General features: G+C 57.7%; 45 protein-coding genes. 39 read left to right on the top strand and 6 right to left on the bottom strand.

All coding sequences use genetic code 11. From position 1 onward, the window contains the following. From HX801_RS28425 to HX801_RS28510, 18 genes are all read left to right on the top strand, one after another. On the top strand, nt 1–1,280 hold a 1,280-nt coding region (locus HX801_RS28425; protein WP_177023167.1), incomplete at its 5' end, for a DUF4055 domain-containing protein. Continuing rightward, nucleotides 1,255–2,340, top strand: coding sequence for a minor capsid protein (locus HX801_RS28430; RefSeq protein WP_177023168.1), 1,086 nt, complete (start codon nt 1,255–1,257; stop codon nt 2,338–2,340). The genes HX801_RS28425 and HX801_RS28430, both read left to right, overlap by 26 nt. Before the next feature lie 82 nt (nt 2,341–2,422). After that, the gene (locus tag HX801_RS28435) at nt 2,423–3,151 is read left to right on the top strand and encodes a hypothetical protein (RefSeq protein ID WP_073842713.1); all 729 of its coding nucleotides are present in this window, start codon (nt 2,423–2,425) and stop codon (nt 3,149–3,151) included. Between the two features lie 12 nt (nt 3,152–3,163). Next, nucleotides 3,164–4,126 carry a major capsid protein gene (locus HX801_RS28440; protein ID WP_177023169.1) on the top strand — a complete coding sequence of 321 codons (963 nt, stop codon included), beginning with the start codon at nt 3,164–3,166 and terminating at the stop codon, nt 4,124–4,126. A 46-nt stretch (nt 4,127–4,172) separates the two neighbouring features. Further along, nucleotides 4,173–4,763, top strand: a complete 591-nt coding sequence (locus HX801_RS28445; RefSeq protein ID WP_177023170.1) for a hypothetical protein — start codon at nt 4,173–4,175, stop codon at nt 4,761–4,763. Between the two features lie 59 nt (nt 4,764–4,822). Then, nucleotides 4,823–5,326: a DnaT-like ssDNA-binding protein gene (locus tag HX801_RS28450; RefSeq protein ID WP_177023171.1), complete on the top strand. Its 504-nt coding sequence runs from the start codon at nt 4,823–4,825 to the stop codon at nt 5,324–5,326. A gap of 38 nt (nt 5,327–5,364) precedes the next feature. Further along, a complete protein-coding gene (locus HX801_RS28455; protein ID WP_177023172.1) occupies nt 5,365–5,556 on the top strand; it encodes a hypothetical protein in 192 nt (63 codons plus the stop codon). Nucleotides 5,557–5,601: 45 nt separating this feature from the next. Further along, nucleotides 5,602–5,970, top strand: coding sequence for a hypothetical protein (locus HX801_RS28460; RefSeq protein WP_177023173.1), 369 nt, complete (start codon nt 5,602–5,604; stop codon nt 5,968–5,970). Further along, nucleotides 5,967–6,563, top strand: coding sequence for a hypothetical protein (locus HX801_RS28465; protein ID WP_177023174.1), 597 nt, complete (start codon nt 5,967–5,969; stop codon nt 6,561–6,563). The genes HX801_RS28460 and HX801_RS28465 overlap by 4 nt, the downstream gene beginning before the upstream one ends. Continuing rightward, on the top strand, nt 6,560–6,976 hold the full coding sequence (locus HX801_RS28470) for a phage tail terminator-like protein (protein WP_177023175.1): 417 nt from the start codon (nt 6,560–6,562) through the stop codon (nt 6,974–6,976). Before HX801_RS28465 ends, HX801_RS28470 begins: the two co-directional genes overlap by 4 nt. Before the next feature lie 72 nt (nt 6,977–7,048). Beyond that, nucleotides 7,049–7,705: a phage tail protein gene (locus HX801_RS28475; RefSeq protein WP_010211415.1), complete on the top strand. Its 657-nt coding sequence runs from the start codon at nt 7,049–7,051 to the stop codon at nt 7,703–7,705. Nucleotides 7,706–7,708: 3 nt separating this feature from the next. Continuing rightward, a complete protein-coding gene (locus tag HX801_RS28480; protein ID WP_058419808.1) occupies nt 7,709–8,089 on the top strand; it encodes a phage tail assembly chaperone in 381 nt (126 codons plus the stop codon). Between the two features lie 47 nt (nt 8,090–8,136). Next, a complete protein-coding gene (locus HX801_RS28485) occupies nt 8,137–8,409 on the top strand; it encodes a DUF1799 domain-containing protein (RefSeq protein WP_177023176.1) in 273 nt (90 codons plus the stop codon). 27 nt (nt 8,410–8,436) lie between these two features. Continuing rightward, nucleotides 8,437–11,448, top strand: a complete 3,012-nt coding sequence (locus HX801_RS28490; protein WP_177023177.1) for a phage tail tape measure protein — start codon at nt 8,437–8,439, stop codon at nt 11,446–11,448. Nucleotides 11,449–11,451: 3 nt separating this feature from the next. Continuing rightward, nucleotides 11,452–11,790 carry a phage tail protein gene (locus HX801_RS28495; RefSeq protein WP_177023178.1) on the top strand — a complete coding sequence of 113 codons (339 nt, stop codon included), beginning with the start codon at nt 11,452–11,454 and terminating at the stop codon, nt 11,788–11,790. Between the two features lie 11 nt (nt 11,791–11,801). Next, complete coding sequence (locus HX801_RS28500; RefSeq protein ID WP_177023179.1) at nt 11,802–12,554, top strand: phage minor tail protein L; 753 nt, start codon at nt 11,802–11,804, stop codon at nt 12,552–12,554. A gap of 2 nt (nt 12,555–12,556) precedes the next feature. Further along, entirely contained in the window at nt 12,557–13,321 is a 765-nt protein-coding gene (locus HX801_RS28505) for a C40 family peptidase (protein ID WP_177023180.1), read from the top strand. A gap of 25 nt (nt 13,322–13,346) precedes the next feature. Then, on the top strand, nt 13,347–13,562 hold the full coding sequence (locus tag HX801_RS28510) for a hypothetical protein (protein WP_177023181.1): 216 nt from the start codon (nt 13,347–13,349) through the stop codon (nt 13,560–13,562). Here HX801_RS28510 and HX801_RS28515 read toward each other — a convergent pair. After that, nucleotides 13,530–13,787: a hypothetical protein gene (locus HX801_RS28515; RefSeq protein ID WP_177023182.1), complete on the bottom strand. Its 258-nt coding sequence runs from the start codon at nt 13,785–13,787 to the stop codon at nt 13,530–13,532. The two genes, HX801_RS28510 and HX801_RS28515, sit on opposite strands and share 33 nt — an antisense overlap. Nucleotides 13,788–13,868: 81 nt before the next feature. Continuing rightward, a complete protein-coding gene (locus HX801_RS28520; RefSeq protein WP_177023183.1) occupies nt 13,869–14,129 on the bottom strand; it encodes a protein L in 261 nt (86 codons plus the stop codon). A gap of 210 nt (nt 14,130–14,339) precedes the next feature. Between HX801_RS28520 and HX801_RS28525 the strand changes: the two genes are divergently transcribed. The 11 genes from HX801_RS28525 to HX801_RS28575 all read left to right on the top strand — a co-directional run bounded on the left by HX801_RS28525 (nt 14,340) and on the right by HX801_RS28575 (nt 26,859). Further along, nucleotides 14,340–15,230, top strand: a complete 891-nt coding sequence (locus HX801_RS28525) for a hypothetical protein (protein WP_177023184.1) — start codon at nt 14,340–14,342, stop codon at nt 15,228–15,230. A 410-nt stretch (nt 15,231–15,640) separates the two neighbouring features. Beyond that, complete coding sequence (locus HX801_RS28530; protein ID WP_177023185.1) at nt 15,641–16,993, top strand: hypothetical protein; 1,353 nt, start codon at nt 15,641–15,643, stop codon at nt 16,991–16,993. A gap of 193 nt (nt 16,994–17,186) precedes the next feature. Beyond that, nucleotides 17,187–17,531 carry a hypothetical protein gene (locus HX801_RS28535; RefSeq protein WP_177023186.1) on the top strand — a complete coding sequence of 115 codons (345 nt, stop codon included), beginning with the start codon at nt 17,187–17,189 and terminating at the stop codon, nt 17,529–17,531. A 55-nt stretch (nt 17,532–17,586) separates the two neighbouring features. Further along, nucleotides 17,587–18,168, top strand: a complete 582-nt coding sequence (locus HX801_RS28540) for a tail assembly protein (RefSeq protein WP_177023187.1) — start codon at nt 17,587–17,589, stop codon at nt 18,166–18,168. A 59-nt stretch (nt 18,169–18,227) separates the two neighbouring features. Beyond that, entirely contained in the window at nt 18,228–22,187 is a 3,960-nt protein-coding gene (locus HX801_RS28545; protein WP_177023188.1) for a phage tail protein, read from the top strand. Nucleotides 22,188–22,524: 337 nt separating this feature from the next. Next, complete coding sequence (locus tag HX801_RS28550; protein WP_177023189.1) at nt 22,525–23,205, top strand: hypothetical protein; 681 nt, start codon at nt 22,525–22,527, stop codon at nt 23,203–23,205. Between the two features lie 188 nt (nt 23,206–23,393). Then, entirely contained in the window at nt 23,394–24,020 is a 627-nt protein-coding gene (locus HX801_RS32345) for a hypothetical protein (protein ID WP_371316598.1), read from the top strand. Then, nucleotides 24,020–24,574 (top strand): tail fiber assembly protein, encoded by a 555-nt coding sequence (locus tag HX801_RS28560; RefSeq protein WP_177023190.1) that lies wholly within the window; start codon nt 24,020–24,022, stop codon nt 24,572–24,574. Before HX801_RS32345 ends, HX801_RS28560 begins: the two co-directional genes overlap by 1 nt. Before the next feature lie 57 nt (nt 24,575–24,631). Further along, nucleotides 24,632–25,165, top strand: a complete 534-nt coding sequence (locus HX801_RS28565) for a glycoside hydrolase family 19 protein (protein ID WP_177023191.1) — start codon at nt 24,632–24,634, stop codon at nt 25,163–25,165. After that, nucleotides 25,162–25,677, top strand: coding sequence for a lysis system i-spanin subunit Rz (locus HX801_RS28570; RefSeq protein WP_177023192.1), 516 nt, complete (start codon nt 25,162–25,164; stop codon nt 25,675–25,677). The genes HX801_RS28565 and HX801_RS28570 overlap by 4 nt, the downstream gene beginning before the upstream one ends. Before the next feature lie 12 nt (nt 25,678–25,689). Further along, nucleotides 25,690–26,859, top strand: a complete 1,170-nt coding sequence (locus HX801_RS28575) for a hypothetical protein (protein ID WP_177023193.1) — start codon at nt 25,690–25,692, stop codon at nt 26,857–26,859. Between the two features lie 14 nt (nt 26,860–26,873). Here HX801_RS28575 and HX801_RS28580 read toward each other — a convergent pair whose 3' ends face one another. The 3 genes from HX801_RS28580 to HX801_RS28590 all read right to left on the bottom strand — a co-directional run bounded on the left by HX801_RS28580 (nt 26,874) and on the right by HX801_RS28590 (nt 28,230). Next, a complete protein-coding gene (locus HX801_RS28580) occupies nt 26,874–27,560 on the bottom strand; it encodes an SOS response-associated peptidase (RefSeq protein WP_177023194.1) in 687 nt (228 codons plus the stop codon). Between the two features lie 28 nt (nt 27,561–27,588). After that, the gene (locus HX801_RS28585; RefSeq protein ID WP_177023195.1) at nt 27,589–27,927 is read right to left on the bottom strand and encodes a hypothetical protein; all 339 of its coding nucleotides are present in this window, start codon (nt 27,925–27,927) and stop codon (nt 27,589–27,591) included. A gap of 93 nt (nt 27,928–28,020) precedes the next feature. After that, nucleotides 28,021–28,230 (bottom strand): hypothetical protein, encoded by a 210-nt coding sequence (locus HX801_RS28590; RefSeq protein WP_177023196.1) that lies wholly within the window; start codon nt 28,228–28,230, stop codon nt 28,021–28,023. A 984-nt stretch (nt 28,231–29,214) separates the two neighbouring features. On the opposite strand from HX801_RS28590, the gene HX801_RS28595 reads away from it, so the two are divergent. From HX801_RS28595 to HX801_RS28605, 3 genes are all read left to right on the top strand, one after another. Next, nucleotides 29,215–35,844, top strand: coding sequence for a DUF3320 domain-containing protein (locus HX801_RS28595; RefSeq protein ID WP_177023197.1), 6,630 nt, complete (start codon nt 29,215–29,217; stop codon nt 35,842–35,844). Between the two features lie 303 nt (nt 35,845–36,147). Continuing rightward, on the top strand, nt 36,148–37,041 hold the full coding sequence (locus tag HX801_RS28600; RefSeq protein ID WP_256344009.1) for a hypothetical protein: 894 nt from the start codon (nt 36,148–36,150) through the stop codon (nt 37,039–37,041). 31 nt (nt 37,042–37,072) lie between these two features. Further along, nucleotides 37,073–37,693, top strand: a complete 621-nt coding sequence (locus HX801_RS28605; RefSeq protein ID WP_102605109.1) for a hypothetical protein — start codon at nt 37,073–37,075, stop codon at nt 37,691–37,693. A 53-nt stretch (nt 37,694–37,746) separates the two neighbouring features. Here HX801_RS28605 and HX801_RS28610 read toward each other — a convergent pair whose 3' ends face one another. Continuing rightward, the gene (locus HX801_RS28610; protein WP_003219930.1) at nt 37,747–39,897 is read right to left on the bottom strand and encodes a TonB-dependent receptor; all 2,151 of its coding nucleotides are present in this window, start codon (nt 39,895–39,897) and stop codon (nt 37,747–37,749) included. Nucleotides 39,898–40,330: 433 nt separating this feature from the next. Between HX801_RS28610 and HX801_RS28615 the strand changes: the two genes are divergently transcribed. From HX801_RS28615 to HX801_RS28645, 7 genes are read left to right on the top strand one after another with little or no spacing between them, the layout of a single operon-like run. Then, on the top strand, nt 40,331–42,034 hold the full coding sequence (locus tag HX801_RS28615; RefSeq protein WP_177023198.1) for an ABC transporter substrate-binding protein: 1,704 nt from the start codon (nt 40,331–40,333) through the stop codon (nt 42,032–42,034). Continuing rightward, entirely contained in the window at nt 42,031–42,963 is a 933-nt protein-coding gene (locus HX801_RS28620) for an ABC transporter permease (RefSeq protein WP_177023199.1), read from the top strand. The genes HX801_RS28615 and HX801_RS28620 overlap by 4 nt, the downstream gene beginning before the upstream one ends. A gap of 23 nt (nt 42,964–42,986) precedes the next feature. Continuing rightward, nucleotides 42,987–44,240, top strand: a complete 1,254-nt coding sequence (locus HX801_RS28625) for an acyl-CoA dehydrogenase family protein (RefSeq protein ID WP_003219924.1) — start codon at nt 42,987–42,989, stop codon at nt 44,238–44,240. 32 nt (nt 44,241–44,272) lie between these two features. Next, nucleotides 44,273–45,325 (top strand): NADP(H)-dependent aldo-keto reductase, encoded by a 1,053-nt coding sequence (locus tag HX801_RS28630; RefSeq protein WP_177023200.1) that lies wholly within the window; start codon nt 44,273–44,275, stop codon nt 45,323–45,325. 15 nt (nt 45,326–45,340) lie between these two features. Beyond that, complete coding sequence (locus HX801_RS28635) at nt 45,341–46,204, top strand: ABC transporter permease (RefSeq protein WP_003219920.1); 864 nt, start codon at nt 45,341–45,343, stop codon at nt 46,202–46,204. Next, nucleotides 46,201–47,859 carry an ABC transporter ATP-binding protein gene (locus HX801_RS28640; protein WP_177023201.1) on the top strand — a complete coding sequence of 553 codons (1,659 nt, stop codon included), beginning with the start codon at nt 46,201–46,203 and terminating at the stop codon, nt 47,857–47,859. The genes HX801_RS28635 and HX801_RS28640 overlap by 4 nt, the downstream gene beginning before the upstream one ends. Nucleotides 47,860–47,896: 37 nt before the next feature. After that, a complete protein-coding gene (locus HX801_RS28645) occupies nt 47,897–49,297 on the top strand; it encodes an LLM class flavin-dependent oxidoreductase (RefSeq protein ID WP_087694260.1) in 1,401 nt (466 codons plus the stop codon). Nucleotides 49,298–49,447 lie beyond the last annotated feature (150 nt).

Genomic DNA, 49,447 nt, shown 5'->3' on the forward strand with positions numbered 1-49,447 from the left:
AGAACGAAGACCGAAACCGGGCTTACCGTGAGCGCGCGGTGTTCAAGAACGCCACCGGGCACACCCGTAATGGGCTGCTGGGCCTGGCCTTTCATAAAGACCCGACGCTGACTGTCCCGAAGAAGCTGGAATACCTTCAAGACAACGCCAACGGCTCCGGGGTGAGCATTTACCAGCACTCACAGGGCACGCTTGAAAAGGTGCTTGAAGCTGGTCGCCACGGTCTGTACGTCGACTATCACCAAGACGACGGCATTGGCGGGCACTCGGTGATCCTTTCCTACTGCGCCGAGGACATCATCAACTGGCGTACCGGTATGGTGAACGGCCATAGCGTTTTGACGCTGGTAGTGCTGCGCGAGTCTCCGGAAATTCCTGATGGCTTCGGCTACAAGACGGCTGAGCAGTACCGGGAACTGGCGCTTGAGGATGACGGGTTCGTTTGTCGTGTTTGGCGCCGGTCCGGTCCGAAAGGTGGCGGGCCGCTGGCGGTCATCGAAGAGTTCAGGCCGGAAGGCGTAACCGGTCGCCTCAAGGAGATTCCGTTCACCTTCGTCGGGGCGCAGAACAACGACCCAAGCATCGACGAGTCACCGCTGTACGACATTGCGATGATCAACCTAGGCCATTACCGGAACAGCGCAGATTACGAAGACAGTGTCTTCTGGTGCGGCCAGGCTCAACCGTGGATCAGTGGTTTGGATGAGCAGTGGGTGAAGCTACTCGAGGCGAAGGGTGTTTATGTCGGTTCGCGCGCGCCGATGCTCCTCCCAGCGGGCGGCGCCTTCGGTTACGCGCAGCCGGCACCGAACACGCTGGTCAAGGAGGCCATGGCCGATAAGAACCAGATGATGATCGAACTGGGCGCGCGGATGGTGGTGGCGTCTCTGTCGTCCAAAACGGCGACCGAGGCCCGTGGTGACCAATCGGCGTCCACATCAGTGCTGGCCGGCTGCGTTGCAAACGTCAGCGAGGCCTACACCCGGGCGATCATGTGGTGCTGCGCCTACATGGGCATTGCTGACAAGAAGGTCGCCTACCAGGTGAATCAGGAGTTCGTCGAACTCACGGCTGATCCGCAGATGATCACGGCATTGGTTGGCTTGTGGCAGCAAGGCGGTTTCGCTAAGGCAGACCTTCGGGCCTACCTGCGCAAGCTGGGCCTGATTGCGCCAGAGCGTACAGACCTGCAGATCGACGGTGAACTGGAAGAGCAGAGCGACGGCCTGGGCCTGGATGACGAGGACAAACCAAATGGCGGTAAATCCGGCAGTACTTGATGCCACGATCCGGCACGCGGTCTTTCTCGAAAAGCTCAAGGCGGGAGAGGTGGGCAAGTTTGCACCCTTCCTCAAGGAGATTGACCGATCTATACGGGATCGACTGACCCAGTCGGACCTGACCGAGTACAACGTCAAGCGCCTGGAGGCGCTGCTGAAGGAGGTGGACAGCCTGTTGCTGGGCATCTTCGACCGCTACAGCGCGCAACTGAACCTCGACCTGGTGGACATCGCCAACTACGAGGCCGAATTTGAGGCGACCAGCCTTGCCAGGTCGGCGCCGGTTGGCGTGTCGCTCGATGTGGTAGCACCAACGGCTGCTGCGATCCGTTCGGCAGTGCTGACGAATCCGCTCAGTGTGCGCGGTACCGGCGGCGGCAAGTTGCTGAAGGCCTTTATCAAGGGTTGGACCAGTGCAGAGCGTGAACGCGTTACCGGCACTATCCGGCAGGGTTTCTTCGAAGGGCAGACGAACTTCCAGATCATTCGCAACATTCGCGGCACCAAGGCGGCAGGGTACAAAGACGGCATCCTGGCCACTACCAACCGCAATGCCAGCACGGTCGTGCACACCGCAATTCAGCATGTGTCGTCCCAGGCGCGCATGGAGGTCGCCAAGGCCAACACGGACATCGTGCAAGAGATCCAGATGGTGGCCACGCTGGATAGCAAGACCAGCCAGCAATGCCGATCGATGGACAAACGCAAGTTTCCGGTGGATTCCGGCCCAAGGCCGCCTTTCCACCCTAACTGCCGCACCACCTTCATTCTGTTGACCAAGCTCAGCGCGATGTTCGCCAAGGGCGCAACGCGTGCCTCGGTGGGTGCAGATGGGGGACAGCAGGTAAGTGCTGATCTCGATTACTACCACTGGCTTCAGCAGCAGCCGGCATCGTTCCAGGACGTCGCCATCGGGCCCGTCCGCGGGAAGCTGTTCAGGGAGGGCGGGCTGACCGTCGAGCGCTTCGCCGAACTGCAGCTTGATCGCAACTTCGCACCGCTCACTTTGGCGCAGATGAAAGGATTAGAGCCGCTGGCATTTGAGCGGGCAGGGATTTAACCGAACACATTCAACTAGCCGCCTACGGGCGGTTTTTTATTGCCTGCAAAGCGGGCGAAACATACCCAAGGGGTGCATCAACGTGGCAGAAGAAAACGAAATCGACCTGGAAAACCCGGCAATCAAGGCCGCTATCGCGACTGCCGTTGAAGCATCCGTTTCCGGTTTGAAAACCAAGAACTCGGAACTGCTGGGCAAGCTGAAGGAAACCTCCGGCAAGCTGACCCAGTTTGAAACACAGTTTGAAGGCATCGACATCGACGCAGTCAAAGGCCTGCTCAGCCGCGCAGGGCAGGATGAAGAAACCAAGCTGCTGACCGAGGGCAAGGTGGACGAGGTGTTCAATAAGCGCACCGAGCGCCTGCGTGGCGAGCACGACAAGCAACTGAAGACGCTCGCCGGTCGCGCTGAAAAGGCTGAAGCCTTCGCCGCGAAGTTCCAGGGCAAAGTCCTGGGCGACTCGGTACGCGGTGCAGCACTGAAAGCCGGTGCATTGCCGGAAGCAACCGACGACATCATCTTGCGCGCCAAAGGCGTGTTCTCACTGAACGAAGAGGGCGAAGCGGTCGCTGTTGACGAGAATGGCCAGACCATCCTCGGCAAAGACGGCAAGACCCCTCTGACTCCGCTCGAATGGGCCGAGTCTCTGCGCGAAAGCGCACCTCACCTGTGGCCAAGGGCTTCAGGGACACATGCCCCGGGCGGGGGCGGCGGCCAGGCTGCATCGAAGCGCTCCGAAATGACCTCCGAGCAAAAGCGCGATTTTCAGCGCAAGCACGGCCAAACCGCATATCTCGCATTGCCCAAATAAGGGGAAAGACCCATGGCTACAACTGTCAACAGCGACCTGATCATCTACAACGATGAGGCGCAAACTGCTTACCTGGAGCGCATCCAGGATAACCTGGACGTGTTCAATGCCTCGTCCAACGGCGCGATCGTCCTCGACAACGAACTGATCCAAGGCGACTTCCGCAAGCGTGCTTTCTACAAGCTCGGCGGCGGTCTGGAACACCGCGATGTCAACTCCGACGGCAAGGTCACCGCCAAGAAAATCGGCGCTGGTGAAGCTGTAGGCGTCAAGGCTCCGTGGAAATACGGCCCGTACCAGACCACCGAAGAGGCGTTCAAGCGTCGCGGTCGTGCCGTAGATGAGTTTTCCCAGATCATCGGCGCCGACGTAGCTGACGCTACCATCGAAGGCTTCATCGAGTACGCCACCGGCGCACTCAAGGCTGCCATCGGTTCGAACGCCGCAATGGTGGTGTCTGCCAACATCGAAACCGACGGCAAGAAGACCCTGACCCGTGGCATGCGCAAATTCGGCGACAAGTTTGGCCGTATTGCGCTGTGGGTTATGCACTCGTCTGCCTATTTCGACATCGTTGATGAAGCGATCGCGAACAAGGTCTACGAAGAAGCGGGCGTCGTGATCTACGGCGGCCTGCCTGGCACCCTGGGCAAGCCGGTGCTGGTGACCGACAAGGCGCCAGTGGATGCGATCTTCGGCCTGCTGCCGAATGCCGTGGTGATCACCGAGTCCCAGGCCCCGGGTTTCCGTTCTTACGACGTGAACGACGAGGAAAACCTGGCCATCGGTTACCGCGCCGAGGGCACCGTCAACATCGACGTGCTGGGTTACAGCTGGAAGGAAACCACGGGCGGTACCAACCCGACTCTGGCCGCCGTCGGCTCTGCTGCGAACTGGGTCAAACACTCGGACAGCAACAAGGTCACCGCTGGCGTAATGATCAACCTCACCACCACGCCACCAGCCGGCGGCTGATTACCACCCCAGAAAGCGGTCAGTGATGGCCGCTACGGAGATTCCGATGGAACTCGTTTATACAAACCAGCTTGACGGCTTTGAGCCTGGCAAGCGTTACCGCGTCCCGGGCCTGTTCCGCAGTATTGAGCGCGATGCAACGGCAGTTACCGTGGTGGGTGACTATCCCGAAATCGTCACGGCATACGAAGATGCTGGCGTCGATGTTGAGGTGGTAGCGTCGCCAGAGCCTGTTTTTGTCGGCACGCAGGTGGGCGCCTCTGGTGAACTGTCTCAGCTGCTTGCAACTCTGCAAGCCGAGAGTGGCGCAATGGTTCTGCTGATCGATGGCCTGGAGGCTGGCGAAATCCAACGCCCAGAGTCAGGTGAACTGGCGTTGCGCTTGTTTGAAGTGCTGGGCACCATCCATGCATCGGTTGGAGAGCTGACCACTGAGCGTGACGGCCTGGCCTTGACTGTCGATGCGCTGCGCGCCGAGGTTGAAGCGCTGAAGAAGTCTGCACTCACGCCGCCGGCTGATGAGGCCGGTGAAATCGCGGCGCTGAAAGCAAAGCTCGACGAAGCCAAGATTCAGTATCGGGCCAACGCCTCCAAAGAATCCCTGGAAAAGCTCGTCGCTGAGTTGCCCAAGGAGTAATACTGCTGGCTGTCGGTCACCCGGCGGCCAATTTTCAAACCATTCCAGCGAGTTGACGCATGACACTCATCATCGAGGACGGCACCGGCAAGCCTGACGCCGAAAGCTACGCGAGCGCCGCGGACCTGGCCATGTATGCCGTGAAATTCGGCACGGTCATTCCTGTAGGTGTTCCGGAGCAGGAAGCGCTGCTGCGCCGGGCCGCCTTGGCAATGGATGGCATGACCTGGAAGGGGCGCAAGACGAACAGCGAGCAGGCTCTGTCCTGGCCGCGCCGGGAAGTCCTGCTGGATCACGAGATCAAGCCGAACAACTACCTGCCGGCGCGGATCCAGTACGGCCAGATGGCCCTGGCCGCCGAGATTCATCAGGACGACATCGATCCGGTGGAGAAGCGCAAAGGTGCAGTGCTGCTGGATCGTGTCGAGGGTGCGGTAACGCGGCAGTATGCGGCGATCCCGAACACCAGCGGCCGACTGTTGCCGGCTGCGCCGGACCGACCCAGCGCAACGCAATTTGCTGATTACCTACAGAAGCGCGGGTTGTTTGCTGTAAGAGCCTGATGGTAGCGTTGTGCCTCTGTATGCAGAGGCGTAATAAAATGACGAAATTGGAAGCTTGGACTCGATTTGCTGAAAGTGCATTGATCGGAGTCATAACCGCCAAAGGAAACTCAATTCCACATGACAACCCAACAAAAACAGCGGCGAGTTACGCGGATAGCATGTTGAAAGAGTGGGAGAAAAAAAAGAAACAACTCGAAGATGAGCGACTCGCCGCTTACAGCGAATAATTTTAGCCCAGCCATCGCGCTGGGCTTTTCACATCTGGAGTCACCATGGTCTTCTATGACGAAATGGCCGTGATGGCTCTGGAGATGATCACAGAGTTCGGCCAGCCCGTGACCATCAGCAAAACGGAGCCGGGCGAGTACGACCCGGAGACGGGCGGCGAAGCGCCAGGCGCAACTGTCGAGCAAACTGCCCAAGGCATCCTGCTCGACTTCACCGGCCAAGAATTCCAGAACAACAGTCTCATCCGGCAGGGCGACAAGAAGTTGAAGATCGCCGCGCAGGGTTTAGCTTGGTCGCCCGGTCTGCTGGACAAGGTTGTCGCCCAGGGCCGCACCTGGGCAATCGTCCCGCCGATGAAAGAGGTAAACCCCGCCGGCACGCCGATTCTGTATGAGTTGCAGGTGCGGTCATGAGTCGGGCAGGCGCCGGCCAATCCGGCAGCTTCGCCCTGAGTCTGGCTGAGTTCGCAGCTCAAACCAGCGAAGCCATCGACGCCAGTGTGCGCGAGATCATCATCGAGGTCGGCAGCAGCCTGATACGCATGTCTCCCGTGGGTAACCCGGAGATCTGGGCGCAGAACGCAGTTGCCACCCAGTACAACAAGGCCGTCGACGATCACAACAGCGCGCTGCGTAGTGACCCGGCCAACCTCACGAAGGGCGGCAGGCTCAAGAAGGGCCGCAAGCTCAACGACGGCATGGACATTAAGGCGCCTGAAGGCTACGTCGGCGGCCGGTTCCGTGCGAACTGGCACATATCACTCGGCGTGGTCGAGAGCGTCACGTTCGACGAGGTCGACCCGAGCGGCACCGAGACAGTGGCTGCCCTGGCCGCCGCGATGAGCGATTTCACCGCCGGCCAGATGGCCTACATCATCAACAATTTGCCCTATGCCATCCCGCTGGAGTTCGGCCATTCCACCCAGGCTCCCGGCGGCATGGTCCGGGTAACCGTGGCTCGCTTTCAGCAGATCGTGCTGGAGGCCATCAGGAACAACCAGGTATGAGTCACGCAATCATCGCTTCGATCTACGAGGCCAAGCTCATCGCTTGGAGCGCTGCCAGGTCGGAGAAGCTGAAGATCGTCTTCGAGAACACGGCCTACACGCCGGCGGCGGGCGAGACCTACCTACGAGCGTTCACTATCCCGGGCGACACCGCGAGCAACACGCTCGGCGGTGATCACCGGCTGTTCACCGGGGTCTTCCAGGTGAGCATCATCGCGCCGGCGGGCACGGGTAAGACCAAGACGAACCCTGTAGCAGCTGAGCTGACCGATCTGTTTCCGCTATATGCCAGGGACACGAAGGGCTCCGTCACCTTGGTGACGATGTCGCCGGTCGACCAGGGCCCCGGCATCACCGGTGATTCCACGTACACCGTCACGGTCTCGTTCTTGTACCGAGCCGACACGAACTGATCCCGCCCACTGGGCAAACCCACGAACTCGCCATTGAGCGGGTTTTTTCATATCTGCAAAGAGGAAATACCCATGGGCTACAAAATTCCGGACGGCGGCACCTTCCAGCACGGTGCCACCTATGGCCCGGACATCCCGTTTTCGGCACTGAGCAACGCGGCTGAGGCCGTGGCCACTGTGACTGGCGGCACACTGTCGGCTGGCGACATCGTGATCGTCACATCCGGCTGGACTCGCCTGGGCAATCGGGTTGTGCGTGTGAAAGCCGCCACTGCCACCGCCATCACCCTCGAAGGCATCGATACCACCGACGTGCAGGTCTACCCGGCCGGCTCCGGCATCGGCTCGCTGAAGAAGGTGCTGACCTGGGTACAGATTCCGCAAATCACTGACGTGGCTTTCGCCGGTGGCACCCAGAACTATCTGGACGTGGTGTTCCTGGAAGACAAACAGGGCCGCCAGATGCCAACCGACAAAGCGGCGGCCAGCTTGGCGCTGACCATTGCAGATGACCCGGGCCAGGCGTTCAACGCCATCCTGCGTGCAGCGGATGCCAGCCAGACCATTCAGGCTGCGCGCCTGAACCTGCCGGGCAACGACACGCTGTTCTACGGCGCCTTCACCTCCTTCTCCAACCAGCCGACTGTGTCCCGCAGCAACTTGCTGACCCGCACCGTCAACCTGGCGCTGCAGGGCGAACCGACCCGTTACCTGACAGCGGTGGCGTAACCCATGGCAAAGATCAGAATCGCCCAAAACCCGACGTTCAAGGCCTTCGTGTCGATCCCTATCGTTGGGGGTGAGCCCGAGAAAATCGAGTTCACCTTTAAGTATCGGGATCGCCCGGGGCTTGCCGCGCTGTTTGATGAGTGGAACCTGAAGCGCGATGAAGCTCGGACCTCCCTGGGTGAAAGCCCAACGCTTTCCGAAATCGTTGCCGCTGACACTGAGCAGCAGTCGCAGCAGATCAAGGACTTGGTGGTCGGCTGGGGCTTCGATGACAAGTTCGACGACAAGAGCATTCGAGCGCTGGTGACGTCCTGCCAGGGCGCCGCTGAGGCGGTCGTGAATGCCTACCAGAGCGCCTTCAATCAGGCCCGCTTGGGAAACTGACGGACGCTGCCCGCGCACTCTACGCGCCGGCGGCACCGGCTGAACTGATGGGCCTGTTCGGGCTTTCCCCGGCCGACCTCGAAGAGGTAACCGAGGTATGGCCCTGCAACTGGCCGGCGTTCTACCTTTTCAACAGGATGTCGACTCAGTGGCGGGCCGGCGCCGGCGGCGCGATCGGTCTCGACTACACCTGTCTCCTCGACGTGGCCGGGTTCCTCGGCATCAAGAAAAAGAAACTCGCTGAAATCTTCCCTGACCTTCAGGTGCTGGAAGGCGAAGCCCTGCGCGTCATGGCGGAGGAAAGGGAAAACAGCCCGTAACCACGGGCACTTATTCAAGGTGAGTCGATGAACATTGCAGAACTCGGCGTCAAGATCGACTCGGCCGATGCGATCCAGGCCAAAACGAGCCTGGATGAGATGGCGAAGGCTGGCGGCCGGGCCGAGCAATCCGCCGTCAGCCTGATGAACGAAATGCAGGCGCTGGAGAAATCGCTTTCCACCAGCGCCAAGACCACGCAGGGCCTGGCAAAGCAGCGGGACGCGCTCGCCAAGCTGACGAAGACTGGCGCCTACGGCGAGGCCGAGGCCGCGAAGATCTCGGCTCAGCTCGATAAGCAGCAGATCGCTCTGGCCAAGTCCGCGATGGATGAGCAGAAGGCGCTCAACAGCCTGCTGGGGGCGATTGACCCGGCACGCGCCGCGCTCGCCAAGCTGGATACCCAAGTCGAGCAACTGGGCAAGCACCTGGACGCTGGGCGTATCAGCCAGGAGCAGTACAACAGCGCCCTGGGCAAGATCGACAAGGATTACGCGAAGCTCGAAAAGACCACCACCGGTTTCGACAAGCTGCGCCTCGGCACCCGCCAGGCGCAGGAAAACGTCGTGCAGTTGGGCAATGCGCTTTCCTCTGGTGACTGGGGAAGTGGTGTGCGTGCGGTTGCTCAGTTGGGCGCCGGGGCTGGGGCAGGCGCTGCCGGGCTGCTCGCCATCCTGGGCCCACTGGCTCTGGCCACCGCAGCAGTGGGCGGCCTGGCGGTTGCCTACTACAAGGGCAGCGAAGAGCAGGACAAATACAACAAGTCGCTGATCCTCACCGGCAACTACGCGGGAGTAAGCGCTGGCCAACTGGGAGATATGGCGCGCCAGGTGAGCGCAACGGTCGGTACCACCGGCCAGGCCGCCGCCGTGCTGGCGCTGCTGGCTGACAACGGCAAGATCGCCGGGGACAGCTTCACCGGCATCACCCAGGCTGCCGTGTCGATGCAGGAAGCCACCGGCAAGGCGGTGAGCGAGACTGTCGCCGAGTTCTCCAAGCTGGCAGACGACCCGGTAAAGGCCTCTGCTGCGCTGAACGAGCAGTACCACTACCTGACGGCCTCGGTTTACTCGCAGATTGCCGCGCTGGAAGCGCAGGGCGATCATGCGGGCGCCGTGAAGCTGGCGACCGAATCCTATGCAGATGCAATCAACGAGCGCACGCCGAAGATTCTGGAGAACCTGAGCTTCTGGGAGCGAGGCTACAACGCCGTTGCGCGTGCTGCTGACAACCTCAAAAACATCGGCCGACCGGACATTGGTGCAGACATCGAGCAGGCTCGCCGCGACCTGACCGATGCGCAGAAAGGCAATATTGGCCTGTTCCAAAACCAGAAGGAAATGATCGAGTTCCGGCAGAACCGCCTGAACATGCTTGAGGACGAAAAGGCTGCCCAGGCCGATATCGCCAGGTGGGAAGGCGAGCAGGCGAAGGCGCAGGGCGATGCCGTTTCGTCGATGGCAAAGATCGATGCCCTGACCAAGTCGTCGTGGACGAACGAGCAAAAGCGCACTGAGGCGATCAAGGAATATAGGCGGCAACTCGACGATATCCGCAAGGTTGACCCGAAGGACTCGCGGCTCGATCAGTCGGCGATCGACAAGAATATTTCCAATATCAACGATAAGTTCAAGGACCCGAAAACAGCCGGCACTCAGGTTGACCTGACGGGCTTCAATGATGCCAAGAACAACCTTGCAGCGATCGTTGATGAGTACAAAAACACCCAGAAGCGACTGGACGCCGCGGAGAAGGCCGGGCTCATTTCTCAGGCCGATTACGCGCTGAAGCGTGAAGCCCTGATCGGCAACCAGCGCGACGAGGTGACCGCAGCCTATGAGGCCGAGATTGCCGCGCTGGAGGCTGTCAAAGGCAAGAAGGCGACAACGGCCGCGCAAAGCATCCAGCTGGACCAGAAGATCGCTGACGCGCGCGCAGGGATGGTCAAGGCGCAGAAGGAGGCCGACAGCCAACTTGAGGTGTTGGCCACTAACGAGACCGGGCGTCTGGCCAAGCAGGAGCGGTCAATCACCACCTACGTGCAGGCCCTGGCTCAGCAGCAACGAGCCTTGGAGCTTGCCGGCCAACGTGCAGTACTTGGCGTGGGCCAGGGGGACCGCCAGAACGCACTCAATGGCGAACTGAACAGCCAGCAAGACCGGTTTGCTCAGCAGTCGCTGGAGTTGGCCAACCAGAAATCCGACCCGTCGCGCAATATGTCGGAGGAGGAGTTCAAGCGAAAATCGCAGGCACTCGCGGATGCGAACAAAGCTGCAACTGACCAGATCCGGCAGAACTACGCGGATGTGGAGAACGCCCAGGGCGACTGGACGAAGGGCGCGACGTCTGCCTGGGCCAACTACCTGGATTTGGCGAAGAGCATTGCCGGGCAGACCAAAACCCTGTTCGGCAATGCCTTCAGTTCCATGGAAGATGCGGTGGTTAATTTCGCGCTGACTGGGAAGCTGTCGTTTGCTGACTTTGCCAAATCGATCCTTGCGGACATGGCGCGGATTGCCACTCGACAAGCGAGCTCACAGCTACTCAGCAGCTTGTTTGGCGCAGGTCTGAGCTATTTCGGCGGCAGCGGCTCTGGCGGGGCAAGTCAGGCTGGGTACACCGGTACCGACCTTTCAAACTTCACCCCGGGCAGCATTCAGGCCAAGGGTGGCGCCTGGTCGGGCGGTGTGCAGATGTTCGCCGACGGCGGTGCATTCACCAACACTATCGCCACGGGCCCAACATTGGCGCCCATGGCGCTGTTTGGCGAGGCCGGGCCGGAAGCAATCATGCCGCTCACCCGCACAGCCAACGGCAAGCTGGGTGTTTCTGCGATTGGAGGCGGCGGAGGCGGGGTAAACCTCAGCCTCAGCATGCCGATCATCCTGACGGACCAGGAGGCCGGCCGCCCGGACGGCGCCGAGTTCGACGCCGAACTGTTCCAGCGCAACATGGAGACGCGCACCCGGCAAATCGCAACAGAAGAGATCGCCAAGTCTTGGCGCCAAGGCGGCGTGAGCAGCCGAAACGTAAAAGGATGATTTATGGCAATCGAGCGATTCACCTGGGCCACTGAAAAGGGCGTCGAGGGTGACATCAAGCAGCGCGTACGCACCACGCAGTTTGCCGACGGCTACGCGCAGTCGACCGAGGACGGGATCAACAACAAATCCCAGTCTTGGCCGGTCACCTTCACCGGCATGAAGGGCCGGATCAAGGACATCATGGACTTCATCGACCGGCACAAGGGGGCTAAAGGTTTCCTCTGGGAGCCGCCCCTTGGCGATCTGGGCCTCTACAAGTGCAACGGCTACAAGCCAGTGCACCGCGGCGGGCAGGTGTACGCGATCACCGCGACCTTCGAACAAACCTTTTCACCCTGAGATAAACACCCATGGCACTGATCACGGACATCCAGAAACTGGAGCCCGGCGCCGAGATTCGCCTGTTCGAAATTGACGGGACTGAGTACGGCGCGGATTACCTGCGCTTCCACGGTCACGCGATCCCGCACACGCCCGAGGAGCTGCTGGCCTACGAGCACTCGGAGGAGGACCTGCCGGCCAAGTCGATTTGGTGGCAGGGTGCCGAGTATGCGGCCTGGCCGGTGCAGATCGAGGGCATCGGCTCCAATAGCGATGGCACGGCCACCAGGCCGACGTTTGCCGCCGGCAACATCAATGGGCGCGTCACTGCGTTGTGCCTGGCCTTCGAGGACATGCTGAAGTTCAAGCTGACTGTTCGCGAGACCCTGGCCCAGTACCTGGACGCGGCCAACTTTCCCGAAGGCAACCCAACGGCCGATCCGACACAGGAAGGGCTGGAGATCTGGTACATCGACCAGAAAACCAGCGAGGACGGCGAGGCGGTGGTCTGGGAGCTGTCGTCCCCGGGCGAGATCGATAACCACGGCCTGCCCGGGCGCCAGATGACCACGTTCTGCCACTGGGCCATGACCAATGGTTACCGAGGGCCGGACTGCGGATACACCGGCGCGTCCATGTTCGACGATGAGGACAATCCCACGGATGACCCGGCCAAGGACCAGTGCAAGGGTTGCTTGTCGTCCTGCAAGTTGCGCTTCGGCGAGAACAACGAACTTTCCTTCGGTGGATTCCCCGCCGTGTCCCTCATTGCCAGGAGCTGACCATGCACAAGCACATCATTGCGGCGATCAAGGCGCATGCGGCAGCGGAGTATCCGAAAGAGTGCTGCGGGCTGCTGCTGGCTGTAGGGCGGGCGCAAAAGTACTTCCCATGCCGGAACATCGCCACGGAGCCGAACGAAGAGTTTCGACTTGATCCTGAGGACTACGCTGCAGCGGAGGACCTGGGCGAGGTGATCGGCATTGTCCATTCGCACCCGGACGCAACCAGCAGACCTTCACCTCATGACCTGGCCATGTGCGAAGCCACTGCTTTGCCCTGGCACATTCTGTCGTGGCCCGAGGGTGACTTGCGCACGATCACGCCAACGGGTAACACGCAGCTGCTCAAGCGGCCGTTCGTGCATGGGGCCTGGGACTGCTGGCAGGTCTGCGCTGACTGGTATCAGCGTGAGTGGAGGCTTGAGTTCGAAGCCTTCCAGCGCACCGATGGCTGGTGGGAGAGTGCGGAGAACGCCAGCCTGTACGAGCAGCATTACGAGGCTGCCGGCTTTGTGCGCGTCGACCGGCCGCAGCGCGGAGACCTGATCGTCATGCACGTAGGGCGGACGGTTCATCCGAACCATGCCGGGATCTACCTGGGCACTGATCCAGCTCTACCAGGTGAAGAGTCGGGCGCCTTCGGGCCTGGCCCATTTCTTCTTCACCACCTGTACGGCAGACCCTCCGAGATCATCGTCTATGGCGGGCCTTGGCATGACCGGACACGCCTGATCCTAAGGCACAAAGATGCAAAACAACCAACATGACGCGGCATGGCCGCAGGAGAGAGTTATGGATCAGCCATTTGAAGTGACCGAAGACGGGAAGGTGCGCAGTGTCGAAGTCGGTTGTGATACCAGCCAGGTACTAGTTTCGGTTGAAAAATTTGGTATCACGCTACCGGTAGACATTGGAAAGGACCGCGAGGCGAAAGCCGACCTTCTTGAGCGCCGACTTTCGAGTCTAGAGCAAGCTTTAGACCTTAATCCTTTTGTGACCATTAAATAGGTCAGAAATAGCTTGTGGATTTGGTTTTATGACCAAATTTTTAGGCATGCTTTCGGCTACTCGAAGAGCGTATTTTTGAGCTGCATCGAGGCCTTCGTTGCCCTGTGTCTGGGCCAGTTGATGGACAAGGCCAGAAATTACGCAATTGAGGTTTTGAATGTCGGATCCATGGGCGTTCACCGCCTCTACCAATCGTTGATTCAGTACTTCTTGGTCGTTGCTCATCTAGACCTCCTAGGTCATAAACGCGCCGAAATTGGCGCAAACCCAGTCCTAGGGCTTGCAGGCGGAGGACTGGGAAATCCTTTACGCTTTTGTTGTAGTCTTGACGATCAGCTGCCACTTCACTTCGACCTTCGGGTCGGCGTGCTGGTGTCGGTTTTGAGGGGGGAACTTATCGCCTTTGTTGGAAGTGATCTCATCACCGCAACCTGTGCATCGGTAGATGCCTGACGCAGGAACAGGCGAGCCTATGCCGAAGACGTATTTCCACTCATCTGCTGCATCGAGGATCGTTGGAGCAGTCTGCTTGATGTGATGGGCGGTGTTCGCAATTATCTCTGCCATCTTCAATCCCTCGCGTGGCTATGCTAGAGGCATAAAGCTACTACGCCTCAAACTAGATCTGCCACTGGCATTCCATCCACGCTGGATGCCTGGCCAGGTCAATTTCCTCTCAGATTGATTGGATGTGCTGATGCGTCTCACCGCCTGGCAAATTTCTAGATTGCCCACTATTCTCCGTGAAAATGGCATATTGCCATCGCGGAGGCGGTCATGAGAGCTAGCTTGGTATTGACAGGTACGATTTTGCTATCAGCTTGCACAACCGAACGAATGACCGACCCAGCAATTGTGACTTCGATTAACGAGAAGTCAGAGTTTACAACTCTGACTACAACTGCCGACCGCAGGATATTTATCATAAACAACGTCACCAATCGGACGTGTGGCGAGCCACCCGCTGGCGTGGCGGAAAATATCAGTGCAAGTTTGAGCAATTCGCTTTCCGTCGCGTTGAAAACGCAGGCAGGCGACCCCTCGGCGAAAAATTCATTTGCTGAAAGCGCGGCGAAAACCGTTGCTAACGTATCGCAAAAAACACAGGGACTGATGCTTTACGAAGCTATGTCGTCAGGCCTCTGCATGGCCTTTGCTAATGATCCAAAAATGACAGCAACTCAATATATTGAATCACTGATAAATGCAGGAAAAGTGACTGCCCCCCTTATTGAATTGGAGCTGGCGGCAAGCAGAGGAAAGATTGGGCCTACAGAAAAAACACTCGAACCCGGCGGTGTCACAAAACCAGCACCGGTGACACTCTCAGGAACAAGCACGTCTGCTGATGGCGCAACTGCCGCCGCTGTGGCTGCAGGCTCTACAGCGGTAGCTCTTGCCACACAAAGCGCGGAAGCAGGGCAGGCGGCGGGAGTTGCTATATCTGAGTCCATGCCAATAGGTGCATCAACTGCTGAACAGCAATCAGTAGTAAAGCAAGTTACGGCACAGACAGTCACTCAAGTGAGTGGTAGTTCAAAAGAAGGTCAAAAAGCTGCAAAAAATGCGGTAGATACTCTTTCACAGTCATCCAGCGATGTCATTGACAAGGGGGTCACGCGAAACGTTTTGAACGCTCTCGAAAATATGAATCGGTCTCTTAAGTAAGACTGGATTTCATGCAACCGATCCCCAGTGCTACAGTCCCGTCAAACCAACGAGGGAGCGACATGCGCATCCCGGCGGTTGCGCCAAGGCATTAGGTCGTGTCCTAGGTGGCTGATTGCGCTGAACGCCAGGTGAACTAGAAGAGATTTCGCACGTGAGCCTTGGTCCTGTAGATGACTCCCCGCGTCTGACCTTGTTCGGGGCGCCAGCGTTGAGACTCCTTGTATATAGTCTTCAATTCTTCTGGCTTATCACCTCCTCTTATTCTGTGAGCGATTTGACGCCATGCATATTTGGCGACGCATTCTCCTGCAGTGCATGCAGGAAAATGTTCAAGCAAAAGGCTAGTAGAATTAGGTGGTATGATGTTAAATTGCCTCTATGAGTGGGTTTTATAAAGGTTAGCTAAGATGTCCGAATGTATTTTACGATCGCTCAGGGTAATCTGTCTTCTTTTCATATTTGTAGGCGCGGTTCAAGCTGACGAAGGTCAAGAAAGTAAAGTGGCGCAAGATTTAGCTTTTTTTAAAGAAGTTAGCCAGTTAAAGATAGGCTCTCTTAAGGAAATCGTTCAGAGAGACGTTGCGGCGATTAATGCAAAATTTGAATCGCTGGAAAAAAGAATTGATGCACAAAACGCAAAAATTGACCAAGGGCTTAGTCTTCTTGGAACTCTGCTCTCTGGCCTGGGCATAGTTTTAACTGTTTTTGGTGTGTTTAGTTTTATTTCATTGCAATCAAGGGCTAAACAAGAAGCGCGCCAGGCTGCTTTAGAGTGGTTTAAAGCTAATGCCGAATCATTAAAAGGTGAGATTTTTTCACTTCAAGAGCGGCTGGCAGGTTTAGAGCAGCAAGCAACGGAAAGTATTGCAAAGCACGTTCAATGGGTTGAAGCAGGAGCACTGGATGCTAGGCAACAGATACAAAAATCAATAGGGGCTCCTACTGAGGGCCCCCCCGATGTCGCCGCCCAATCAGCATTAGCACTTGCAGAGGCGGTACAAACAACTAAGAGTAAGCCAGAGAAAGATTACGATTTTTCTGACTTCGCTAACTTGGCGTTTGATTATTTTAATAAGGGGAATAAGGCTCGAGCAGCTGAGTTTTGGGAAAAGGCGGCTAAGCATCCAAACGCTTCGGACGAGGAGGCTGCAATATCACTTTTCAACTTGGCGGTGACGTACAGAGATTTAAATCTCGTCTATAAGTCTTTAGCGACGTTTGATTCTGTTATAGAAAAATTCTTAGATAACTCTTCGGCAGGAGCTAGAATGTATGCAGGAAAGGCTATTATTAGCAAGGCATATGCTCTCAGCGATCAAGAAGACAATGAACAAGCAACGCAGGCTTATTTTAAGTTTTTTGAGTGGGCAGTTCGTTATAGTTATGATGGTTTGGCAGAGTACATATCTCAAGCAAGGAACGGTTTCGGATTTATGTTGCTTTGTGAGGCTAAAAAGAACTGGTCGAATACTGTTATTCGCACAAGTAAGTTGACAGAGGCGTTCGATAATTTTGGCAAGGCTTTGGATCAGGTTGCCTCTGAGCCATACGCTCTTGGTAATCTAGCTTACTGCGAGTACCTTATGGGGTCGGCAGAGGATTATGGTCGTGAAAAATTAAGGGAGGCATTGATGCTTGGTGGAGAACGTTTCTACAATTCAACTCTTAAGGATTTTTCGATTTATAATATTCCAGTTGTGGATGATGCTTTTGAGGCTGTTGTAAGGTCTGAGTGGGCGGACCTATCCAGTCGAAACTAAAAGCTAGAAGCAACAGATATTCACTGGCGCTTCACCATTTTCAGTAGTTTTGTTATGACTTGTGTAGTGATTACTCGCTAGTGAAGAGCTCTTTCTCGTTCTTGAGCGTGCAGGATTCCGCCCCGCCCTCGCTAGGCTTTTTGCGTCCGCTTGACTTGGTGCTAAAGTCCCGCCCAAATAGAGAGGGAACGACATGCGGATTTTCATAGCAGCGGTAGCGGTGGCGATGCTGGCGGGGTGCGTTTCACCCAGCGACCTGCGCACGAATACACCTACCGTCAGCGCGACCACGAAAAAAGAGCCGAAGAAGTATGCCTTGTGCGTATTCCCTCACTGGCAGGATGCAAGGTCTGAGGCGACGATGTCCGAAACCGAGAACGGTTACCGCCTTGTGATCGGCGCGATGCAGTTGACCGACGAGCTACTTGAGATCAACAAGACCTCCAACGGAAGCTCTGTCGTCTTTTATCAGCGGTCTGCATGGGCGCCAGGAGTTGGCCGCACAGCGATCGAGGCCGCGGTCCGCAACTGCCTGTAACTCAAATCGAATTTTCAGCCCGCTTCGGCGGGCTTTTTGTTGCCTGGAGAAAAGAATGTCAGCGCTCGCGATCAACTATCAACCCATGACCACAATTTTGCTTTACGGGCAGCTAAGGCAGTTCGGTAGATCGTTCCGACTGTCCGTGCGGTCGCCGGCGGAAGCAATCAAGGCGCTTTGTGTGCAAATCCCAGGCTTCGAGCTGTTTCTGTCCAATGCGAAGTCAAGGGGCATTGAGTTTGCTGTATTCCGGGGCACGAAGCCTCTGGGGGAGGGGGAGCTTGGATATGCCGGCTTTGGTGAAATTCGAATCGCTCCAGTCATCACCGGCAGCAAGCGCGCAGGACTCCTTCAAACGATCATTGGGGCGATCCTCATCGCTGTTTCTTTCATTCCTGGATTTCAAGTTCTTGCTGCGCCTGGTGTCGCCCTGGTCGCCGGCGGTGTTATTCAAATGCTCAGTCCCCAGGCCGGCGGCCTGAAGACCAGCGCTGCGCCAGAGAACACGCCCGGCTACGCCTTCGGCAGCGCCAAGAACACCACTGCATCCGGGAACCCGGTACCGCTTTGCGCAGGTGAAAGGGATTGGGGCGGCGCAATTGCTAGCGCCGGGATTTACGCTGAAGACCAGATGTAGCCAAAACACAAAGCATCGCAGCCGCCCGAGAGGCGGTTTTTTATTGCCTGGAGAAAAGCATGGGCGCAGCAAAAAAGATTGATATTTACGGAGCAAAAGGTGGGTCAGACAAGCCTAAAACGCCGACCGAAGCTCCCGACAGTCTGCGCTCGATCGCGCTCGCAAAGATGCTCATAGCGGTTGGTGAGGGTGAGTTCGAGGGCATGCCAACTGACAGCGATATTCGCGTTGACGGCACGCCCCTGCGAGATCCTCAAGGCAATATGAATTTTCCCAACGTGAAGTGGGAATGGCGGACAGGTTCGGTCGATCAGCCTTATATCCAGGGAATCCCGTCGATCGAGAATGAAATCACTATCGGTGTCGAGCTTCGCAGCATCACACCTTGGGTTCGAGCAATAACCAATACTCAGCTCTCCGCCGTCCGCGTGCGCCTAGCGTGGCCTGCGCTCCAGTCGGTGGATGCTAGCGGAAACATCAACGGGTACCGGATCGAGTACAAGGTCGAACTGGCTACCGACGGCGGGGCTTATCAGCAGGTTCTTAGCGAAGCTGTTGATGGAAAGACCACGACCGTATACGAGCGCACACGACGTATCGACTTACCAAGGGCGAGCACCGGTTGGCTGATGCGGGTCACACGAACGACCATCAATCAGAACAACAACAAAATCTCCGACACCATGCAGATCGCGGGCTTTACAGAGGTGATCGACGCGAAGATTCGATATCCAAACACTGCGCTTCTGTATATCGAGTTTTCGGCGGAACAATTCCGCAGCATTCCGGCCATTACGATCCGCTGCAAAGGGCGAAAATGGCAGGTGCCGAGTAATTACGATTCCGCATCCCGCAGCTATAGCGGCATCTGGGACGGAACATTCAAAGAGGCCTGGACCGACAACCCTGTTTGGCACACTTACGGCATCACCACGAACGACCGTTTCGGCCTTGGCCGTCGTATCAAGCCGTGGATGGTGGACAAGTGGGAGCTCTACCGCATCTCGCAGTACTGCGACCAACTGGTGCCGGACGGGAAGGGTGGCCAGGAGCCGCGATTCATTTGCAATCTGAATCTGCAGAGCAAGGCCGACGCCTGGTCGCTGCTGCGTGATATCTCGGCCGTCTACCGGGGCATGACTTACTGGGCCCAGGGCCAGGTATTCACCCTGTCGGATATGCCGCGCGCTACCGACTTCGACTTTGCCTACACCCGGGCGAATGTCATCGATGGCAAGTTCACCTACTCGAGCGCATCGGAGCGCACCCGCTACACGCGGGCGCTGATCAGCTACGACAACCCGGGTAACAACTTCGACACTGACGTCACAGCTGTGACCGATGCCAAGTTGCAGCGGCGCTACGGTGACAACCCGCTGGAGATAAGCGCTATTGGCTGCACCCGCGAATCCGAGGCCCAGCGCCGGGGCAAGTGGGCGCTGCTCACGAACTCCAAGGATCGGGCGGTTACCTTCAAGGTCGGCCTCGACGGGCGCATCCCGCTGCCTGGCTACGTGATCCCGATCGCCGACGAGCTGCTAGCCGGTCGGCCGGTTGGCGGTCGTATCTCGGCGGTGAATGGCAAGGTCATCACCCTGGACCGGGACACCCAGGCCAAGCCCGGCGACCGGCTTATCCTCAACCTGCCCGACGGCAAGTGCGAAGGGCGCACCGTGCAACTGGTCAGCGTTCGGCAGGTCACCGTGACCACTGCGTATTCAGTCGCGCCTGAGCGAGAACTGGTGTGGGCTCTCGACGCTGACGACCTGGCCATCACGCTGTACCGGGTTACCAGCGTTTCTCGGCCCGAGCCTGGCGTGTTCGAAATCTCGGCTGTGCAGTACGACCCGAGCAAGTTTGCGCACATCGACACCGGCGCTCGGCTGGAAGAACGGCCGATCAGCGTTATCCCGATTACCGTAGTTCCAGCACCGGCCAGCGTCACGCTGACGTCGAGCTACGCCGTAAACCAGGGGATCGCTATCAGCACCATGAACATTTCGTGGCCCGCGGTGAGCGGTGCGGTCGCCTACGACGTGGAGTGGCGCAAGGACAGCGGCAACTGGATCAAGGTGCAGCGGACAGGTTCGACCAGTATTGACGTCACCGGCATCTACTTGGGCGCCTATTTGGCCCGGGTCCGCTCGGTGAGCGCCTTCGAGATATCGTCGATCTGGAAAAGCTCCAACCTGACCAACCTGAAAGGGAAGGTCGGCCTGCCACCGGCAGTGTCGTTCCTGACCACCACCAGCGAGTTGTTCGGCATCGGCATCAAGTTGGGCTTCCCACCAGGCGCCGAGGATACCCAGCGCACCGAACTGTGGTATGGCGCTGCAAACAATCTTGGAACCGCTACCAAGCTGGCCGACCTGGCGTATCCGCAGGCCGACTACCGCATGCAATCACTGTTGGCGGGCGCTCGGTTCTTTTTCTGGGCGCGTCTGGTGGACCGGACCGGAAACATTGGGCCGTTCTATCCGGTGGTGAACGGTGTGATTGGCCAGGCCAGTTCGCAGGCCGGCCCTATCCTGGACTTGATTGCCGGCCAGATTGGTAAAACCGAACTGGCTCAGGAGTTGGTCAAGGAGATCGAGTTGATCTCCGGCGACGGTCCGGGTTCTGTGAACGATCGCTTGGAGCAGGCCAAGCAGGAGCTGGAAGACCTGATCGATCAGATCACGGATGCCCTGGTCTACGATCCGACCAAAACCTATGCCGCCGGCGACGTAGTGCGGCAGGGCCAGCACCTGTACCAAGCCATCGCGCCGGTAGCGAAAAGCACTACGCCTCCCAATGCCCAGTACTGGTTCGATATCGGCACCATTGCCGAGACAACCCAGGCCATGGCGTTGCAGATCCAGCAGAACAAGGCGTCCATCGACACCGTGGACGGCAAGGTCACGGCACAGGCATCGGCACTGCAATCGCTCCAGGCGAGCTGGAGGGAGGACAGCGGGGAGGGCGACCTGGCGGACGCCCTGAAAGGTTGGGATGCCACCGCCAAGTTCGCTGAGCAGGTCAAGGTTCAGGCCTCGGACAACCGAGCGCTGGTTGAGCGAACCACGTCGCTGGATGCGGCGGTAGGGCAGAACAGGGCCGGGCTTACCTCGCTCGAGCAGGTGGTGGCCACTGAAACCCTTGCTTCGGCGACACGACTGGATCAGTTGAAAAGCAGTGTCGACGGCAACACCGCTGCGATTGGCAGCGAGGCAGCGACAAGGGCTGATGCCGATAGTGCTCTTGGGATTCGCATCGATCAGGTGGGGGTCACCGTCGGCAATAACGGCGCAGCGATCAGCCAGGAGGCAACCGCCCGGGCGAATGCGGACACCGCGCTCGGCCAAAGAATCGATACGACACAGGCGAAGGTTGCAGAGAACTCGGCAGCCGTTCAAACGGTTACCGATTCCCTGGCCGACACCAGCAAGGCCGTCGCCTCACAGTCCACCACGCTTCAAGCTGTTGTTGGCGGCGGGCGGGACGGTACCGACGAGGGGGACCTGGCCAGCGCAATCAGCGAGGTGAAGAACAAGGCTGCCATCCAGATCACGGCCAGGGCCCAGGCTGACACCGATGGCAAGCTGTCCACGATGTGGGCGGTGAAAATGCAGGTGAACGCCAATGGGCAGTACGTGGCCGCCGGCATCGGCTTGGGTATCGAGCAGAACGCCGAGGGTTTGCTGCAAAGCCAGTTCCTGGTGAGTGCTGATCGGTTTGCGGTAGTGAATACGCTGGCGGGTGGAGGCTTGGTAACGCCGTTTGTAATTCAAAACGGGCAGGTGGTCATCGACACGGCATTGATCAGCAGGGCGTTTATTCAGGAAATCGTGCTGGGCATGACGCTGCGTTCTGAGGCTGTCGATTCCAAGGGCCGGCCGCTGCTGGAGATCAACGTTAAGGCGGGTACGTTCACGCTCCGTGGTGAAGGTGCTGGCGGTTCAATTCTGCTTGATAGCACTGGGCTGGCTGTGTACGACGGAAACGAGAAGCGTCGCGGGAAATTTGGGAGACTGTCTTAATGGACGAATATGGCCTGGGAACGTGGGACGAAAACGAGGTCCAGCTGCTTGGGCCTGCGTCATTCACGATGAGGGTGGTGCTATCCACCCTTGTTACCTTCGCCAGCGGCGGGGGAGCTTCGACTCAGTCATTTAGTGTTCCTGGCTGCACGCCGGCAAACAGCTTTGCGGTAATCGTGCCTGTCGCTGCGTACAACGCAGGCAATCAATTGCACCAAGTTCAATTTGAGCCAGAGATGTTGGATGGCTCAGTGCGAGTTTGGCGGGGTCACCGAACGGCTGTTAATGGCCTTTATGCATTCGGAACTCAACGACTTATCGTCTCGAGGTTTAGGTGATGTCCTACGGGTTTGAGTTCATCAATAATTCGGATGTAGTAACGGTTGATTCGGAGTTTGCTCGTATTGTGGTTCTGTCGAAAGGGCGCTTTGTTCCAACCCAAGAGTCTGGAATGGGGTCGATGACATATTTCGATAAACCAGTAACCACTCAGGAGCCGCCGTTGGTTTTCGTAAAGCCCGATCGTGTTGCGGCCGTCGCTGGCCTTTGCAGGGTCCTGATTACGGGTTCACCTGGTAACTGGACGGGCTTCTACGTGAGGGCCTACAACAATGCTACCGCACAGCCAAATGGCAACTACTTTGTGGCCGCATTTCAGGTGAGCCCCAGTTCTGGATATGGAGCCCAGCTGTTTGATGGGAATGAAAGTCTGATTTTTGACTCGGGTAGCCCCGTCGCCGTATTCACGAAATCCTATCAGTCTTGGTCATACGTAACGTCTGGCACCGACTCTCAGGGATTGCCGATGGTTTATTTCAGCGTCCCGTTTGATTTTTCTTCGCCCGACTACATGCTGATTAACAACCTCGGCATGGATATGGCTGGAGCACAAACACGAGATGTCAGCCTTTATTGTTGGTGGGATTTCCCTGGTAACCGGATATGGGCGATCACCATTGGCGCAACAGCAATGAGTACCCTGTACTTGCCTGCCGTTTTTGCACGTAGCCAAGCGTAGGTCTTACTTCATATAGAGCCCGCCTCGTGCGGGCATTTTTTTGCCCGGAGAGAAATATGCCTTGGTATAGAGCCGGCACAGTTGCAGTTACATTGAATTCAAATACGGTCACTGGCACAGGCACGTCGTTCAGTGCCAACGGGCGCGTAGGTGACGCATGGACTGGGCCCGATGGGCGCTGGTATGAGGTGACCAACATCGCCAGCAACACTGTGCTGACCATCTCACCGAACTACCTGGGGGCTACAGTCTCTGCGGGTGCGTACGCCTTGGCTCCGATGCAGGGCTACGTGAAGGACTCCGCCGATCAGCTCCGGCAGATCGTCAACCAATGGGGCGCAACCCTGGCAGGTCTGGGCACGGTATCCACGCAAAACGTGGTTTCTGTGACCATGGGCGGTACCGGCGGCACCAGCCAGGCTACAGCCCGTGCTGGCTTAGGGCTTGGTAGCGCGGCGGTGGCCGCCATTGGATACGCGGACGGAAACGTCGCAGACGCTTACGCGACTGGCAGAACGCGCACAAGCGTGGTTCAAAGCTGGTTGACGAACGCTGTGCATGGGCTTGATCCGAACCTCTACCCGCCAGGTTCTCCGGGCATGCCGTCCGGCGGTACGGGCTACTTTTACAAGCAGATTTTTCGGCACTCTGATGGCTCTAACAGGCTGACGGTTGCCTGGCCTTATGGGCTTGCTGGCAATTCGGGCACCATTAAATTTCAATCGATTTACGACGGTGCCGTAACACCTTGGATTGAGATCTATCACACCGGGAACACCACTCGCGCCGCTGACGGCACACTGAAGGCTATCTAATGACCACTCGCGCAGCAGTAAACATTCTCGGTGCCGACGGCGCCGTCATCGATGTCACGTCTTTGGGCGTTAGCACCATCACCACCGAGCATCCGGGCCCTGGCCAGTATCTGGTGCACGGAACGCTTGGGATGGTTCCACCACCAGAGGGCTGGGGTTTTGTTCTGAACCAGGTCGACGCGGCTTGCTCGGTAGACATCGGTTACAACGAGGGCGTGCTGGCTGTCAGCGTGGCCAAGGATGGCGAGCCCGCCGACTTGGTGCACAGCATCACTTTGCATGTGGCCGTGGACTCCTTGCCCGTCCAGGTGGTGCCGGAGCTGACAGCACCTGCAGCTGACCCGCTGGAGTTGGCTCAGGCCGAGACCACACGGCTGCGGGCTGTTGCTGATTATGCGATCGCGCCACTTCAGGATGCCGTGGATGTCGACGAAGCGACGGACGCAGATCTCGCGGCGCTCAAGTCCTGGAAGAAATACCGAGTAGCGCTGAGCCGGGTTATCGAGCAGCCGCAATACCCGGATGTCATTGAGTGGCCTGTCGCGCCTGCGTAACTACCGACGTTCTACACCGCCCGCCCTGAGCGGGTTTTTTATTGCCTGGAGAAAAGCATGCCGATCACTGAGCAGCAGTTGCTGCAAATACTCCCGAACGCCGGCCGCCAAGCCGGCGTTTTTGTTCCTGTGCTGAATACGGCCATGGCCAAGTACGGAATCGTCACGCGACTGCGCGTCGCCGCCTTCATCGCCCAGGTCGGGCATGAGTCGGGGCAGTTCCGCTGGCTGAAAGAGTTGTGGGGCCCCACGCCGCAGCAAGCTGGGTACGAAGGTCGTTCCGATTTGGGCAACAAGGTGAATGGCGATGGCTTCAAATACCGTGGCCGTGGCCTGATCCAAGTCACCGGCCGGGCCAACTATGCCGCGTGCGGCGAAGCGCTGAGCCTGGACCTGCTCAATAAGCCTGAGCTGCTCGAGCAGCCGCAGCACGCCGCGATGTCGGCGGCGTGGTTTTGGTCCTCCCGTGGACTGAATACCTTGGCTGACCAGAGCGATTTTCTGAAGATCACCAAGCGCATCAACGGTGGCACCACCGGACTTGCCGACCGCCAGGCGCTGTACGACAAAGCGCTGAAGGTGCTGGTGTGACTCTGGCGCAGAAGTTGGCCGTGGTACTGCTGGCTATGGCCGTGAGCTTCGGCGCCGCCTGGCAGGTACAGGACTGGCGTTATGACGGGAAGATGGCAAAGCAGGCGGGACAGTTCCGGACGGACCTGGACGCGATCGGTAATGCCGCAACCGCCCAGGCCCGCGCCGAGCAGGACAAGCGCCTGGCCACCGAGCAGCAACTGGCCGCTGCCGATCAACAACACACCAAGGAATTATCCGATGCCCAGCGCAACCAGGCTCAGCTGCGTGACCGCCTTGCTACTGCTGATGTGCGGCTGTCAGTCCTTCTCGACGCCACGGATTCAGCCAGTGGCTGCGACGTGCCTCCCACCCCCGGCGCCGTCGGCGTGGTTCATGCAGCCCGTCGAGCCCAACTTGACCCAGCGCATGCTCAAAGAATTGTCAGCATCACCAACGAGGGAGATCGTGGAATAATCGCCTTGACCGCCTGCCAGTCGTATGTCAGACAGATTACTTCAGGTGGAAAATAATAATAGGAACGTATGAAAATCGAGCAATTTACTGAACTCACCTTGGCTTACTGGCGGGCTTATTTTACCAGGCTTGCTCGTGCGGATAAGAACCGTGAAATTGAGACTGGTGGAAAGAATATTTTATATCCCTCCATACTGCTGGTGACGAGTTGTGATGGATTTTTTGTTGCTGAACTATTGGGGGCATCAATCGATTACGTCGGCTTGACTCTGAAGAAAAGTAAAGAACCTTCTGTTTACAAGCTTTTAAGTCAATTTGACGACTCAAGCAATGCGGCGCTATTTTGTTGTGATTCGGAGTGTAATGGGTTTCAGGGCATCTGTTTGGCAAGAACAGTTGATATTGAAAGTGTAAAAAATCGTTTTCCTAATATAGATTTGTATCCTAGTACAATTCGAACCCCTGAAGGGGAGGGTAGCTTTTTAGAGTTTGGAAAAAATTTCCGGTCATGTTCTTTGGAGCGATGTTTGCTGATTAATAAGAAGGGGGATTTGTTTAGGGTAAAAAGTATCCTTTCAATGTTTGTAGTCTCAAGCTCCATTTCTCTGTATGAATTAAAACATTTCTATAGTGATTTTGGAGATCGAGACGAGATAAAATCTATTTACGTAGATGATAGGAATGGTTGTCTGTCCGTCGCGGGTCAGTTGCAGAGTCTATCTCTGTCGCCAGGAGTGCATGAGACAACTATCGGAGAGTTTATAAGGCTGCATCCTGAAATTGTATTGCGCGCGTTCTCGTGTGAGTCTTTTTTATACGAAAAAAGTTTTCCTTGGATAAAGAGCAATTATCCGATGGAGGAAAAGGAAATCAATCCAGATTTGTTGTTAAAGCGGAAAGATGGTTTCTATGATATCTGTGATCTGAAAACCGTAGCTTTTAAATGTAAGAGCTTAACAAAGGGGCGGACCTCTCGTAAGAGGTTTGTGGATTATGTGCATGAGGGTATTGCGCAGCTTGTTAATTATAGAGATTACTTTAGTATCCCGGAGAATGCTGAGTTTGCAGAAGCTAAATTTGGTGTAAAAGTTAACAATCCTAATCTTATATTGGTGGTGGGGAGTTGGGAGAATGCATCTGTGGAGGATGTCGCTAAGGCGTCTATGAACCATAGTGGGGTAACCATCATTGACTATGATACCTTTTGCCATCTTTATATAAGTGGTTCGGCGGCTTAATTTCTCCTATGTCATCAGTCAATGCTAATTGGCTGGATCAACTCTGAACCGATGTTCCGTACATTGCCAACGGTCCTGTCGACCTTGAACCACTCGAAGGCCTCGGCCGTCTCACCCTGTTGCAGCACCATCTGTTCTGCTCGCTCCTTGGGCGTGGCTGGGTCCAACCATTCCCGGGCCAGGTCCGGAGTCAGCACCACAGGGCGCCGGTCATGGATATCCACCATGCCGCCGGCGCTGTCAGCGGTGATGATCACAAATCCGTCATGCTCGCCCGGACCTTCATCGCTATCGGGCAGTTGGCCAATGGCAGCACACAGCACTGGCGCGCCATCCCGCCGGCGGATCAGGTACGGCTGTTTCTTCGGCCCACCTTCATCCACCCACTCAAACCAGTTATCGACGGGTGTGATTGCCCGGTGCGGCCAGATCGCCCGGAAGAACGGGCCGTGGGCCACCTTCTCGACGCGGGCATTGATTGGCGCGGCGCGATCCTTGGCCCAGTGCGGTCGCCATCCCCAGCGCACCAGGTCGGCATGCAGCAGATCGCCCTGCAGGTGGAGTAGGGCGACTTGGGTTGTTGGGGCGACGTTGTAGCGCTCGAGCGGCAATTCACCGACGGAGTTCGCCAGTGCATTGGGCATGCTCAGCGCTGCAACGAAGTCGTGAATGCCGCTGTACTGGGAAAGTCTTCCGCACATGGCCAAGCCCTCAATCTGAAACCTGAGCTTAGACGATGGTTTTCGGGCGGGACATCAGGTCGTTCAGCATCCCGCGCAGCCTCTCGACTTCGCGCACGTTGACTCTTTCCGATGTTGTGAGGGTGTCGATCTGCTTACGCATGACCGCTACTTCGGCGCCGCGCTGCCTTAGATATCCGGAGAATTCGTCTTTCTTTGCCTGCGCTTCAGCCAGCATCGCGACCAGACCGAAGATGTCCGCCCTGGCCTTGCGTAGCTGCAGGTTAAGTTCCTGGATCTCATTCTCCAGTAAGCGGGCGTGCTGTTTGTGCATTTCGAGAGGCGTGGGTATCCCAAGCCACCCGCAGGTGTCTTCGTCAATGTTCATGGGTTGTGAATCCGAATGCTGTATGTGCATACAGTAATCGAGATGCGTAAATGCGGTAGTCGTCCGGCGACGAACTGCACGGTTACCCGACGATCAGTCAGGCGACATGAGGACCGCCAGAGTCAACTTGATGAACTCCTCGTTCTCATCGATGGTGTGCAGCGCACCGCGCACGTTTTCAGCCACGTCGGCGGAACCACGCTGCTCGACCCAATTCGATAGCTCCATGATGGCGGCTTCGAGTGCTAGTTGATTTTCATTGATTTTGTAAAGCAGGGAAGGGAGTAGGTCAGAATTAGGCATTGGATATCCTTCGTAGAAGTATCCAGCCTAGCAGGAGATATGGCTATGAGCGCACTGTTCGATAAGAATCGAAAGCTGAAAAATAGCGACGTGAAATAATGTTTTTAGCTAGTGCCAGGCTACCCTGGTCACTGCCTGTGCCGGTCACCGCGACCGCTACCATGGCTGCCCATGCTGTCTCAAGAAAACATGCAACATAACTTACAGCAAAATTTCTAACACGAGACTTGATTTTATTTGGCATAGGTACCCCCTTATTTGGTGTGTTAACGACTGGTTCAGAGTTTTTTTGCAATACAACACTGGTGAAACGCAAAAGACCGAGAAGCAGCAAAGGGGCAATCATAGTAGGGCAAATGAGAATTGAACTCACCTCACTAGCTAAAAACACTAACACGAAATAATAATCTCATATTTTTCTTGACTTGTCAAGAGGTTGATGGTTTTAAGTTTTTCGAGCAGATTTGGTTGACAGAAATCGGTGATGGCTTTTGCGCAAAACTTCCTCTGCAGGCCGCGTGTTTTCGTTTGCATAATCACAAAAAAGCGGATGTTTTGCTATGACTGGCACATGCTTTTTTTAATATAAAACAATATCTTAGGTTGATAATGCTCCCAGCATGGGGTGCTAGGGGTCGAGTGTTCGAATCACTCCGTCCCGACCATATAATTTAAAAAGGCCGCGAGATTTATCTCGCGGCCTTTTTATTTGCCTGCATTTTTACCCCCTCCCCATAAAACAGCCGGCTATGAATAGCTTTCGGATGTGGATTTACCATCGAATCTGTTCTGCGAACATCAGCCTCGGCCTGATATCAGAGATCAATAGATGGGGATCCGATGACGGAATGAGAAGTTAGTGACGACCAAAGGCACATTACGGCTCTCCCTAGAAGAGATATCATCCCGCCATCAGCTCAAGAGGGGCCTCCTGGCCGGACAAATCCGGCACTCCCTCGAGCATCACGACAAGGATTGTTGCGCATGGACGACATTGTTCAGCCCCTCACGCTCCAAGAAGAAATCCAGCCTAAAGACGTAAAAATCCTTGCCACTCTGGTGGCAAAGCTGAACCTTGCGGATTTTCAGAACGCCATTCCTGTGATACGCGAGCTTCGCATATCGAACGAAACGAGTGATCGTTTCGTCAATGCGACTCTTACGCTTAGCTCGGTACCCGAGGTTTTTAAGTCCAAGGTCTGGCGGATTGACGAGATCGCTGCAGGTAGCTTCCGGGTCATACCTGGGCTTGATCTTGCTTTGGACGGCCCGTTGCTGAGTCGCCTGACAGAATCAGAGATGTCGACCTTCACGTTTGTCCTCGAAGCCGATGACAAGGAGTCGGAAGGCGGTCGCAAGGAAGTTGCTCTGTTTGAACAGGTCGTAGACCTCCTGCCCAGAAATCAGTGGGGCGGATTGCGCCATATACCAGATATGACGGCAGCTTTTGTTCAGCCGAATGATGCGGCGGTTGAAAGGTTGCTCAAACAGGCAGCCGAGCTGCTTCGTCTTAGCGATAAGTCATCTGCACTTGATGGGTATGAGGGAGGCCCCAAAAGAGCTTGGCAGTTGGGGTCTGCAGTGTGGGGGGCGGTGGCGCGCATGAAGCTCGACTATGCGTTGCCGCCGGCTAGCTTTGAACGATCTGGGCAGAAGATTCGTAGCCCCAGTCAGATTGCTGACTCCGGGTTAGCTACTTGTCTCGATCTTACTCTGCTTTTCTGCGCGGCATTGGAGCAGATAGGTCTTAACCCTGTAATCGTGTTCACCCATGGTCATGCTTTTGCTGGTTTTTGGCTTAAGCCAGAAGAGTTTACGACTGCTGTCGTGGATGATGTCACCGCAGTACGTAAGAGGGTGAAACTTCAGGAGCTTGTGCTGTTTGAGACTACTCTTATAACCCACGCCTCCATACCGCCATTCTCTTATGCGGTAGAGATGGGCGCGAAGCAGGTAGCCGAAGACGCTGATAGTGTTTTCGAGATGCTGCTAGATATCCGTCGCGCCCGTCTGCAGCGTATCAAACCGCTCGCCAGCTCAGAGGCTCAGATCGCACGTGTCGCTGTTTCTGAGTTTGATGAAGCGCCACCGCTTCTGGTGGAGGAAGGAATCGGCATCGCCGATGACAATATTAAGGTACAGGCTGAGGATCTGTCTAAGCTCGACCCAGCAGATCGCCTCGGCCGGTGGCAGCGAAAGCTCCTGGATCTGTCGCTTCGAAATAACTTGCTCAATTTCAAAATGGGTAAGCGAGCGCTGAAGCTTGAATCTCCTGATCCCGGTGCTCTCGAGGACATTCTTGCAAGTGGACAGTCTCTGAAGCTGCTTACGAGGCCTGACCTGATGGATGGTGCAGATCCGCGTGAGCGCGCACTCTATGAGCAGCGTGAGCGAGAAGATGTTCGCCGCCGTCATGCTGAAGATGCTCTCAAGCGTAGGGAAGTATTCGTTGCGCTGACGTCCGCCGAAATGGAGGTCCGGTTAACTGAGTTATATCGAGGCGCTCGTACTGCTTTGCAGGAGGGTGGCTCCAATACTCTCTTCCTGGCCATCGGTTTTCTTAGTTGGACGCGTGAGGATAGGGCCGGGCAGAAGTACAAAGCGCCACTAGTCCTGGTTCCTGTCACTTTGGAGCGTAAGAGTGCACGTTCCGGATTCACCATGGTGCTGCACGATGATGAGCCTCGGTTTAACCCGACTCTGATCGAGATGCTGCGTCAAGACTTTGAACTGGGCTTGGGTTCACTGGAGCAGGAGCTGCCTCGGGACGACTCCGGTCTGGATATCGCAGCCATTTGGAACAAAGTTGGCCATGCTATCAAGGATATCCCTGGCTGGGAGCTGAACGAGGACGTTGTGCTCTCGATGTTCTCGTTTGCCAAGTATCTTATGTGGAAGGATCTTGCCGAGAATGCAGAGCACCTTCGACAGAGCCCTGTAGTCCAACATCTTCTGGATACGCCACGTGATTCGTTCATCTCCGATACCCCGTTTCCGGAGGCGGAGTCACTGGACCGTGATTATGGTCCGACTGATGTGTTCTGCCCATTGCCATCTGATTCATCTCAGCTTGCTGCTGTGATGGCAGCAGCGAAGGGAAAAGATTTCGTTCTCATAGGTCCACCGGGCACGGGTAAAAGCCAAACGATTTCCAACATGATCGCCCAGTCCATCGCTCAAGGGCGCCGGGTACTGTTCGTATCTGAGAAAATTGCTGCCCTGGATGTCGTGTACCGCCGCTTGCGTGAAATCGGTCTGGGTGAGTTTTGCCTTGAACTTCACTCCAGTAAGGCTCGAAAAACGGATGTCCTTGCTCAGTTGCAGTCGGCTTGGGAAGCGAAAGGGGAGGTAGATGCTTCCGCTTGGGAGGTGGAAGCGCAGCGGCTGGCTTCCCTGCGTGACAGCCTCAATATTTATGTCGAGCGTCTGCATCGTCGGCACCGCAATGGCTATACGATCTACGATGCTATCGGGACTGTGACATCGGGTGTTGATGAGGCAGTTGCTGCGCTTTCTTGGTCATCCCCGGACACTCATGATCAGAAGGCCATGCTTGCGCTTCGAGAGCTGGGCGACCGCCTTGAAGTGAACGCGCAGGCTGTGGGTTACAGTCAGCTGGCAGGCAACGCTTTGTCCGGGGTAGGCCAAGCAGAATGGTCGCCTCATTGGCAGCAACAATTCGTGCAGGCGGCTCGTGACGTGCTTCCTGCAGTGCTTGAAGTCCAGCGAGCTGCCGATCGCTTCATTGAGCTGTCAGGGCTTCCTGTTACGGAGTACACCCCAACAGCGCTTGAGGGGCTGTCGATTCTTTCTCGAGTACTTCCCGCTGCCGCTGGGCATGATTGGCGGTTCGCACTGCGCCCCGATGCTCGCTCGATTTCTAAACGCCTGAGTGACGGCTGCACTTGGGTCGACGAACACCGGAACATTAACTCCAGACTCTCATCCTTCTGGTCCTCTCGTATTACTGCTGAAGCTAAACAAGGCATTGATCTGCTGCAGCAACGCCGCGCTACATTCGTTGATCTAGGCCCGGCCTGGCCAGAAAATGTCACTGACGTTCTCGGGCAAGCTGTCACATTGCTGCGTCAGATAGACGACCTCAAGCACCAGCTAACGGCGTCCTACGGGGATGCGATTGAAGTACTTGATACCGAACTCCTACTGCGCGAATGGAAAGAAGCGGAGGAGTCTTTCTGGCCTAAGTCCTGGTTCGGAAAACGCCGCATCGCTGGGCTATTGGCGCCGACGCAGACATCAACAGGTGAAATCGACAATGGCAAGGATCTCGCTACTTGGGTAGAGATTCGGTCGGTGCGTCGAGCAATCGATGAGCTGGAGCCAGGTCATGAGTGTGTTGCTGTTTGGCAAGGTGCCAAATCCGAAGCAACGCATCTCGCGACAGCGATCAAGCTGCAAGAGGCTATGCGGCTTCAGAAAAGTAATTCTGCCTGGATTGATGACGGCTTGCAGTTGGTTGAGCAGGGCCAGGTAGGTGATGAGCTGAAGGAGGAGCTCCGCCGGCTGCGTGCGCTGACTCGTCTCGATGCTGGGTTAGATGAGCTGGTGGATCTCAGTTTAGCAACTAGCTCTCTCTGGAGCGGTTTGACCACTGATATTGACGTGCTGACTGCAGCGCTACGTTTCCAGGCTGAACGACGTGACATTGAAGAACGTGGTCGGCTTGTCGACGATCATCCTCATGTAGAGGAGGGGCGTTGTGGCTCGTCGTTAAAAGCTGATTTTGAGTTGCTCAAGAACAGAGCAGCAGTTGAGCGAGAGTTGGTGGATCTGGCCGATCTGCGAGAAATCGTTCCTGTCTGGAATGACTTGAAAACGAAAGTTGATGTCGTGCGTAGTGCGGCAGCGTTTCAGGGGGAGATGGCTACCGCGGTGGCGAAGCTGGCACTCAATCCTGAGCAGATCGCGGCCTACAAAACACCGCTTCAAACTCTGTTGGGGGATGGTAACGCACTACTTGAACCGGAGGCTGCTATAGCCAATGCCGGTGTTGCTCTTCGAGAAAAGCTTGAGTTGCTACAGGCGCGAGCGGCGCACCTGACGGCTGTCGGTCATTTCACCGAAATGGGCGTCATCGAAACTGCTCACCTGGCGCTAAGTGATATCAAGACAAACTGCGAAACTGTCGTCTCGTCTGAATCGCGCCTTAAGGCATGGTGCGCTTGGCGGAAGGTTCGCGATGAAGCCTACGCTGTCGGCCTGGCGCCGATTGTTCAAGCGATGGAAGCAGGAGCTATCAGCTCTGGAAAAGTCCGGCGTGTATTGGAAGTAAATTATGCCCGCTGGTGGCTGAATACGACGGTCGACAACGAAGAGGTGATCCGGACGTTCGTCAGCGTGGAGCATGAGCAACGCATTCGCGATTTCCGCGCTTTGGACGACAAGTTCACCGAGTTGACCAAGGACTGGCTCCGGGCTCGGCTATGTTCCGACCTACCAAGCCAAGACAGTGTAAGTCGCTCTTCAGAGTGGGGAGTCCTGCGACATGAGATGGGCAAGAAGACCAAGCACATTCCATTGCGGGAGCTGATGAGTCGTGCGCCAGAAGCGCTAACCAAGCTGACTCCATGTTTGCTCATGAGCCCTCTATCCATTGCTCAGTATCTGCCTCCTGCCTCAACGCCATTCGATCTCGTTATCTTCGATGAGGCATCTCAAATACCTGTCTGGGATGCCATCGGCGCAATGGCCCGAGGGAAGCAAGTGGTGATGGTGGGCGACCCCAAACAGCTCCCCCCAACTTCGTTCTTTAACCGAGCTGAGTCGACCGCTGAAGATGAGGATGTAGAGGCTGATCTCGAGAGTATTCTGGACGAGTGCATCAGTGCCAATCTGCCAATGCGTAATCTGAACTGGCACTACCGTAGCCGCCACGAGAGTCTGATCGCTTTCTCGAACCAGCGATACTACCAGTCGAAGCTGGTGACCTTCCCATCACCGTTTACGGCCGACAAAGCAGTACGGTTATGCTCAGTCCCGGGTGTATATGACAAGGGTGGGGCGCGAACAAACTTAATTGAAGCAAGATATTTAGTTGCTGATTTGGTTGCCCGCCTACAGTCTCCGGCCTTCCGCGAAAGCGGTCGGACCGTGGGGGTCGTAACCTTTAACGGCGAGCAACAGAAGCTCATCATGGACATGCTGGATGAGGCTTGCCGGAAAGACCCATCACTCGATTCGTATTTCGCTGAGTCCGAGCTGGAGCCTGTGTTCGTCAAGAACCTTGAGAGCGTTCAAGGCGATGAGCGAGACATCATCTATTTCTCGACCACCTACGGAAAAGACGCTGCCGGTGTGCTGTCCATGAACTTCGGTCCGATGAACCGCCCTGGTGGTGAGCGTCGACTGAACGTGGCAATAACCCGTGCTCGCCAGGAGCTTGTGGTGTTTTCGACCTTGCGCCCAGAGCATATTGATCTAGCTCGTACGCAAGCGATCGGGGTTCGAGATCTTAAGCACTTCTTGGAGTTTGCAGAGCGTGGTCCACGGGCTCTCGCAGAAGCTGACTTTGGTAGCGTGGGTAGTTTTGACAGCCCATTCGAAGAGGCAGTTGCAGCGGCCTTGGCTAAAAAGGGATGGCAGATATTTACCCAAATTGGCGTTTCCTCCTTTCGAATAGACCTTGGGGTTGTCCACCCTGACGCACCTGGACGGTACCTTGCCGGGATTGAATGCGACGGCGCTACCTATCACCGCAGTGCGACCGCTCGTGATCGTGACAAACTCCGTGAGTTTGTACTGCGTGGACTTGGCTGGGAGATTGTTAGGATATGGTCGACGGACTGGTGGGTTGATGCAATTGGAACTGCCGAAAAGGTACATCAACGTCTGAACGAACTCCTTGCTGAGTCCCGAGCCAAGCAGGCTGTCATCGACGCCGCTCAAGAGGCAGAGCGACTGAAAATCGACGCAGCTATGGCTGAGGTCATTGAGGTAGTAAGTCAGGTTACTGTGGTCGCCACAGTCGATAGTGTGGGCGAATCCAATGACCCCTCAGGTGCGTTTCCTGATTTGAAGTATGCCAAGTCGGCATCTGTCAAACCAGATGAGGATGTCCTGGCTTTTGCTCGTCCCCTTGAATATTTGATTTACAAAGAATCCGACCCTCGTCAGGCGGTAAGGTTGGTCGATCCAGATCAGTTCTTTGAGGCGAGCTACACGGAAACGCTGGAGCAGATGATTGCTCATGTCGTGGCGGAAGAGGGACCGGTTCTGGACACGGCGCTTGCAAGGCGCATTGCCCGCGCTCATGGCTGGGTACGAACCGGCTCACGGATACGTGATCGCGTTGACCAAATTGCCCGGGCGCGATTCCGCTCACATGAAGAGGAACAGACAGGAGTCTTTTTCTGGCCGACTCATATCGAGTCGGATGCCAGTGTCGTCTTTCGTAAGCCCGGCGATGAAGACACCACGAGAGGGCTATCTGAAATCTGCCTGCCAGAACTACGTGCTTTGGTTGACGAGATGGCGCAGCGGGGGCACGAAGGAGAGGCCCTAATATATGCGGTCGCGAAGGAAGCTGGTGTAAGCAAGCTTGCTCATGCTGGACGTCAACGGATTGAGAGGGCCGTACGTCTAATGGCGGAGTAAACGAGAAACAAGGGGGCCGTGAAGGTCCTCTTACTTCTGGGAAACTGAACGTGCCCTTGCTCTGAGAAGCGTAGAGTACAAATGCGTTTTTTATGGGCTAACTGATGTTTCGGTTACGAAATGCGCAGGTGATTCAGGCAACGCTAGGAGTTATATTAATGTGCCGTCATATGAACGTTATGGAGAGTCGTGATGGGTTGGAAAGGGACTGTACGTTCGCTGCAAGCGTCTGCGCGGCGATCGGAACGAAACGCTCATCGCCGTCAGCGCGAACTTGAAAAGCGACAGAAAGAGTACGCAAAGATGGAAGCGCTGGAGCAAGCAGCGTATGAATGTGAGGTTTACGAAAATCACGTAGACATCCTCCTTTCGATGCACAAGGAATGTGCCGAGCCCGTAAAATGGAAGCGACTTCTCTCCAACCCTGAACCTGGACAGCCACTCAAAAGCAATACTCTCGAGCAAGAAGCTACGCATGCGGCCGCTACATATCACCCCAATTTCTGGGCTCGGCTCTTCAAGCTAGAGGCTCGTCAGCGTATAGCCCTGGTAGGCAAGATTGGCGCCGCGAAGGCGGAAGACGAAAGGCGATATCAGGCTCAGCTTGATGGATGGAAAACTGCCCATACCGAGTGGGCAGAGGAGAGGGACATTGCTATCCGTATCCTTGATGGTGATCGTCAGGCCAAGCTAGATGCCATCGAAGCTTTCGAGTCGTTTGCAGAAATATCACACCTCGGCTCAGCTATTCAGATGATTGTTCATGAAGGTGGTGTCCTAGAAGCCAAAGTCGCTATTCATGGCTCCGACGTGATTCCTGCCGAAATCAAATCTCTACTCAAAAGCGGCAAGTTGTCGACCAAAGCTATGCCAGTTGGTCGGTTCAACGAACTCCATCAGGACTACGTGTGCAGCTGCGCGCTGCGAGTAGGTCGAGAGTTGTTGGCAATCCTGCCGGATGACCTAGTCATTGTCACCGCTCTTGACAATGTGCTCAACAGCTCGACAGGTCATATGGAGGAACAGCCAATTCTGAGTGTTGCGTTCTCTAGGTTAACTGTTGACGGACTTAACCTCGAAACCATCGATCCATCTGATGCTATGAGGAATTTTGTCCATAACATGAGTTTCAAGAAGGGCGCCGGATTTTCGGCCGTTCCTGCCCTTGATGCTCAGCGCTTCGCCGTAACCATCTAACGCCTAAGGCAATCCATACATAAGGACGCTCATGACCCCTCCATCTCAACCTGTCCGCAAGGTACTTCGAAAAAAAGTAGCTGAAGAATTCACCCCTTTCGACGTTGTTATCACCGCGATTAACTGCACAACAGACGGTGCCGATTTTGTGATCGGAGGTGCTAAGTTTCCGGACCGGAAAGAGACGTTGACTATTGGAACATCTGTTCTAGTCGACGCCGGTAGCGACGGTTATTTACAACTAAGGCTCATGGGCAGCAGTTACAGCGAAGCAGATGTTTTGCTTACTGGCGTGTCGATTCAGGCTCAATTGTTCGGTAGCATCGAAATCGAGAGTCAACAAACCTCGTTTACACCCCAAGATATAGCCAGGATTCAGCAGGGGTTTAAGCAGGTACTCGATGAGTTAAAGAGCAATGCCGATGTTAGCGCACAACAATTTGCGATACTGAAAAACCAACTGGATACGGCTGCACAGGCAGCTAACCGTCTTAGCCGAAAAGATTGGGTTATTTATTTTCTAGGTATCCTGGCGTCGGTCACCATTTCGGCTGGCTTCTCTTCAGATGCTGCGAAAGCGTTGATGCACGCGGTAGATCATTCGGTCGGGCAAGGGGCTGTGTTTGTCATTCGTCTTCTAGGCAAGATTTGAGTTAAATCGTCGACAGCGCCTAACGGGTTCTGTCGACGGTTGACGCAGAGGCCTCAATAGCGCATTTCCACCGCCACATAAGCCCCAATCCCATCCCCCGGATACAACGACGCCGTATCCTGCCCCTTCGCGTCATACAACGGCTGCACCGCCGTCACGTATTTCTGATTGGTCAGGTTCTTCAAATCCAGCGACACCTTCCAGTCCTTGCTCGGCGTTTCATACCCCACGTTCGCCCCGAAGATCGTGTAGGAGGGCGCATAGAAGCTGTTCGCATAGTCCACCGCCGTACGCGAAGCCGATTGCACGTTCACCCCGGTATAGAAGCCCGCCGGGTGCTGATACTGCACTTCGCCCTGATAGATATGCTTCGGAATCCCCGGCAGTTGGTTGTCGCCGAAGGTCGGGTCGTGGCGGTAGTAGAAGTCGTTATAGGTATACACCTGGCGCAGGGTGATTTTTTCACCCGAGGTGTTTTCCCACAGGCGTGTATTCAAGCCGGCCTCGATGCCTTGGTGGATCGTCGGCGTGGCGTTGAATGCACCGGTGACCGCAGCAGCCGTGGAGGTGGCCGGGATGATCTGCACGTTGAGCAATTCATCTTTCACCCATGAGCGGTAGAGCGCCAGGCTGCCGTCGAAGATGCCCGACGAACCCTTGATCCCGACTTCCACGGTATTGGCTTTCTGTTCCACCAGCGGCCGTACGTACGGCGTGGTCGGCCCGGAGCCGGAGTATTCCCAGGACGCCGGTGGGTCGACGGAGCGGCTGACGTTGGCAAACACTTGCAGTTGTGGGTTGAACTCGTAACGCACGCCCACTCGCGGTGCCAGGCTCCAGTTGTCGTAGGTCACATCGCTCGGGTAGGTGGTGGTGTTGGCCACCAGGGCTTCCTTGACGTCGGCATGGCGGCGCACGTTGATCGCCGAGACGCCACTGGTCAGCCACAGGCCGTCCACCAGTTCCAGGTCGTTGCCCACGGAGAACACGTGATCGAACGAGGAGCTGTAGTCGACGAACTTGCGCGTCTGTTTGTTGGCGAAGGTGGAGTCGACCTGGCCCTTGAGGTGCTCGGTGGAGGTGAAGGCCAGGCTGGAGCGGCTTTCGTGGCCGAACAGGGTGTCGCGGCGGTCGTAGTTGATCACCGCGCTCAGGTCATGCCAGTCCCAGTAGCTGGGGTTGCTCGGGCTGTTCGGGCTGTTGTTGTGGGCGTACTGGTAGTAGACGAAACCTACCGACAGGGTGGCGTCGTCCTCAAAGGTGTAGGTGGTCTTGCTGCCCAGCCATACGCTGCCGGGGCGACGGCTGCCGGCGCCGCTGCTTTCGGCGGTGGCACTGGCACGGTCGGAATGGTGCTTGACCGCATCCAGGGTGGTGGCGCTCGGGTCGTTGTGGAACTCGTCGCGGTAACGCAGCATCACCCGGGTTTCGAGTTGCGGGCTGAAGCGGTAGCCAAAGTTGGCCACCACGCCCTGGCTCTTCGACAGGCTGTAGTCGCGGTAACCGTCGCTGCGGTAGTTGTCGGCATTCAGGTAGTAATCGAACGCACCCTCGACGCCGCCGACACTCAGGCTTTGCTTGTTGTAGCCGTAGCTCCCGGTTTCCGCTCGCACCCGCAGCCCGGGTGCGGTGTAACCGGTCTGGTTGACGAAGTTGATGGCGCCGCCAAGGCTCAGTGCGCCGTACTGGAAGGCGTTGGCACCCCGCAGGATCTCGGTGTAGTTCACCCCCGAGCCGTTGAGGAATTCGTAGGGTGTGCCGCCCGGGCCGGTGATCGGCAGGCCGTCGAACAGGAACTTGATGCCCTCACGGAAATACCCCGGCGAGGTGTTGGCGCCCGAGCCACGGATGGAGATCTTGGCCGCGTCGTTGCCGCCGGTGGACTGCACGAACACGCCCGGCTGATAGGCGAGGGTGTCCTGCAAGGTGGCGGTGCGTCCCTTGGCCACCTGTTCGCTGTCGACCACGCTGGTGCCGCCTGGCACTTCGGACAGCTGACTTTTGGCTGCCTCAACGGGCGTGATTTTTTGTGCCTCTACTGTCACCGTCTTTAGCCGTGTTCCGGTCGTCGGTGTGACCTCATCATCTGCCTGCACACTGGCGGAAAAAACCAGGGCTGAGCCCAGCCCCACCATCGCCAGCCAAGTTGCTTGCCGCACGGCAAGTGTCAACTTTTGCAACTCTCCCCGAAAGATTGGATCCATTAAGCGTGTTCCTTGTGAATAGATAAAAGAGCCCCAGCTTTCTATTCGAATAGTCATGCCTGTTTCGCTCTGAGCAGTTTCTATGCCAAGACTATTGGCCCAGGATTACGGGTGCTTATTTCAGGTTAAGTGTTCTGCGGGATACTTTGTTTTGAATCGGTGTTTGATTCTCAACAGTCAACTTTAAGGGTTGGGATTACCGCAGCTGTCGCGAACGCAACAGTTGATAAGCAGTGTGTAAGGCTACCAACAATCCCGGGGTGTATAACGGGTATAACCATATAAGTGTTTGGCAGTGTTCGCCCCGTTTTACAAGGGTTTTGCGCCGGTTTCATGGTCAATATGGCGTTTCTTGAAGACTGGCATGCTCACTGCATTACATCCCGTAATTGCAAACTTTCAGTGTTCATAGAGTTCATCTAAGGAAGTGTCATTGACAACCATCCTGAAACTTTCGGCGGTTATTTCACTGTGCCTGGCAGTCAATGCCTGCTCACCGGCTGCGGCACCGAAACTTGAAACGTCTGCGGCTGATGGCACGGTCACCAACGGTGTAGTGACTTATTCGGCGACGGACTTTCATGAGTCGTCACCGGGGCGCAGTGGCGGAACTTTGCGCGTCTCAGCCGCCTCCGACGCCGGCAGTTTCGATGTTCACGCACTGTCTAACGGCAACATCCAGTGGATGGGCCGGATTCTCTTCGATTGCCTGGTGTACCAGGACGAGCAGGGCAATATCAGCCCGTGGCTGGCTCGCTCCTGGGACATCTCCGACGACGGCAAGACCTACACCTTTCACCTGCGCGACGACGTGACCTTCAGCGATGGCGAGAAATTCAATGCCCAGGCGCTGCAAACCAACCTGGAACACATGCGCGACCCGGCGACCAAGTCTCCACTCGCAGCGGCCTACATTGCGCCGTACCAGGGCGGCAAGGTCATCGACGACTACACCTTCGAAGCCCATTTGCGCGAACCCTATACGCCTTTCCTGGATGTGCTGGCGCAGTCCTGGCTGAGCATGATCTCCCCCAGGCAGATTCGCGAGGCGCCGAAGACCATCGCCGAGCACCCCATCGGCAGCGGGCCGTTTACGTTGCAGAGCTACACCCGTGACCAGGGCGCGGTGTTCATCAAGCGCCCCGGCTATAACTGGGCGCCACCGGTGACGCGCCACGCGGGCGAGGCCTACCTGGACCGTATCGAACTGAGCTACGTCCCCGAAGCCATGATCCGCTTCACGGCGCTAGAGTCCGGCCAGTCGGATTTCGCGCTTGATGCACCGGCCCAGAATGCCGCCGCCATCCGCGCCAACCCCGACCTGGTGATGCGCAGCCGGATTCGCAAGGGCAACCCGAGCCGTGGCATCGTGTTCAACGTCGAGCAGGCGCCATTCGACGACGTGCGAGTACGTCGCGCCGTGGCCAAAGCCGTCGACCGCGAAGGATTGGCGTGGATTTCCGGCTTCGGCGAATACATCGCCAAAGCCGATTTCCTGGCGGCGAATACCCGGTTTTATCAACCCAACAAAGAGGCCCTGGCCTACGACGTCAAGGCGGCCAATACCTTGCTCGATGATGCCGGTTGGACAGGGCGCGACGCCCAGGGCTATCGGACCAAGGCCGGGCAGCGCCTGAAGGCGACCTTGTTGGCCTATAGCAGCCCGGCCTTTCCCGGCAGCGTTTCGGTGGCCATCCAGGCCGACTTGAAAAAAGTCGGCTTTGAGATGACCGTCGAGATGCTGCCGCTGACCCGGGTGATCGAGAGGCGCTATGCCGGTAAGTTCCAGGCGATGGCGGACGGTTACTGGCACACCAACACACCCGACGGCATGTTCGTGCTTTATCACAGCGAGTCCATCAGCACCGATAAAAGGATCGGCCAGAACGTTGGACGCTTCCGTGATGCCGAACTGGATCGCGTGCTCAGCGCCGCTCGCCAATCCCGCGATCCGGTTGAGTTGCAGGCGCTCTATGGCGAGGCACAAAAGCGCCTGACCGAAACCGTGCCGTCGGTGCCTTCGGTGGAAGCCCAGGTACTCACCGCCTATGGTCGACAAGTCCAGGGCGTGATTTTCGATACCTCCCACAACGTACCGTTCTTCACCAGCATCTGGCTGGACCGGGGGCAACCATGAGCCTGTTCAAATCCATCGCCTGGCGCCTGCTGGCGGGCATTGGCGTGCTGTGGGGCGCGGCGACGCTGACGTTCCTCGCGGTCAATTTCAGTGGCGGTGACACGGCGCTGGCAATCCTCGGCGGGCCGGATTCGATGCCCACCCCGGAGCTGCTGGCCCGGGTACGTGCCGAGTACGGCCTGGACCAACCCCTGATAGTGCAATACGGCAATTACCTGGTGCGCCTGGCCCATGGCGACCTGGGCGAGTCCTATCGCTTGCGCATCCCGGTGCAGCAGGCGATTGCCGAGCAGATCGGTGCAACCGTTCAACTGTCCCTGAGCGCGGCGTTGCTGGCGGTGGTATTGGCCCTGGTGTGCGCGATCCTCACCGCCAACCGTTCGCGTTGGGTGCGTTCAGCCGTTTCAGGCAGCGAGCTGGTGCTGTCTTCAGCACCTTCGTTTGTGATCGGGATGCTGTTGTTGCTGGTGTTTTCGTTTCATTGGCACTGGTTGCCGCCCTCCGGTTCCGTTGGCTGGCGCTCATTGATCCTGCCCTCGATCGCGCTGGCGTTGCCGGTGGCGGCAGTGCTGACCCAGCTGTTGCGCCAGTCCCTGGAAGACACCCTCGAACAACCCTTTATTGCCATGGCCCGTGCCCGTGGCTTGTCCGAAACCGCTGTGCGCCTGCGTCATGCCTTGCGCCATGCGCTGGTGCCGTTGGTGACCCTGGCCGGGTTCGTGTTCGCCAGCCTGCTGGGCGGCGCGGTGGTGGTGGAGTTGCTGTTTGCACGCCAGGGCATCGGGCGCTTGATGCTCGATGCCACCAGCAACAAAGACGTGCCGGTGGTGCTGGGCGTGACCTTGCTGGCCGCCACCGTCTATGTGCTGGTGAACCTGGCCGTCGATTTGATCAACCGCTGGATTGACCCTCGGGCCAACCAAGCGTGAGTGCCTTTGAAGAAGGAAAAACCATGAGTGCTTCGATCCCCGCTGAAGTGAGTTATGCCGACTTGCACCAGCGTTTCGCTGACGTATTTGCCCGGATAGCCGACACCGCCGTCGCCCGCGAGCAGCAACGCGAGCTGGCCCATGACGCGGTGGCTTGGCTGCGCGAGGCCGGCTTTGGCGCACTGCGTGTGCCGCAGGCCTTGGGCGGCCTGGGTGCAAGCCTGCCGCAGTTGTTTCGCCTGTTGATTGAACTGGGAGAGGCCGATTCAAACCTGCCGCAGATCGTGCGCGCGCATTTTGGTTTTGTCGAAGGCCGGCTTTCCAGCCGCGACAGCGCTTCCCAGGATTACTGGTTCGCCAAAGTCGTCGACGGCGAGTTGTGGGGCGCCGCGATGGCCGAGCGCACCGACACCACCCGCAACTCGGTGACCCTCAGCGCGGTCGACTCCGGCTGGCAGCTGGACGGCGAGAAGTACTACTGCACCGGCACGCTGTACGCCAACTGGATCGCCGCCGTGGCCCTGGATGGCGAAGATTTTGTCAGCCTGGCGGTACGCACCGACGCGCCGGGTGTCACCGTCGAAGATGACTGGGACGGCTTTGGCCAGCGACTCACCGGCAGCGGCACTACCCGCTTCAAGGCGGTGAACGTACCGGAGCAGCACATTGTGCGGCGCTTCAAGAAAGACGAACTGCGCGCCGAGTCCTACCTGAGCGCTTTCTACCAGCTGTTCCACCTGGCGACCCTGGCCGGCATCGCCAACGCCGTGCTGCGTGACGCCACCGAATTCGTCAAGGGCCGCACCCGCGCGTTTGGTGTGCCGGGGCAATCGAGCCCCAAGGATGACCCGCTGGTGCAGCGCGTGATCGGCCGCTTGTCGAGCCTGGCCTATGCCGCACGCACCCAGGTGCTGGCCGTCGCCGAGGTGCTGCAGGACGTGCACGAAGCGGAGCAGGGCGGGCACGCAACCGAACAGCATTACACCGAGGCCGAGATTCGCGCTTTTCAGGCGCAACAGATCGTGCTGGAACAGGTACTGGAAGCCACCACGCTGCTGTTCGAAGTCGGCGGCGCCTCCGCCACCAGCGAGTCGCGTCGCTTCGACCGGCATTGGCGCAACGCGCGAACCCTGGCCTCCCACAACCCGGCGATCTTTCGCGAACGGGCACTGGGCAACTACTACCTCAATGACGTCACCCCGAACGCCGCCTGGCGCAGCCTGCAAGCCGCCGACGCCGAGCAGCAGGCCGCCCGCGACGAAGCGAGTGCGGTATGAGCCATCAACCCTTGAAGAAAAAAGGATCACCCATGCGTTACCGCCAACTGGGCAACAGCGACATCCAAGTCAGCGTGCTGGGCCTCGGCACCATGACCTGGGGCCACCAGAACACCGAAAACGATGCCCATCAACAGATCGACCTGGCACTGGCCGAAGGTATCAATTTCATCGACACCGCCGAGATGTACCCCACGCCGACCAAGGCTGAAACCTGGCGCACCACCGAGCGCTACATCGGCAGCTGGCTGGCGGCCAGTGGTCGACGTGACGAGGTGATCCTGGCCAGCAAAATCGCCGGCCCGGCCCGTGACCCCAGTAGCCAGCAGCACATCCGCGACGGCCTCAGCCGCCACGACCGGCGCAACATCGTCCAAGCCCTCGACGGCAGCCTCAAACGCCTGAACACCGACTACCTCGACCTGTACCAACTGCACTGGCCCGACCGCACCACCAACATCTTCGGCCAGCGCGAATACCCGTATCAGGCAGACACCCAGAGCGTCGCCATCGAGGAAACCCTGGCGGTGCTGGCCGATCAGGTCAAGGCCGGCAAGGTGCGCCACATCGGGGTTTCCAATGAAACCCCGTGGGGCGTCGCCGAGTTTCTCAAGCAAAGCGAACGCCTCGGCCTGCCGCGCATTGCCAGTGTGCAAAACCCCTACAGCTTGCTTAACCGCCTGTACGAAGGCGGCCTCTCGGAGTTCACCCATCGCGAAGGCGTCGGCCTGCTGGCGTACTCGCCGCTGGCCTTCGGTGCACTCACCGGCAAGTACCTCGGCGGCGCGCGGCCCGAGGGCTCGCGGCTGTCGGCGGTGTACCGCACTTTCAATCGCTACGACAGTGCCTCGGCCCAGGAGGCCATCACCGGCTACGTGGAGATTGCCCGGCAACATGGCCTCACCCCGGCCCAACTGGCCCTGGCCTTCATCATCGACAAACCCTTCGTCACCAGCGCACTGACCGGGCAAACCAGCCTGGCGCAATTGCGCGACAACCTCGGCGCGCTGGACGTGACTCTTGGCGATGAGATCAAGGCGCAGATCCAGGCCATCCACCAGCGCATCCCCAACCCCGCGCCTTAGCACCAGGAGCCTGGCATGACGCAAACCATTGAAACGTTGATCGGCAATCGCCCGTTGCGTCTTGTCGGGTTTACCCAACTGCGGCCGGGCCTGTTGCTCGCCGGGGTATTTGTCGGGCTCTTGCTGCTGGCCGCCGTTGTTCCGCAATGGCTGGCCCCGTATGACCCGTTGGAGGCGTCGGCGCGCATGGCGTTCCAGGCGCCGAGCAATGTGCATTGGCTGGGCACTGATGAGAACGGGCGCGATGTGCTCAGCCGATTGATTTATGGCGTGCGTTCGTCGCTGTTCATGGGCCTCGCCGCCACTGCGCTGGGACTGGCCTGGGGCACCTTGCTCGGCTTGATCGCAGGCCTTGGGCCGCGCTGGCTGGACGGCGCCTTGATGCGCGGGATCGACGTGCTGCTGTCCTTTCCCGACCTGTTGCTGGCGCTGGTGATCATCACGTTTTTCGGCCAGGGCACGGCCAATCTGATTCTCGCGATAGGCATTGCCGGTGTGCCGCGTTATGCGCGCCTGGTACGGGCGCAAACCCTCAGCGTACGCAATGCCGGCTACGTCGAATCCGCCGTCACCCTCGGCCAATCGCAACTGGCGGTGGTGCTGCGGCACATCCTGCCGAATGCGTTCAAGCCAGTGTTGATCCTCGCCACCATCGGCATCGGCGGCGCGATCACTGCCGGTGCCGCCTTGAGTTTTCTCGGCTTCGGCGCACCGCCGCCTGCGCCGGAGTGGGGCGGGATGATGTCCATCGGGCGCAGCTTCCTGGCCAATGCGCCGTGGCTGGTGGCCTGGCCCGCCCTGATCATCACCCTGACCGTTGTTTCCATCAGTGCCATCGGCCGCGAACTCTTGCGCCGCAGCGAAGGAAAGCCTCTATGACGATGAACATTCATACCCTCGGCCCGTTGGTCGATATCCGCGACCTGACAGTACGTTTCGGCCAGGCCGAGCCAGTGTTGCACGGTGTCAGTCTGCAGTTGAGCCGGGGTGAATGCCTGGCGCTGGTGGGGGAGTCGGGGTCCGGCAAAAGCGTCACCGCCCGCACCCTGGCTGGCCTCACCGGCAAGGACGCCCATGTCCAGGCTGCCAAGCTGGCCTTCCAGGGCGTCGACCTGCGCCAGCTCAACGAGCGGGCCTGGCAGCAACTGCGCGGCGCGAGCATCGGCTTTGTGATGCAGGACGCGTTGGGCGCGCTGGACCCGCTGCGCCGCGTCGGTGCCGAGATCGAAGAACCGTTGCACCTGCACACCGCATTGGGCCTGGAAGCGCGCCGCCTGCGGGTGCTGGAACTGCTGCGGGATGTCGGTGTGCCGGAACCGGAACTGCGCGCCAGCCAATACCCCTGGCAACTTTCCGGCGGCTTGCGCCAGCGGGCGCTGATCGCCTCGGCGATTGCCTGCAATCCGCGGCTGATCATTGCCGATGAACCCACCACCGCACTGGATGCCACGGTGCAGGCCCAGGTCATCGCCCTGCTGGAGAGCCTGCGCGGTGAAGACAATGCACTGCTGATGGTCAGCCACGACCTGTCAGTGGTCTCGCGCCTGGCCGATCGCGTGGCCGTGATGCGCCACGGGGTGATCGTGGAGGAGGGCAGCACCGAACAGGTCCTGCAAGACCCGCGTCATCCGTATACCCAACTGCTGCTGCGGGCCGCCAAGGCCGTGCACTTCCAGCCTACGCGCCGGTTGCTCACGGCGGTGGAGCCCGAGCCGGCGCCCCAGGGCGAAATACTGCTTGAAGCACGCGAGCTGTCCAAAACCTTTGTCGGCCCCGACGGCAAAACCCGCACGGTGCTGAACCAGGTGTCGCTACAGCTGCGTCGCGGCGAGACGCTGGGGGTGGTGGGCGAATCGGGTTGCGGCAAGACCACCTTGACCCGGCTGATACTCGGCCTGGAAACCGCCGATGCCGGCGAGGTGTGGATCAATGGCCAGCGCTGGTCCGACCTCGACACCAGGCAAAAACGCGAAGCCCGGCGTGCGGTGCAAGTGGTGTTCCAGGACCCGCTCAGCTCCTTCGACCCACGCTACACCGTGCAGCGTGTGCTGTTCGAAGCGCTGGTGGTGGCTGGCGTACCGCGTCATGCCCGGCGCGACCGTGCCCTGGAACTGCTGGAACTGGTACGCCTTGATGCCAGCGTCTTGTCGCGCCGGCCGATCGAACTTTCCGGTGGCCAGCGCCAGCGCATCGCGATTGCCCGAGCGTTGGCGTCCGAGCCGCAGATCCTGATCTGCGATGAACCGGTGTCGGCGCTCGACGTGTCGGTACAGGCACAGATTCTCGAACTGCTCGACGACCTCAAGCGCCGCCTCGGCCTGGCCTGCCTGTTCATTTCCCATGACCTCGGCGTGATCAATCACGTCAGCGAGCGTGTGCTGGTGATGAAGGCCGGTGAAGTGGTGGAGTCCGGCTCGGTACGCGCGGTGTTCGACCGTCCGGCCCATGCCTATACCCGCGCGCTGATCGATGCGATCCCGACCCTTGAAACCGACTACACGCCGATCCCGTTCTACCTGAATGTAGCGATCTGACGTATTGGAAAACGTATCTACGAAAGGAGTGCTCCTGGTGCCCAAGCAACTGCACGTGAATTTGTTTGAGATGAACTGCGTCAGCCACATCGTCCATGGTTTGTGGGTGCACCCGGACAACAACCGGCACCGTTTCAATGACCTGGACTATTGGACCGAGCTGGCGCAGCTGCTGGAATACGGCACCTTTGACGGCGTGTTCCTGGCCGATGTGATTGGCACCTATGACCGCTTTCGCGACGGCCCCGAGACCTCGCTGCGTGAGGGCATGCAGATTCCCAGCAACGACCCGCTGCTGGTGATTCCGGCGATGGCCGGGGTGACCAAGAACCTGGGTTTCGGCGCGACCTTTTCCACCACCTACGAACCGCCGTTCGCGTTTGCGCGGCGCATGAGTACCCTCGATCACCTGACCAAGGGGCGGGTGGGCTGGAACATCGTCACCTCGTATTTGCCGAATGCGGCGCGCAACTTCGGGCACGACACTGAGGTGGTTCACGACCACCGCTACGAGATCGCCGATGAATACCTCGACGTGCTGTACAAGCTTTGGGAAGGCTCCTGGGACGATGACGCGGTGATTGTCGACCGTGAGCGTCGGATCTACACCGATCCGGACAAGGTGCGCTATATCAACCACGTGGGGGAGCACTTCAAGGTTGCCGGCCCACACTTGTGCCAGCCTTCGCGGCAGCGTACGCCGGTGTTGTTTCAGGCTACGGGGTCACCGGCCGGGATCGAGTTTGCCGGGCGGCATGCCGAAGTGGTGTTTACCGGTGGTAATGATGCGCCGGCGGTGCGGGCGAATATCCAGGCGATGCGGCAGAAGGCAGTTGAGCATGATCGCGATCCGGCGGGGTTGAAGTTTATTGTGATGGCGGGGGTGATCGTTGGGCGGACCGATGAGGAGGTGAGTGCCAAGCTCGACAGTTATCGCAAGTTGGTGAGTGTCGAGGCGTCGCTGGCTCACGGGCAGTCGGCGATTGATTTGACGGCGTATCCGCGGGATACGTTGATCAGTGATCTGGTGAGTCGGCAGGTCAAGGGGTGGGAGAGTTTGAGTCGGTACAAGGCGGACTCCACTGTTGGGGCGGTACTGGCGCAGCTGGGTGGGTTTAATCGCGAGCGGTTTTTTGTCGCGGGTACGCCGACGGTGGTGGCGGACGCGATTGAGAAATGGCTGGATGAGGATGGGATCGACGGGATTAACCTGAGGCAGTATTTGTCGTTTGAGACGGCGCGGGACTTTATTGAATTGGTGGTGCCGGAGTTGCGTCGTCGGGGGCGGTTTCGTGAGCGGTACAACGAGGGGGAGACGTTGCGGGAGCGGTTGTTTGGGGCTGGGCGGGCGCGGTTGCCGGGGGACCACTTTGGGGCGCGTTATCGGGATCCGGCGGCGTTGCTGAAGCCGGCGTTGCCGTTGCGGTTTTCATCATGAGGTTTGTGTACATATCCGTTGCTGCGGTAACGGCGGCTTATGGTTCCGCTCTTACAGCGGCTCACTTTGGAAAAGCCCCAAAGTAAGCAAAGGGCTCTGCCCCGCCTGTCGGCACCTCGCTAGGGCTCGGTGTTCCCTCACTCCGGCATT

Source organism: Pseudomonas sp. G1002 (assembly GCF_013385455.1).
Classification (GTDB): Bacteria; Pseudomonadota; Gammaproteobacteria; order Pseudomonadales; family Pseudomonadaceae; genus Aquipseudomonas.

What these genes read in the sequence shown, in the direction of transcription:
- HX801_RS28430 (WP_177023168.1), top strand. Translation starts at nt 1,255, where the DNA reads ATGGCGGTAAATCCGGCAGTACTTGATGCCACGATCCGGCACGCGGTC.
- HX801_RS28440 (WP_177023169.1), top strand. Translation starts at nt 3,164, where the DNA reads ATGGCTACAACTGTCAACAGCGACCTGATCATCTACAACGATGAGGCG.
- HX801_RS28445 (WP_177023170.1), top strand. Translation starts at nt 4,173, where the DNA reads ATGGAACTCGTTTATACAAACCAGCTTGACGGCTTTGAGCCTGGCAAG.
- HX801_RS28450 (WP_177023171.1), top strand. Translation starts at nt 4,823, where the DNA reads ATGACACTCATCATCGAGGACGGCACCGGCAAGCCTGACGCCGAAAGC.
- HX801_RS28455 (WP_177023172.1), top strand. Translation starts at nt 5,365, where the DNA reads ATGACGAAATTGGAAGCTTGGACTCGATTTGCTGAAAGTGCATTGATC.
- HX801_RS28460 (WP_177023173.1), top strand. Translation starts at nt 5,602, where the DNA reads ATGGTCTTCTATGACGAAATGGCCGTGATGGCTCTGGAGATGATCACA.
- HX801_RS28465 (WP_177023174.1), top strand. Translation starts at nt 5,967, where the DNA reads ATGAGTCGGGCAGGCGCCGGCCAATCCGGCAGCTTCGCCCTGAGTCTG.
- HX801_RS28470 (WP_177023175.1), top strand. Translation starts at nt 6,560, where the DNA reads ATGAGTCACGCAATCATCGCTTCGATCTACGAGGCCAAGCTCATCGCT.
- HX801_RS28475 (WP_010211415.1), top strand. Translation starts at nt 7,049, where the DNA reads ATGGGCTACAAAATTCCGGACGGCGGCACCTTCCAGCACGGTGCCACC.
- HX801_RS28480 (WP_058419808.1), top strand. Translation starts at nt 7,709, where the DNA reads ATGGCAAAGATCAGAATCGCCCAAAACCCGACGTTCAAGGCCTTCGTG.
- HX801_RS28485 (WP_177023176.1), top strand. Translation starts at nt 8,137, where the DNA reads ATGGGCCTGTTCGGGCTTTCCCCGGCCGACCTCGAAGAGGTAACCGAG.
- HX801_RS28490 (WP_177023177.1), top strand. Translation starts at nt 8,437, where the DNA reads ATGAACATTGCAGAACTCGGCGTCAAGATCGACTCGGCCGATGCGATC.
- HX801_RS28495 (WP_177023178.1), top strand. Translation starts at nt 11,452, where the DNA reads ATGGCAATCGAGCGATTCACCTGGGCCACTGAAAAGGGCGTCGAGGGT.
- HX801_RS28500 (WP_177023179.1), top strand. Translation starts at nt 11,802, where the DNA reads ATGGCACTGATCACGGACATCCAGAAACTGGAGCCCGGCGCCGAGATT.
- HX801_RS28505 (WP_177023180.1), top strand. Translation starts at nt 12,557, where the DNA reads ATGCACAAGCACATCATTGCGGCGATCAAGGCGCATGCGGCAGCGGAG.
- HX801_RS28510 (WP_177023181.1), top strand. Translation starts at nt 13,347, where the DNA reads ATGGATCAGCCATTTGAAGTGACCGAAGACGGGAAGGTGCGCAGTGTC.
- HX801_RS28515 (WP_177023182.1), bottom strand. Translation starts at nt 13,787, where the DNA reads ATGAGCAACGACCAAGAAGTACTGAATCAACGATTGGTAGAGGCGGTG.
- HX801_RS28520 (WP_177023183.1), bottom strand. Translation starts at nt 14,129, where the DNA reads ATGGCAGAGATAATTGCGAACACCGCCCATCACATCAAGCAGACTGCT.
- HX801_RS28525 (WP_177023184.1), top strand. Translation starts at nt 14,340, where the DNA reads ATGAGAGCTAGCTTGGTATTGACAGGTACGATTTTGCTATCAGCTTGC.
- HX801_RS28530 (WP_177023185.1), top strand. Translation starts at nt 15,641, where the DNA reads ATGTCCGAATGTATTTTACGATCGCTCAGGGTAATCTGTCTTCTTTTC.
- HX801_RS28535 (WP_177023186.1), top strand. Translation starts at nt 17,187, where the DNA reads ATGCGGATTTTCATAGCAGCGGTAGCGGTGGCGATGCTGGCGGGGTGC.
- HX801_RS28540 (WP_177023187.1), top strand. Translation starts at nt 17,587, where the DNA reads ATGTCAGCGCTCGCGATCAACTATCAACCCATGACCACAATTTTGCTT.
- HX801_RS28545 (WP_177023188.1), top strand. Translation starts at nt 18,228, where the DNA reads ATGGGCGCAGCAAAAAAGATTGATATTTACGGAGCAAAAGGTGGGTCA.
- HX801_RS28550 (WP_177023189.1), top strand. Translation starts at nt 22,525, where the DNA reads ATGTCCTACGGGTTTGAGTTCATCAATAATTCGGATGTAGTAACGGTT.
- HX801_RS28560 (WP_177023190.1), top strand. Translation starts at nt 24,020, where the DNA reads ATGACCACTCGCGCAGCAGTAAACATTCTCGGTGCCGACGGCGCCGTC.
- HX801_RS28565 (WP_177023191.1), top strand. Translation starts at nt 24,632, where the DNA reads ATGCCGATCACTGAGCAGCAGTTGCTGCAAATACTCCCGAACGCCGGC.
- HX801_RS28575 (WP_177023193.1), top strand. Translation starts at nt 25,690, where the DNA reads ATGAAAATCGAGCAATTTACTGAACTCACCTTGGCTTACTGGCGGGCT.
- HX801_RS28580 (WP_177023194.1), bottom strand. Translation starts at nt 27,560, where the DNA reads ATGTGCGGAAGACTTTCCCAGTACAGCGGCATTCACGACTTCGTTGCA.
- HX801_RS28585 (WP_177023195.1), bottom strand. Translation starts at nt 27,927, where the DNA reads ATGAACATTGACGAAGACACCTGCGGGTGGCTTGGGATACCCACGCCT.
- HX801_RS28590 (WP_177023196.1), bottom strand. Translation starts at nt 28,230, where the DNA reads ATGCCTAATTCTGACCTACTCCCTTCCCTGCTTTACAAAATCAATGAA.
- HX801_RS28595 (WP_177023197.1), top strand. Translation starts at nt 29,215, where the DNA reads ATGGACGACATTGTTCAGCCCCTCACGCTCCAAGAAGAAATCCAGCCT.
- HX801_RS28600 (WP_256344009.1), top strand. Translation starts at nt 36,148, where the DNA reads ATGGAAGCGCTGGAGCAAGCAGCGTATGAATGTGAGGTTTACGAAAAT.
- HX801_RS28605 (WP_102605109.1), top strand. Translation starts at nt 37,073, where the DNA reads ATGACCCCTCCATCTCAACCTGTCCGCAAGGTACTTCGAAAAAAAGTA.
- HX801_RS28610 (WP_003219930.1), bottom strand. Translation starts at nt 39,897, where the DNA reads ATGGATCCAATCTTTCGGGGAGAGTTGCAAAAGTTGACACTTGCCGTG.
- HX801_RS28620 (WP_177023199.1), top strand. Translation starts at nt 42,031, where the DNA reads ATGAGCCTGTTCAAATCCATCGCCTGGCGCCTGCTGGCGGGCATTGGC.
- HX801_RS28625 (WP_003219924.1), top strand. Translation starts at nt 42,987, where the DNA reads ATGAGTGCTTCGATCCCCGCTGAAGTGAGTTATGCCGACTTGCACCAG.
- HX801_RS28630 (WP_177023200.1), top strand. Translation starts at nt 44,273, where the DNA reads ATGCGTTACCGCCAACTGGGCAACAGCGACATCCAAGTCAGCGTGCTG.
- HX801_RS28635 (WP_003219920.1), top strand. Translation starts at nt 45,341, where the DNA reads ATGACGCAAACCATTGAAACGTTGATCGGCAATCGCCCGTTGCGTCTT.
- HX801_RS28640 (WP_177023201.1), top strand. Translation starts at nt 46,201, where the DNA reads ATGACGATGAACATTCATACCCTCGGCCCGTTGGTCGATATCCGCGAC.